The following is a 56,570-nucleotide window of genomic DNA, read 5'->3' as shown; positions in this document are numbered from 1 at the left end:
CTGGGCGAGGTGGTTGCCGATCGTGACGTAGCGCTCGGGCTGCCGGTCTTTCTCGTGCATGACACCGGGCCTCGGAATGCGGTACGGAGCGCGCGAGGGCGCGCTAAGCTGCTGTTCAGCCACGGGAAGGGTCCTTGCTTCCTCAGCGGCGAGGCCCTCGGGCGGGAGTGCAATCCCGTACGGGGGCCGTTCGCGTTTATGGGGTTGTCTCCAGCCAGAGTGCCGGGCGAATTGGCATATGCGCCAGCCGGATTGGGCTGATTCACCCGACCGGGTGAGAGGGGGGAAGGGGGAGGTGGGGAGAGGTCATTTCCCCCGGTTATTTGGTCTTTAGGCGTCGGGTGGTACCGGCCGTCGATCCACCGGATCGTGGAAAACCCGATCTGGTGAAATCGGACTTTCCGGTCCGCGCACTCCGGCATGACCATTCATGCGTAGCCTGACCGGAGTTGAAGGCTGACGGAGGTGGCAGTGAGCACAGAGGGCGCCGACGAGTCGAGCTGGGCACTCGACCCGGAAGACGAATCCGGGGCGGTCGTCGCTGCGGTGGGACGCCAGTTGAAAATGTGGCGGGAGGCCGCTGGACTCGACCGTTCCACATTTGCTGAACGGATGGGTTACGGGGCGGATCTGACCCGCAAGATCGAGAGCGGCACCCGCATTCCGCGCCCCGAGTTCCTGGAGAAGGCGGACGAGGTTCTCGGGGCGGGCGGGAAGATCGCCGCGATGAAGGTGGACGTCGAAAAGGCGCGCTACCCGAAGAAGGTTCGGGATCTGGCCAAGTTGGAATCCGAGGCGGTGGAGATCGGGTCGTACGACAACGGCGTGGTCCCGGGCTTGCTTCAGACCGAGGAGTACATCCGTGCCCTCTATGCGGTGAGGCGCCCGGCCTACTCGGAGGATCAGATCGAGCGCCTGGTAGCGGCGAGGGTAGCGCGCCACGACGTCCTCCGGCGACATCCGGCCCCGCTGCTGACCGTCGTGCAGGAAGAGGCTGTTCTCCGGCGGCCTGTCGGGGGCAAAATGGTGCTGCGCCGCCAACTGGAGCACCTGCTGGAGGTCGGCCAGTTGCGCAACGTGGAGATCCAGGTGATGCCCACTGCGGTGGAGGAGCACGCCGGTCTCGCGGGATCACTGAAGATCATGCGCCTCAAGGACGGAACGACCGTTGGACACAACGAAGTTCAGCTGGTCAGCCGCTTGATCACTGAACCCAAAGAGGTCCAGATCCTGGACATGCGCTATGGCATGATCCGAGCGCAGGCTCTGACGCCTCGCGAATCTCTGGCGTTCATCGAGAAGGTACTGGGGGAGACATGAGCATCAAGCAGTCGGCCGAGGGGCTCTCCGCACTGACGTGGGTCAAGAGCAGCTACAGCACCAACGACGGACCCGACTGCATTGAAGTCGCGTGGATCAAGAGCAGCTACAGCACCAACGACGGCCCCAACTGCGTCGAGGTCGCCCGGACCCCCGGGACCGTCCTCGTCCGGGACTCCAAGCGGCCCGATGACGGCCGGCTGGCCGTCGCCCCCGCCGCCTGGGACGGGTTCGTCGCGTACGCCACCGCGTGAGAAGCACGGGTTCGGCCGTCAAGGCCGTCGTCCGCTACCGGCGGCCGGATCCCCAGTGCTGGAAGGTCGTGGTCAGAGCGGCCTGCAATCCCCTGGGCGGCACCTGGGACGCGGCCAAGGCGGTGGCCCAGGGCGGCCCCGCCGTCTCCGGGCACGCCGACCGGCTGGCCAGGGCACTCGCCACGCGGCTCGGGAACGTCGAGGAGCTCGCGCTCGCCCTGGCCGGGATGGGCGACCTCCGGGCGCTGCCCGCTCTGCGGCGCCTTGCGAAGGACGGCCGCTTCCCGACCTACCGCATACAGGTCCGCGTCCTTGCCGCACTGCCCGCCGCGGAGCTGCTCCCCACGATGCGGGCGGTGCTGCGCCGGGATCCGCCGAAGTACCACGCGAGCACCTCCATCCTCGAACTCCTCGCGCAGTGGGGCCCGGCCTCCGCGCCCGCCCTGCCCGAGGTGGTCCCCTACCTGGAGGGCCTGTACGCCCACGACGCGCTGCGCGTCCTGGGCCGGATCGGCCCGGCCGCGGCCGTCGCCGCCGACCGGCTGGCCGACTTCGCCACCGGCCGCGCCCCGCGGGCCGCCCGCCACCACCCGCGGATGGCCGCCTGGGCGCACTGGCGGGCCACCGGGGACCCCGCGCTCGCCCTCGCCGTGTGCGGCGCGGCCGTGGCTTCCGGGAGCGCGAGCCACGGTCTGCCCTTCCTCGCCGAACTCGGCCCGCTGGCCGCCGCGCACGCGGACACCGTGCGCGGTCTGATGGAATCGCCCGGCGCGTGGACCCGGGTCGCCGCGGCCCACGCGTACTGGCGGATCACCGGGGACCCGGAGCCCGCAGTGCCGGTGCTGCTGGCCGAAGTGGACCCGGACTGGACCGGGAACCCCGCCCTGCCTGCCCGGGAAGCCGTTCGCCGGCTCGGCGAGATAGGCGCCCCGGCCGCCGCGTCGGCGCCCCTGCTGCGCCGGATCCTGGCGGCGGAGGAGCGGCTGAGCCACCCGTACGAGGACGTCCGGATCCTGGCCGACGAGTCCTACGTCCGCACCCTCACCGCGGCGTTGGCACGTATGGGAGTGGGTGCCCCGGGCGCCTGCGCACCGCCGTCCGTGCCCGCCGCCCGGCAGGGACCGCTGCGGAGGTGGCGGGGGCTGCACTGACCGCCTCGTAAGGCCGGGCCGGCCGTTGCCTCTGCGGGGCCCGCGTGGACGTCGGGAAGGACCGGAGCCGGGGGCAGGGCCGACGGGATTCGAACCCGCGAGGGGCATCGGCGGACAGGCCCGTCCACTCGCCCCAGACGGCGGCCCGGGGAACCTCCCGGAGCCGCCGGTGCAATGGACCGCTCTGCCACGGTCCTGCCCCCTTGCGGGAGCGCGCGCACCCGCCGGCACCGAGGCTACGGTCCGGACTCCGGCCCCGGCCACGGAATATCCGCGATGTTCGCGGCCGGGGCTCAGCCGTCGGCGCGCACGGTGCGCGCGTACGCCAGGAACGCGGCCAGGCCCAGATCGAAGGCGGCCTCCGCGCGGCCCGGGCCGACGGCCTCCAGGGCGTCCGCGAGCAGCGGGGTGTCGGGGGAGGGCTCCCACATGGCCTCGGGAGCGGCCAGGTCCAGGGCCGAGCCGAGGACCAGGTTCTCCAGCGCCGTCAACAGCGGCATCACCCGGTCGCGGGTGAACCCCGCCGCCAGCAGCATGCCGACCGCCCCCTCGTACTGCGCCAGCACCCGCGGCGCCCGCACCGGCGTGGTCATCAGCAGCGGGATGGCCCGCGGCGAGGCCGCGAAGGCGGCCCGGTACGAGCGCGCCCAGGCCTCCAGGGCCCGGTCCCAGGGCTCCAGGTCCAGGGTCTCGCCGGCGATCCGGTCGCACACGAGCTCCCGCACCAGCTCCACCACCCCCGCCCGGCCGTCCACGTGGTGGTACACCGACCCGGTCTGAACGCCGAGCGCCCGCGCGATCTGCGGGACGCTGAACTCGCCCTGCTCCTCGACCAGTTGCAGTGCGGTCGCGGCGATCCGCTCCCGGTCGAGGAGGGGGGTGCGCGGCCGTGCCATCGGTTTCTCCCGCCGTGAGGTCTTCCCGTACGCCAAAACCGGAGGCTACATTGCCGCGAACCGAAGAACCGAAAGCCTTTAGGTTTTGGTCTCCCCCGAAGGGTGCCCCCGCATGCCCGAAACGCCGGAACCGCCGACCGACAGACCCGCTTTGCGCCGCGCCGCGCTCGGCACCGCCGACATCTCCCTCTTCGTCGTCTCCGCCGCCGCCCCGCTCACCGTCATGGCCGGTGTGGCCCCCGTCGCGATCCTGCTGGGCGGGATCGGCGCCCCCGCCGGGTACCTGCTCGCCGGGCTCACCCTCGCCGTCTTCGCCGTCGGGTTCACCACCATGAGCCGCCACGTCGGCAGCGCCGGCGCATTCTACGCGTACATCACCCGCGGCCTCGGCAAGCGCGTCGGCATCGGCGCCGCCCTGCTCGCCCTCGTCGGCTACAACGGCATGGAGATCGGGGTCTACGGGCTCCTCGGCACCACCACCGCCGACACCGCCCACGCCCTCGGCGGCCTCGACGTCCCCTGGCTGCCCATCTCCCTCGCCGGCCTCGCCCTCATCTGGTACGGCGGCTTCCGCTCCATCGACTTCGGCGCCAAGGTGCTCGGCGTCCTGCTCGTCGCCGAGACCGGGATACTCGTCCTCCTCGCGGGAGGCGTCCTCCTCAAGGGCGGCGCCCACGGACTCTCCGCCGGCTCCTTCGCCCCCGGCGCGGTCCTCGTCCCCGGCACCGCCGCCGTCCTGGCCTTCGCCTTCGCCGCGTTCACCGGCTTCGAGTCCACCGTCATCTACCGCCGCGAGGCCCGCGACCCCGACCGGACCATCCCGCGCGCCACCTACATCGCCGTCGCCTTCCTCGGCCTCTTCTACGCCTTCGTCGTCTGGACCGTCATCCAGGCCTTCGGCGCCGAGGAGGTCGTGGCCGCCGCCGCCGAGGACCCCGGCGGCCTCTTCTTCGCCGCGATCACCACGTACGTCGGCCCCTGGGCGGCCGACCTCATGCACGTCTTCATCGTCACCAGCGTCATCGCCTCCCTCCTCGCCTTCCACAACGCCATCAACCGCTACGCGCTCGCCCTCGCCGAGGAGGGCGTACTGCCGCCCGCCCTCGGCCGGGTCCACCCGAGCCACCGCTCCCCGTACCTCGCCGGACTCGCCCAGACCGCCCTCGGCGCAGTGATCGTCCTCGCCTTCGCGCTCGCCGGGGCCGACCCGTACCAGCAGCTGCTGCTCTGGGTGAACACACCCGGAATGATCGGGCTCATGGCGCTGATGCTGCTCGCCGCGATCGCCGTACCCGTCCACTTCCGGCGCACCGCGCACACCGAGGGCCCCTGGCGGACCGTGGTCGCGCCGATCGCCGCCGCCCTGCTGCTGGCCGTCGCCATCTGCCTCGTCGTCTCCAAGGTGGGCCTCTTCACCATGGCCTCCACCACCGTGAACACCCTCCTTGTCGCCCTCGTCCCCGCCGTGTTCCTGGCCGGGCTCGGGCTCGCGCAGCGCCTGAAGACCCGCCGCCCCGAGACCTACGCCCGGTTCGCCGCCGAGCCGGCCGAGCCCGCCGAGCCGGCCGAGCCCGCCGAGCCGGCCGAGCCCGCCGAGCCGTCCGAGCCCGCCGAGCCGTCCGAGCCCCCCGAGCCGTCCGAGCCCCCCGAGCCCGCCGAGCCGACCCCTCCCGCCGAGCCCGTCGAGCCCGCCGAAACCCCTCAAGGAGAAGAGCCGTGCCCGCTGCCGACACCGTCCTCACCGGAGCCCGCGTCCGCACCCTCGACCCCGGCCGCCCCGAGGCCCGCGCGGTAGCCGTCCGCGGCGGCGAGATCCTCGCCGTCGGCGACGAGGCCGACGTACGCCACTGGCTCGGCCCCGCCACCGAGGTGGTCGACCTCGGCGGCGCCACGCTCACCCCCGGCCTGACCGACGCCCACAGCCACCCCGTCTGGGGCATCGAGACGGCCACCGGAACCGACCTCTCGGCCGTCCGGGACCTCGACCAGCTCCGGGCCGCCCTGCGCACCGCCCCGCGTCCGGCCGGCTGGGTCCTCGGCCACGGCCTCGACCACAACGCCTTCGGCGGCCGCCCCGTCGACAAGGCGCTGATCGAGGAGGCCCTGGCCGGCACCCCCGCCTTCCTGCGCCTGTACGACGGCCACTCCGCCCTCGCCTCCGGCGCGGCCCTGGACGCCGCGGGCATCACCGGCCCGCGTACGTTCGACCAGCGCTCGGAGATCGTCTGCGGTCCGGACGGCCGCCCGACCGGCCACCTCGTCGAGCACGCCGCGATGGCCCTGGTCGGCGCCCTCGCCCCGAAGCCCTCGGCCGCCGAGCGGCGCGAGCGGCTCACCGCCCTGCTGGGCGAGATGGCCGCCACCGGACTCACCGGAGCCCACGTCATGGACCTCGGCGACGGTGACGTACCGGCCCTGCTCGCCGGCATCGAGTACGAGGGCGAGCTGCCGCTGCGGCTGCACCTGGCGCCCTGGTGCATGCCGGGCGCCACCCCGCAGGACCTGGCGGAGCTCATCGACGTCCAGGGGCTGCGCGGCCGCCACTGGCAGGTGGGCGGCGTGAAGTTCTTCATGGACGGCACCGTCGAGGGCGGTACCGCCTGGCTGGAGCACGCCGACTGCCACGGCCGGGGTACGGACGCCTTCTGGCCCGACCCCGAGGCCTACTCGGCGGCCGTACGGACCCTCGACGCGGCCGGGGTGCGCACCGCGACCCACGCCATCGGCGACGCGGCGGTCCGACACGTCCTGGACACGGTGGCACCGCTGGGCGCGCGGGCCCGGATGCGGCACCGGATCGAGCACATCGAGACCGTCCCCGACGACCAGTTGAAGCGGTTCGCGGAGCTCGGGGTGATCGCCTCGATGCAGCCGCCGCACACCGCGTACACCCGGGCCGACCACAGCGACGAGTGGTCGAAGCGGCTGGGTGCGGACCGGGCGGCGAGGGCATGGCGCTGCCGGGACCTGCGCGACGCGGGGGCCGTGCTGGCCCTGGGCTCGGACTGGCCCATCGCCCACCACGACGGCCGCCGGGTCCTGGCCATCGCCCGCAGCCCGCTGGGCGCGGCCGCCGCCGGACCCGCGCTGACGGGGCTGATGGCGCTGGAGGGCATGACCTCGCACGCCGCGCTCGCGGCGGGGGAGCAGCGGGTCGCGGGCCGGATCGCGGCCGGCTTCCGGGCGGACCTGACCGCCTTCGCGCTCGACCCGGTGGACACGGCGCCGGACGAGCTGGCCGAGGCCCCGATCCGGCTCACGATGTCGGGCGGCCGGATCACGTACGGCGGACACTCCCTGTAGCGGCGGTCAGGCGTGCAGGAGGTTCTGCGGGAGATAGGCGGAGGTGACGCCGAGCCGCCAGCCGTGGACCTGGACGGCCAGCGCGGCCAAGGCGATCGTGCCGGCCGGGAAGAGGGAGCGGGCGGGCGCGTCGGGGCCCGCGCCCTCGCGGAGGCCGACGAGGTTCCCGGCCAGGGCGCGCTCGAAGGCCGGCTGGTCGTCGTCGAGGAGGACGCGCAGCAGCCGCTGGTCCGCAGTGAGCACACCGAAGCCGTCCAGCCGGCGGGCGGCCTCGGCGCGCTCGGCGGCGTCGGGCTTGCGGAGGGTCGCGTCCGGCCAGTCCCGCGGGAGGTGCCCGGCCGCCGGCGCGAGGTAGAGGCACAGCGCGTCCATCTCGGCGAGCTCGGCCGGGTCGGAGTGCGAGTCGAGCGGCGAGTACGGCACGCCGTCGCGCAGGGCGGGTGCGTAGTCGTTCCGCAGCAGCAGCCCGATCACCCGGTCCCGCTCCCGGACCACCCCGCACGCCACGCTCAGCGCGAAGGCGTCCAGCCAGGTCCGGGCCGTGGGCGCCTGGTCGACGGCGTCGCCGAAGGAGAGGTCCATGCTGCTGAGCTCCTCGTGGAGGAGCGGGAACGGCACCTCGAAGTCGCCGTTCGGGAAGCAGCCGAGGGAGAGCTCTCCGAGTGCGCATTCGGCGGCCGTCAGCAGCGCACGGCGTACGACGGCTCCGGTCAGCCCGGGATCCGCCAGCGTCCGCGCGCCGACGTGGTCGAGGAGGTCGTCGCGGGTCTCCCGGAGCCCCTTCAGGGACAGCCCGCCGCTGTAGCGCAGCCTGTACCAGTGGTCGTACGCCCGCCCCGGGACGTCTTCCAGGGCCTCGGTTATCCGGTGCTCGCCGACCTCGTGCCGCCCCACGTCCTGCACGCCGCCTCCTTGATCGCTCCTACTGGCGAGGCGCACGCTAACAACATCCACTGACATCGCGGTCCGCGGGCCGCGGACCCTACGCGGACCCGGCCCGGCAGGAGCGGCTCAGGCCCTGCGGAACCGGTTCAGCAGGGCGGCCGAGGCCGGGTGCGGTCCCGTCTCCTCGGGCTCGCGCGGCAGGCGGTGCGGCATCGAGCCGTACCAGCCGCGCGAGACCGTGTAGCCGAACGCGAGACAGAGCATGCCGCCCGCGGCGTCCAGCCAGAAGTGGTTGGCGGTGGCCACGATGACCACGAGGGTGGCCACCGGGTAGAGCAGGCCCAGGATCCGGGCCCAGGGGGCGGAGGCGACCGCGAAGATCGTCAGTCCGCACCAGAGCGACCACCCTATGTGCATGGAGGGCATGGCCGCGTACTGGTTCGACATGTGCTTGAGGTTGCCGGAGGCCATGGAGCCCCAGGTGTGGTGGACCAGCACGGTGTCCACGAAGCTCTGCCCGTTCATCAGCCGGGGCGGCGCGAGCGGGAAGAAGTAGTAGCCGAGCAGGGCCACGCCCGTGGTGGCGAAGAGGACCATCCGCGTGGCCGCGTAGCGCCCCGGATGGAAGCGGTAGATCCACACCAGGACGCCGATGGTCACGATGAAGTGGAGCGTGGCGTAGTAGTAGTTCATGCCGACGATCAGCCACGTCACCGAGTTGACGGCGTGGTTGACCGACTGCTCCACCGCGATGCCGAGGGTCCGTTCGAGGTCCCAGAGCCAGTCGGCGTTCGCGAGGGCGGCCGCCTTCTGTTCGGGCACCGCGTTGCGGATGAGCGAGTAGGTCCAGTAACTGACCCCGATGAGCAGGATCTCGAACCAGATCCGCGGCCGGCGCGGGGCGCGCAGCCGGGACAGGAGAGCGCGCTGAGCCCCCGGACGGGCCTCACCCTCGGTCACGTGGGGTGACGAGACTTCCGTCCGGGTTTCCAGTGTCTTCACGCTCGATTCACCCATGGGGAAAGAGTCTGCCAGATGCGTTCTCGCCTTCGATCATCCCTCGGGAGGGTCTCGGGCGCAGCCGCTCACCCCTGGGGTGTAGACGGTCCCCTACGCTGCTGCGGACCGGAAGCGGTGGATCCGCGGACCACCAGCTCGGGCAGGAAGACGAACTCGCTGTGCGGGGCCGGCGTACCGCCGATCTCCTCCAGGAGCGTACGGACCGCCGCCTGCCCCATGGCCTGCACCGGCTGCCGGATGGTGGTGAGCGGCGGATCGGTGAACGCTATGAGAGGGGAGTCGTCGAAGCCGACGACCGAGACGTCCTGCGGCACGCGCAGCCCCTGCTGCCGGGCGGCCCGGATCGCCCCGAGCGCCATCATGTCGCTGGCGCACACGATGGCGGTGCAGCCGCGCGCTATGAGCGCCGCCGCGGCGGCCTGCCCGCCCTCCAGGGTGTACAGCGAGTGCTGGATGAGTTCTTCGACCTCGGTCTCTTCGAGGCCGAGCCGCTCCTTCATCCCGAGCCGGAAGCCCTCGATCTTCCGCAGGACGGGCACGAAGCGCTTGGGTCCGACCGCGAGCCCGATCCGGGTGTGACCGAGCGCGGTCAGGTGGGTCACGGCGAGCTGCATCGCGGCGCGGTCGTCGGGGGAGACGAAGGGGGCCTGCACCTTGTCGGAGAACCCGTTGATGAGGACGTACGGGACGCCCTGTCCGCGCAGTTGGTCGTAGCGGCCCATGTCGGCGGTGGTGTCGGCGTGCAGCCCGGAGACGAAGATGATGCCGGAGACCCCGCGGTCGACCAGCATCTCGGTGAGCTCGTCCTCGGTGGACCCGCCGGGCGTCTGCGTGGCCAGCACCGGGGTGTACCCCTGCCGGGTCAGCGCCTGGCCGATGACCTGCGCGAGCGCCGGGAAGATGGGGTTGTCCAGCTCGGGGGTTATCAGACCGACGAGCCCCGCGCTGCGCTGGCGCAGCCGCACCGGGCGCTCGTAGCCGAGTACGTCGAGGGCGGCCAGCACCGATTCACGGGTGCCCGCGGCCACACCGGGCTTGCCGTTGAGCACGCGGCTGACTGTGGCTTCGCTGACCCCCGCCTGGGCTGCGATGTCGGCTAGCCGTGCGGTCACGGGATTGGACTGTACCGGTCCCCGGCTCACAACGCCCACCACGTGCACGCATCGGGCGGCAGAAGCACGGTCCGGCCGTCCGTCTCGACCGGGGCACTGGAGAGTACGGGGCGTCCCGGCGAGGGGAGTTCGAGCGGCTCGGAGCGGCTGTTGAGGGTGCAGGCGAACCCGGGCCGGGTGAAGAGGAGCGCGCCCTCGGGCGCGGGCAGCCACGTCAGCGGGCCCGCGTCGGGGGAGCCGAGGCCGGGCAGCGCGCGGCGCAGCTCCAGGGCGGCGCGGTACAGCTCCAGGGTGGAGTGCGGGTCGCCGGTCTGGGCGGCGACGCTGAGGGGGGCCCAGTCGGCGGGCTGCGGGAGCCAGCTGCCGGCCGGCCCGAATCCGTACGGGGGCTGCTCTCCGGACCAGGGCAGCGGGATCCGGCACCCGTCGCGCAGCCCGTCCTGCCCGGCGGAGCGGAGGAAGGCGGGGTCCTGGCGCACGGCGTCGGGGAGGTCGGCGACCTCGGGCAGGCCGAGCTCCTCGCCCTGGTAGAGGTACGCGGACCCGGGCAGGGCGAGCATCAGCAGCGCGGCGGCCCGGGCGCGGGCCAGCCCCTGAGCGCCGCCGCCGTACCGCGTGACATGCCGTACGACGTCGTGGTTGGACAGCACCCACGTGGTGGGGGCTCCGACGGAGGCGGTGGCGGCCAGGGACTCGTCGATGACGGTCCGCATCGCGCGGGTGTCCCACGGACAGTTCAGGAAGCGGAAGTTGAAGGCCTGGTGCATCTCGTCGGGCCGGACGTACAGGGCGAGCCGCTCCGAGGTCGGCGCCCAGGCCTCGGCGACGCCGATGCGCGGGCCGTCGTAGGAGTCGAGCAGCCGCCGCCAGGAGCGGTGGATCGCGTGCACGCCGTCCTGGTCGAAGAAGGGGAGCGGCTCGGTGCCGATCAGGGTGGCCTGGGCGCCGCGGCCGATGTCGGGCATGCCCGCGGCCTTGACCATGCCGTGGGCGACGTCGATGCGGAACCCGTCGACGCCGAGGTCGAGCCAGAAGCGCAGGACGGAGGCGAACTCCTCCGCGACCTCGGGGTGCTCCCAGTTCAGGTCGGGCTGCTCGGGGGCGAAGAGGTGCAGGTACCAGGCGCCGTCGGGGGTGCGGGTCCAGGCGGGGCCGCCGAAGACGGACTCCCAGTCGTTGGGCGGGCGCTCCCCGCCGGGTCCGCGACCGGGGCGGAAGTGGTACCGGGCCCGGGCCTCGGCCGCGGGGTGGGCGAGGGCCTCCCGGAACCAGGGGTGCCGGTCGGAGGTGTGGTTGGGCACCACGTCCACGATGACCCGCAGGCCCAGCGCGTGGGCGGCCCGGACGAGCTCGTCGGCGTCGGAGAGGTCCCCGAAGAGCGGGTCGACGGCCCGGTAGTCGGCGACGTCGTAGCCGCCGTCGGCCTGGGGGGAGACGTAGAAGGGGGTGAGCCACACGGCGTCGACCCCGAGCCGGGCCAGGTGGGGCAGGCGCGAGCGCACGCCCTGGAGGTCGCCGACGCCGTCGCCGTCGCTGTCCGCGAAGGAGCGCACGTACACCTGGTAGATGACGGCATCGCGCCACCAGCAGCCGCTTGCGGTGGACTTGCTGGAAGCGCTTGCAAGCCGTGAGGCGGTCAGCTCATGGGTCATATCGGGGTCAACGCGCGTACATGCCCCCTGGTTGCGGCCTGGTTCCGGGCCCGCGCACCCGAAGGACGTTCGAACGAACAGCAAGCTGCGGCAACCGTCAGGACACACGGATGTAACGATCAGCCGCTCTTGCAGAAAATTGCCGCAAGCTCTTTCGGTCGGCTTTCAGGCTTGTTACGTTCCCTGCAACTCGGGACCGCGAGGGCGCGGCCGGGATCATCGAAGGAGTTCATATGCGGCGTGGCATAGCGGCCACCGCGCTGGTCGCGACCCTGGCGCTCGCGGCGACGGCTTGCGGCGGTGACACCAAGGACGGCGGCGAGACCAAGGCCGGCGGGGAGCTCTCCGGCACGGTCACGTGGTGGGACACCTCGAACGACGCCGAGAAGGCCAGCTTCCAGAAGATCGCCGAGGCGTTCACCGCGAAGCACCCGAAGGTCACCGTCAAGTACGTCAACGTCCCGTACGGCGACGCGCAGAACAAGGTCAAGAACGCCTTCAGCAGCGGTTCCGAAGCCCCTGACGTGATCCGCGCCGACGTCGGCTGGGTCGCCGACTTCGCCTCGCTCGGCTACCTCGACGAGGTCCCGGCCGAGACGGCCAAGAAGGTCGACGCCGAGTTCCTGCCGCAGGCCGCGGCCAGCGGCAAGTACGAGGGCAAGACCTACGCCGTCCCGCAGGTCATCGACACCCTCGGCCTCTTCTACAACAAGAAGATGCTCGCCGACGCAGGCGTCCAGCCCCCCAAGACCCTGGAGGAGCTGAAGACCGCCTCCGCCGCGATCAAGGCGAAGAGCGGCAAGGCCGGCCTCTACCTGCGCGGCGACGACTCGTACTGGTTCCTGCCGCTCATCTACGGCGAGGGCGGCGACCTCGTCGACGCGAAGAACAAGACGGTCACCGTCGACAACCCGGCCGGCGTCAAGGCGTTCAAGACCGCCCGCGACCTGGTCACCTCCGGTGCGGCGATCACCAACGCCACCGACGGCTGGACCAACATGCAGACCGCCTTCAAGTCGGGCGAGGCCGCGATGATGATCAACGGTCCGTGGGCCGTCGCCGACACCTACGCCGGCGACCAGTTCAAGGACAAGGCCAACCTCGGCGTCGCCGCCGTCCCGGCCGGCTCCGCCAAGGCCGGTGCCCCGCAGGGCGGCCACGACCTCGCCGTCTACGCCGGGTCCAAGAACCGCGCCGCCGCGCACGCCTTCGTCGAGTACATGACCTCGCAGGACGTGCAGGTGCAGTCCACCAAGGAGCTCAGCCTGCTCCCGACCCGCACCGCCGCGTACGAGCAGCCGGACGTCAAGTCCAGCGAGATGGTCCAGTTCTTCAAGCCGGCCGTGGACAAGGCCGTCGAGCGCGCCTGGATCCCGGAGAACGGCTCCCTCTTCGAGCCGCTGAAGGTCGAATACACCAAGGCGATCACCGGGGCCTCCAGCCCGGAGGACGCGGCCAAGGCGGCCGGCGTCGAGTTCCGCAAGATCCTCAAGGGCTGGAAGTAGAGAAGACGATGGCTGCTCACACCAGCCAGTCGGTGGCGAAGGCCGCGGGCGGCGACGGGGAAGACTCCGTCGCGGCCCGCGGCCGGAGCCGCAGGACTGACAGCGCGAAGCAGGGTGGACTGGGGCGCGCCCTCGCCACCCACTGGTACGCCTGGGCCATGATCGCCCCGGTGGTGCTCGTCCTCGGCGTGATCATCGGCTGGCCGCTCGCCCGCGGCGTCTACCTGTCGCTGACCGACGCCAACGAGCGCAACGTCGCCCGTACGATCGGCGCCAATCACATCGAGGCCACGTACAAGTTCGTCGGCCTCGACAACTACGCCGACGTCCTGGCCGACCCGGTGTTCCTGCAGCGGCTGGTGTGGACGGTGGTGTGGACCGTCCTGTGCGTGTCGATCACCTTCACGCTCGGACTGGCCCTGGCCAACATGCTGAACCGGGAGTTCCGGGGCCGCGCCGCCTACCGGATGGCGCTCATCCTGCCCTGGGCCGTCCCCGGCTTCGTCTCCGTCTTCGCCTGGCGGTTCCTGTTCAACCGCGACAGCGGCATCCTGAACAAGATCCTCGACGGCGGGGGCATTTCGGCCATCCCGTGGCTGGACGACCCGACGTGGGCGAAGTTCTCGGTCGTCGCCGTCAACGTCTGGCTCGGCGTCCCCTTCATGATGGTCGCCCTGCTCGGCGGGCTGCAGTCGATCCCGGCGGAGCTGTACGAGGCCGCCGAGATGGACGGCGCCACGGCCTGGCAGCGGTTCCGGCACATCACCCTGCCCGGTCTGCGGTCGGTCAGCATGACGGTGATCCTGCTCTCCACCATCTGGACCTTCAACATGTTCCCGGTGATCTTCCTGCTGACGCGGGGCGGACCCGGCGACTCCACGGAGATCCTGGTGACCCAGGCCTTCCGGGAGGCCTTCGTGGCCAGCCCGCGCGATTTCGCGGGCTCCGCCACCTGGGGCGTGCTCATCCTCGCCCTGCTCATGATCTTCGCGCTGGTCTACCGGCGCTCGCTGCGCAAGCAGGGAGAGGTGTGGTGACCGTGGCGACGACCAACGCTTCCGTACGCAAGCGGGGCCAGCGCTCCCCGCTCGCCTCCGCCGGACTGCACGTCACCCTGATCGTGGCGTCCGTGATCGCCGTCTTCCCGGTGCTGTGGGTCCTGCTGACCTCGATCAAGCCCGCGAAGCACGCCATCTCCACGGACTTCGTGAAGGAACCGACCCTGGAGAACTACCGCTACCTGGTGGAGTCGACCTCCTTCTTCACCTGGTTCGGCAACTCCGTGCTCGTGGCGGGCATCACCACCGTCCTCGGCGTGTTCATCGCCGCCACGACCGGCTACGCCGTCAGCCGGTTCAAGTTCCCGGGCATGAAGCCGCTGATGTGGACCCTGCTCATCACGCAGATGTTCCCGATGGCCATCCTGATCGTCCCGCTCTACAACCTCATGGGACAGCTCGGACTGCTCAACCAGCCGCTCGGGCTGATCATCACGTACCTCACCATCGCCGTGCCGTTCTGCGCCTGGATGATGAAGGGGTTCTTCGACACCATCCCGATCGAGATCGACGAATCCGGCCGCGTCGACGGGCTGAACCCCTTCGGCACCTTCTGGCGCCTGATCCTGCCGCTGGCCAAGCCCGGCCTCGCCGTCACCGGCTTCTACTCGTTCATCACCGCCTGGGGCGAGGTCGCGTACGCCTCCGCCTTCATGGTCGGCGACGAACACCTCACCCTCGCCGGCGGCCTGCAGACCTTCGTCACGCAGTACACCTCCAACTGGGGTGCGATGAGCGCCGCCTCCGTGCTGATCGCCATCCCGGCAGCCGTCTTCTTCCTCTTCGCCCAGCGTCACCTCGTCGCCGGGATGACGGCAGGCGCGACCAAGGGCTGACGCCCCTCCCGCGACCCAGGGCTGACCTCCCTGCCTGCCCCCTCTCACCCCCGGCCCGATCTCTCCAAGGACGACATGACCCAGCACCTCGCCGACGCACTGACTTCGGACAGTGGCCTTCCCACCACCACCGGCACCCGGCCCGGCTGGTGGAGAGAAGCGGTGATCTACCAGGTCTATCCGCGCAGCTTCGCCGACTCCAACGGGGACGGCATGGGGGACCTCGAAGGCATCCGCAGCCGCCTGCCCTACCTCAAGGAGCTGGGCGTCGACGCCGTCTGGCTCAGCCCCTTCTACGCCTCCCCGCAGGCCGACGCCGGCTACGACGTCGCCGACTACCGGGCCATCGACCCCATGTTCGGCACCCTGCACGACGCCGACGCCGTGATCCGCGAGGCGCACGCGCTGGGCCTGCGCATCATCGTGGACCTCGTCCCGAACCACTGCTCCGACCAGCACGAATGGTTCAAGCAGGCGCTGCGGGAAGGGCCCGGCACCCCGCTGCGCGAGCGCTTCCACTTCCGCCCGGGGCAGGGGGCCGACGGCTCGGAGCCGCCGAACGACTGGGAGTCGATCTTCGGCGGCCCGGCGTGGACCCGGGTGGCGGACGGGGAGTGGTACCTGCACCTCTTCGCCCCCGAGCAGCCCGACTTCAACTGGGAACACCCCGCCGTCCAGGACGAGTTCCGCTCGATCCTGCGCTTCTGGCTCGACCTCGGGGCCGACGGCTTCCGGATCGACGTCGCCCACGGCCTGGTCAAGGCCCCCGGGCTGCCCGACCTCGGCCGCGACGAGCAGCTCAAGCTGCTCGGCAACCAGGTGCTGCCCTTCTTCGACCAGGACGGGGTCCACGAGATCTACCGCTCCTGGCGCAAGGTGCTGGACGAGTACGCCGGCGACCGGATCGGCGTCGCCGAGGCCTGGACCCCGAGCGCGGACCGGACGGCCCTGTACCTGCGCCCCGACGAGCTGCACCAGGCCTTCAACTTCCACTACCTGAGCACGGGGTGGGACGCGGACGCGCTGCGCGCCGCCATCGACGACTCGCTCGACTCGATGCGCCCGGTGGGGGCGCCGACGACGTGGGTGCTGTCCAACCACGACGTCGTACGCCACCGCACGCGCTTCGGCAGCCTGGAGCGGGCGCGCGCCGCCGCGCTGCTGATGCTGGCGCTGCCCGGCTCCGCGTACGTCTACCAGGGCGAGGAGCTCGGCCTGCCGGAGGTGACCGACCTTCCGGACGAGGTGCGCCAGGACCCCTCCTTCTTCAAGGAGAACGGCCAGGACGGGCTGCGCGACGGCTGCCGCGTACCGATCCCGTGGTCCGGCGACCAGGCGCCCTACGGCTTCGGTGACGGTGGCAGCTGGCTGCCGCAGCCGGCCGAGTGGGCGGGGCTGAGCGTCGAGGCCCAGACCGGCGACCCGGCCTCCACCCTGGAGCTGTACCGGGCGGCGCTGCGGATCCGCCGCGAGCACGGGGACCTGGGCGCGGGCGACGCGGTGGAGTGGCTGGAGGCGCCCGAGGGCGTACTGGCGTTCCGGCGCGGCGACTTCGTCTGCACCGTCAACACGACGGCGGAGCCCGTACGGATGACCCCGCCCGGGACGGTGCTGCTGACCAGCGGCGACGCGGCGGATCCGGCGGACCCGGGAGTGCTGGGCGCCGACACGGCGGTGTGGTGGCAGGGGTGACCTCCCCGCTCCGGCTGACGGACATCGCCGCGCAGGCCCAGGTCAGCGAGGCGACGGTCAGCCGTGTGCTCAACGGCAAGGCGGGCGTGGCGGCCGGCACCCGGCACAAGGTGCTGGCCGCCATGGACCTGCTCGGCTACGAGCGGCCCGTACGGCTGCGCCGCCGCAGCAACGGGCTGGTGGGGCTGCTGATCCCGGAGCTGACCAACCCCATCTTCCCGGCGTTCGCGCAGGTCATCGAGCAGGCGCTGGCCGGTCACGGGTACACGCCGGTGCTGTGTACGCAGACGCCGGGCGGGGCCACCGAGGACGAGCTCGTGGAGCAGCTGGAGGAGCGGGGGGTCACGGGGATCGTCTTCCTGTCGGGCCTGCACGCGGACTCCTCGCTGGACCCGTCGCGCTACCAGCGGCTGTCGTCGCGGGGCATCCCCTTCGTCCTGATCAACGGCTTCAACGAACACATCAACGCGCCGTTCATCTCGCCGGACGACCGGGCGGCGGCGGACATGGCGGTACGCCACCTGGCGGACCTGGGCCACCGGCGGATCGGCCTGGCCATAGGGCCGACGCGCTACGTGCCGTCGGCCCGCAAGGAGGCGGGGTTCGTCGCCGCGGTCCCGGAGGCCCTCGCCGAAGGCCGGATCCAGCGGACGCTGTTCACGGTGGAGGGCGGCCACGCGGCGGGCGGCGCCCTGCTGGACCGCGGCTGCACGGGCATCGTGTGCGGCAGCGATCCGATGGCGCTCGGCGTGATCCGCGCGGCCCGCGAGCGGGGCCTGCGCGTCCCCGAGGACGTCTCGGTCGTCGGCTTCGACGACTCCCCGCTGATCGCCTTCACGGACCCCCCGCTGACGACGGTCCGCCAGCCGGTCCGCGCGATGGCGACGGCGGCGGTGGGAGCGCTCCTGGAGGCGGTCGGCGGCACCCCGGTCCAGCGCACGGAGTACGTCTTCCAACCGGAGCTGGTGGTGAGGGGATCGACGGCCCAGGTCCCGGAGGAGCAGGGGCGGTAGGGGGACCTGCCACCGAGACGCCGCAGGGGCGGCCCGACGTCGCCGTCGGGCCGCCCCTGCGGCGCGTGGCGCGGGATCAGGCGCCGATGTGCTGCCCCGTCAGCCACTCCTCCCCGCCGTTCTTCTCGCAGGACGAGTCGTGGACCGGGCCGGTGAACGCCGGGAGGTCGTGCGGCGCCGCGGCGAGGTGGAGCAGTTCGACGCGCGGCCCGCACGACCGCCGGTGAAGTTCCGCTCACCACGCGCTGCGGGCCGTCGGCCGGCGTGATCTCGTACGGGCGGCCGTTCACGTGGGCGATGGTGAACGCCTTGCCGTCGCCGGTGAGTTCCACGCGGAGCGTGCTCGCCGTGGGGAGGGTGGTCACGAGGCGCTTCGCGCCGTCGGCCAGGGTGACCTCGTACGGGTTGCAGCCGTGGTCCTTCTGGCCGACGTACGCCTTGCCCTCGCCCGTCCAGCGCCACCGCGGATCCGCCGACCGGCAGGCCGGTGGCGACCGGTGCCGGCGGACAGGTCCAGGCGGGCGGGCGTAGCCGCCCCACCTGTCCGGCAGGACACGCCCCGGAAACAATTCTGCAATCTCTTGCGCAAACTCTTGCAGCGCTCTTACCTGGCCCCTACGGTCGCTGCAATCCCCACCTCTCCCGCCAGGAGGCCCCCCGCATGCCTGCCAGAGCCGTCAGAGCTGCAACTCTTTTCGCCACCACCGCACTTGCCGCAGCCGCCCTCACCGGCCCGGCGCCGCAGGCCGCCGCCGCGACGCCCGGCGACAAGGACGTCACCGCCGTGCTCTTCGAGTGGCGCTTCGAGTCCGTTGCCAAGGCCTGCACCGATGCGCTCGGGCCCGCCGGGTACGGGTACGTCCAGGTCTCGCCGCCCCAGGAGCACATCCAGGGCTCCCAGTGGTGGACCTCGTACCAGCCCGTCAGCTACAAGATCGCCGGGCGGCTCGGCGACCGCGCCGCGTTCAAGGCCATGGTCGACACCTGCCACGCCGCCGGGGTCAAGGTCGTCGCCGACTCCGTGATCAACCACATGGCCGCCGGCGACGGCGTGGGGACCGGGGGGTCTTCGTACACGAAGTACGGGTACCCGGGGATCTACTCGGGTTCCGACATGGACGACTGCCGGGCCGTCATCTCCAACTACCAGGACCGGGCCAACGTCCAGAACTGCGAGCTCGTGCAGCTCGCCGACCTGGACACGGGCGAGGACTACGTACGCGGGCGGATCGCCGGGTACCTGAACGACCTGCTGTCCCTCGGCGTCGACGGCTTCCGGATCGACGCCGCCAAGCACATGCCCGCCGCCGACCTCGCCAACATCAAGTCCCGCCTGGCGAACCCCTCCGCCTACTGGAAGCAGGAGGCGATCTACGGCGCCGGCGAGGCCGTCTCGCCCTCCGAGTACCTCGGCAACGGCGACGTGCAGGAGTTCCGCTACGCCCGGGACCTCAAGCCGGTCTTCCAGAACGAGAACCTCGCCTACCTCAAGAACTTCGGGGAGGCCTGGGGGTACATGCCGAGCGGGCAGTCGGCCGTCTTCGTCGACAACCACGACACCGAGCGGGTCGGCGACACCCTCACCTACAAGGACGGCTCCGCCTACACCCTCGCGAGCGTCTTCATGCTGGCCTGGCCGTACGGCTCCCCCGACGTGCACTCCGGGTACGAGTGGACCGACAAGGACGCCGGACCGCCGAACGGCGGCTCGGTGAGTGCCTGTTACGCCGACGGGTGGAAGTGCCAGCACGCCTGGCGGGAGATCTCCTCCATGGTCGGCTTCCGCAACGCGGCCCGCGGCCAGGCCGTCACCAACTGGTGGGACAACGGCGCCGACCAGATCGCCTTCGGGCGCGGGGCCAAGGCGTACGTCGCCATCAACCACGAGGGCTCGGCCCTCACCCGGACCTTCCAGAGCTCGCTCGCGGCCGGCGACTACTGCGACGTCCAGAGCGGACGCACCGTCAACGTGAACTCCGCCGGACAGTTCACCGCCACCCTGGGAGCCGGTACCGCCCTCGCCCTGCACGTCAACGCCCGTACCTGCACCGGCGGTGGGACCACGCCCCCGCCGGCGGCCGCGGGCGCCTCGTTCGCCGTCAACGCCACCACCGTCCCCGGGCAGGCCATCTACGTCACCGGGGACCGCGCCGAGCTGGGAGGCTGGAACACCGCCGGCGCACTCAAGCTCGACCCGGCGGCCTACCCCGTCTGGAAGCTGGACGTGTCGCTCCCGGCCGGGACCGCGTTCTCGTACAAGTACGTACGCAAGGACGCCGCCGGGAACGTCACCTGGGAGAGCGGCGCCAACCGCACCGCGACCGTCCCCGCGAGCGGCAAGGCCGTGCTGAACGACACCTGGCGCAACTGACCCGCACCCCGCCCCCACCCCGCCCCGCCCCCATCCCGCACACCCACTCCGAACCCATCCCGCACACCCGCCCCCACCGACCAGGGCCGCCCGGCGTCCACGAACCCCGCCATCCGCCGGGCGGCCCTCATCCACGCGACACGTAACCAAGGAGACCCGCCTTGATACGCCCCGCCGCAGGAGTGCTCGCCGCCGCCTTGGCCGTGACGCTCCTGCCCGCCCTCCCGGCCGCGGCCGCCGCGCCGCCCGCCCCGCCGTCGGACGCGAAGCTGGCCGCCGAGCCCGCGCGGCACGACCTGACCCGGGAGCAGTTCTACTTCGTCCTCCCGGACCGGTTCGCGAACGGCGATCCGCGCAACGACACCGGCGGCCTGACCGGCAGCCGGCTGGAGACCGGGCTGGACCCGACGGACAAGGGCTTCTACCAGGGCGGCGACCTCAAGGGGCTGACCGACCGGCTCGACTACATCAAGGGCCTGGGGACCACCGCCATCTGGATGGCGCCGATCTTCAAGAACCAGCCGGTGCAGGGCAAAGGGGACGACGTCTCCGCCGGGTACCACGGCTACTGGATCACCGACTTCACGCAGGTCGACCCGCACTTCGGCACCAACGCCGACCTGGAGCGGCTGATCGACAAGGCGCACGCGAAGGGGATGAAGGTCTTCTTCGACGTCATCACCAACCACACCGCCGATGTCGTCGACTACCGGGAGCAGTCGTACTCCTACCTGTCGAAGGGCGCCTTCCCCTATCTGACGAAGGACGGGGTGCCGTTCGAGGACTCCGACTACGCGGACGGGAAGAGGAAGTTCCCCGGCGTCGACGCCGAGTCCTTCCCGCGGACCCCCTTCGTGCCCGACGCGAAGAAGAACCTGAAGGCTCCCGCCTGGCTCAACGACCCGGCGATGTACCACAACCGGGGCGACTCCACCTTCGCCGGGGAATCCTCCGACCAGGGTGACTTCTTCGGCCTCGACGACCTGTGGACCGAGCGGCCCGAGGTCGTCAGCGGGATGGAGAAGATCTACGAGAAGTGGGTCAAGGACTTCTCGATCGACGGATTCCGCATCGACACGGTCAAGCACGTCAACACCGGGTTCTGGACGCAGTGGGCCACCGCCCTCGACAAGTACGCGGCCCAGCACGGCCGGAAGAACTTCTTCATGTTCGGCGAGGTCTACTCCGCCGACACCGCCGTCACCTCCCCGTACGTGACGCAGGGCCGCCTCGACGCCACCCTCGACTTCCCGTTCCAGGACGCCGTCCGCGCGTACGCCTCCCAGGGCGCGGGGGCCTCGCGGCTGGGCTCCGTACTGGCCGACGACTACCGGTACACCACGGACAAGGCGAACGCGTACGAGCAGGTCACCTTCCTCGGCAACCACGACATGGGCCGCTTCGGGAGCTTCCTGAAGCAGGACCGGCCGGGCGCGGGGGAGCAGGAACTGCTGGACCGGTACCGGCTCGCCAACGAGCTGATGTTCTTCTCCCGGGGCAACCCGGTGATCTACTCCGGCGACGAGCAGGGCTTCACCGGCGCGGGCGGCGACAAGGACGCCCGGCAGCCGCTGTTCGGCACGCGGGTCGCCGACTACCTCGACGACGACCAGCTCGGAACGGCGCGCACCCATGCGAGCGATGCCTACGATCCGGGACACCCGCTCTACCGGCAGATCAGTGCTCTCTCGAAGCTGACGAAGGACCACCCGGCCCTGCGGGACGGCGTCCAGAGTGAACGTTTCGCCGACGGGTCCGTCTACGCCTTCGCCCGGACCGGCCTCCGCTCCCGCACCGAGTACCTCGTCGCCGCCAACAACGCCGCCGAAGCCCGGACCGTGGAGCTCGACGCCCCGGCCGGCGCCCGGTACCGCACCCTGTACGGCGGCACCGCGCTGCTCCGCGCCTCCGCCGCCGGCAAGCTCACCGTCACCGTCCCCGCCCTCGGCTCGGTGGTCCTCCAGGGAGCCGACCCCCTCGCCGCCCCCGCCACCAAGCCCGCCCTGACCCTGAAGGCCCCGGCCCCCGGGGCCGCCGGCACCGTCGAGCTCTCCGCCGACGTCACCGGCGGCGGCCAGAACCGGGTCGTCTTCGCCGCCCAGACCGGCACCGGGAAGTGGCAGGTCCTCGGCTCCGCCGACCACGCCCCGTACAAGGTCACCCAGCACATCACGGCCCCGGCCGGCACTGCCCTCCGCTACAAGGCGGTCGCCGTGGACGCCTCCGGCCGTACCGCGAGCGCCCTCGCCGAGTCCGTCTCCGGCCAGGTGCCGCCCACCCCGGTGCCCACCGCCACCCAGCGCGACTACGCCGTCGTCCACTACCGCCGCCCCGACGGCGACTACACGAACTGGCGGCTGTACGCCTGGGGTGACCTGGCGGACGGCGAGGCCACCCCCTGGCCCGCCGGCCACGACTTCACCGGCCGCGACGCCTACGGCGCCTTCGCCCACGTCCGCCTCAAGCCCGGCGCCTCCTCGATCGGCTACCTGGTCATCGACAAGGACGGCAACAAGGACGTCGCCACCGACCGCACCCTCGACGTGGCGAAGAGCGGCGAGGTCTGGCTGGAGCAGGGCAAGGAGGCGGCCGCCACCGACCGCCCCGCCTACCCGCCCCAGGACCAGGCCAAGGCCGTCCTCCACTACCAGCGCGCCGACGGCGCCTACGACGGCTGGGGCCTGCACGTCTGGACCGGCGCCGCGGCCCCCACCGACTGGTCCAAGCCGCTGATGCCCGCCCGCACCGACTCCTACGGCGCCGTGTACGAGGTCCCGCTCGCCGCCGGCGCGACCAGCCTCAGCTACATCCTCCACAAGGGCGACGAGAAGGACCTCCCCACCGACCAGTCCCTCGACCTGAAGGCCACCGGCCACGAGGTCTGGATGCTGGGCGGCCGGGCCCCCTACCTCCTTCCGCAGCCCGCCGGCTCCTCCACCGCCCTCGACCTCACCAAGTCCGAGGCCGTGTGGATCGACCGCTCCACCCTCGCCTGGAACGCCCCCGCTGCAGCCGCCTCCGTCCAGCTCCTCGCCTCCCGCGAGGGCACCGTCACCGCGGAGAACGGCACGCTGCACGCGGACGGCGCGCAGTGGCTGCGCCTGGCCAGGACCGAGCTCACCGCCGCCCAGAAGCAGAAGTTCCCGCACCTGGCCTCGTACGCCGCCTACACCGTCGACCCCCGCGACCGGGACCGGGTACGGGAGGCCCTGCGCGGGCAGCTCGTCGCGAGCGCCCGCGCCGCGAACGGCGCCGTCCTGGCCGCGACCGGAGTCCAGCTCGCCGGGGTGCTCGACGACCTGTACGCGAACACCGCAGCCCTCGGCCCCGTCTTCAAGGACGGCCGCCCCACCCTGTCCGTCTGGGCCCCCACCGCCCGCCAGGTCGCCCTCGAACTCGACGGCCGCACCGTCCCCATGCGCCGCGACGACACCACCGGCGTCTGGTCGGTGCGCGGCGAGCGCAGCTGGACCGGCAAGCCCTACCGCTACGACGTGACCGTGTGGGCCCCCAGCACCCGGCGGATGGTCCGCAACCTCGTCACCGACCCCTACTCCACCGCCCTGACCACCGACTCCACGTACAGCCTGGCCGTCGACCTGGCCGACCCGAAGCTGGCCCCGCCCGGCTGGCGCGACCTGCGCAAGCCCGCGCCGGTCCCCTTCACCTCGGCGCAGATCCAGGAGCTCCACATCCGCGACTTCTCGGTCGCGGACCCTACGAGCGCCCACCCCGGCCAGTACCTGGCGTTCACGGACACCGGCTCGGCGGGCATGCAGCACCTGCGCGCGCTGGCCGCGTCCGGCACCTCGTACGTACACCTCCTGCCCGCCTTCGACATCGGCACGATCCCGGAGAAGGCCTCCGACCGCACCGAACCCGCCTGCGACCTGAAGGTGTACGCGCCGGACTCGCCCGAGCAGCAGGCCTGCGTGGCCGCGGCCGCCGCGAAGGACGCCTACAACTGGGGCTACGACCCGCTGCATTACACCGTGCCGGAGGGCTCGTACGCGAGCGACCCGAACGGCACGGCCCGCACGGTCGAGTTCCGCAGGATGGTCCAGTCGCTGAACGGCGCCGGCCTGCGGACCGTCATGGACGTGGTCTACAACCACACCGTGGCGTCGGGCCAGTCCGACAAGTCGGTCCTCGACCGCATCGTGCCGGGCTACTACCAGCGGCTGCTGGCGGACGGCTCGGTCGCCAACTCCACCTGCTGCGCCAACACGGCTCCCGAGAACGCCATGATGGGCCGGCTCGTCGTGGACTCGATCGTCACCTGGGCGAAGGAGTACAAGGTCGACGGCTTCCGCTTCGACCTGATGGGCCACCACCCGAAGGCGAACATCCTGGCCGTGCGCCAGGCCCTCGACGCGCTGACCGTCGCCAAGGACGGCGTCGACGGAAAGAAGATCATCCTCTACGGGGAGGGCTGGAACTTCGGCGAGGTCGCGGACGACGCCCGCTTCGTCCAGGCCACGCAGAAGAACATGGCCGGCACCGGCATCGCCACCTTCTCGGACCGCTCGCGCGACGCCGTCCGCGGCGGCGGCCCCTTCGACGAGGACCCGCGCGTCCAGGGCTTCGCCTCCGGCCTGTTCACGGCCCCGAACGCCTCGCCCGCGAACGGCACCGCGGACCAGCAGCGGGCCCGGCTCCTGCACGCCCAGGACCTGATCAAGGTCGGGCTGTCCGGCAACCTCGCGTCGTACGCCTTCACGGACAGCGCCGGCCGCCGGACCAAGGGCTCCGAGGTGGACTACAACGGCTCCCCGGCCGGGTACGCGGCGGCCCCCGGCGACGCCCTCGCCTACGCCGACGCCCACGACAACGAGACCCTGGCCGACGCACTGGCGTACAAGCTGCCGCAGGGCACCTCGGCCGCGGACCAGGCCCGGATGCAGGTCCTGGCGATGGCCGTGGGCACCCTCTCGCAGGGTCCCTCGCTGTCCCAGGCCGGTACGGACCTGCTCCGCTCGAAGTCACTGGACCGCAACTCGTACGACAGCGGCGACTGGTTCAACGCCGTCCACTGGGACTGCCGCGACGGCAACGGCTTCGGGCGCGGCCTGCCCCCGGCCGCCGACAACGGCTCCAAGTGGCTGTACGCGAAGCCGCTGCTGGCCGGCGCCCGGGCACCGGGCTGCGCCGAGATCACGGGCGCATCCGCCGCCTACCGCGACCTGCTGCGGATCCGTACGACGGAACCGGCCTTCGCCCTCACCACGCCCGAGGCGGTCCAGGCGGCGCTGGCCTTCCCGCTCTCCGGTACGGACGAGACCCCGGGGGTGATCACGATGGCCCTCGGCGACCTGGTGGTGGTCTTCAACGCCACCCCCGCCGCCCAGCCCCAGCGCATCCCGGCCCTCGCGGGCACCGCCTACGCCCTGCACCCGGTCCAGGCCGGCGGTTCCGACCCGGCGGTCAAGCGGGCCGCGTACGAGGTGAAGACGGGAGAGTTCACGACCCCGCCCCGCACGGTCGCGGTCTTCACCCGCAACCGGTAGCTCACACGACGGTGAGCTGATCCAGCCGCTTCTCCAGCAGGATCACCCCGTACACGCGGCCGTCCTTGCCCTCCTTGTGGGGGAACTCCCCGACCACCCGGTAGCCCGCACCCCGGTAGTACGCGAGCAGCCGGGGGTTGGTGGAGACGCAGTCCAGCCGCGCCCGCGGCAGTCCGGAACCGGCGATCCGGCGCTCGGCATGTTCGAGCATCCGCCGTCCGGCCCCCGCGGGCGCGGTTTCGCGTTCCACCATCAGACGGTGCACGTAGCCGGCGACCGGCGGCTGCACACCCCAGGCCGCCTCGTCGGACCACCACAGCTCGTACGCGCCGATGATCCGCCCGTCGGCGTCCCCCGCGAGCCACACCTCGCCCTCGCGCATCTTCGCCAGGAAGTGCGCGGCGTCCTTGTCCCCCGGCTTCCACTGGTCGATCCCGTGTCGGCGCATCCACCGGGCCGCCTGGTCGTACAGGGCCACCAGCGTGGCGGCGTCCTTCTCCACGGCACGCCGGAACAAGATCTCGTCATTAATGATCACGGGCGCATTATCACGCGGATGATCAGCGAGAGTTGGGAACGGCGGGCTCCACGCTCGGGGGCACGAGCCCCACGAGCCGCCCCACCAGCTCCCCGAACGGCCCGTCGGCCGGCTCGTCCGCGAGGATCCGGCCGAGGATGGCGGCCATCTCCGCGTCGTACGCGGCGCTCACGGCGGCCAGCGCGGCGAAGTCGTGCACGAGCTGGAGCTCCAGCTCGGCCCGCGGGATCCTGCGCCCCTCCAGCCAGATCAGCGCGGTGGACTCGGCGAGGGACACCCAGGACCGCACCACGAGCTCCAGCCGCGCGGGCGGGTTCTCGATGCCGATGTGCGTGACGATCTGCTCGTACGCGGCCTGCCGGACCTCGTCGATCATCGCGTTGGTCCGGTTGCTCCCGACGGCCGGCCCGCCCCGCATCAGCGCCGAGAAGCCGGGCCCGTGGTCGTCGACGAACGCGAAGAACCGGCCCATGACGCGCAGCAACCGCGCCCCGAGCGGACCCTCCCGTGGCTCCACGAACCGCTGCGCGAGCTCGTCGGCGGCCCGCCGCAGGGCGGCCTCGTACAGGCTCAACTTGCCAGGGAAGTAGTGGTAGACGAGCGGCCGCGATATGCCCGCGGCCGCCGCGATCTCGTCGATCGACACATCGTCGGGCGACCTGAGGCTGAACAGCTCCAGGGCCACCCCGATCAGCTGCTGCCGCCGCTCCTCGACACCCATCCTGCGCCGCGTCCCGGTAGTCATGCGCCACACCCTACTGGGCCTGCGGCAACGCTCAGAGGTCGAGGACCAGGTGATCGTCCTGGGCGCGGGAGACGCACAGGAGCATCGAGTCCTCGCGCTCCCGGTCCGTGAGGAGGGTGTCGCGGTGGTCGACCCCGCCTGCGAGGACGCGGTGTTGGCAGGTACCGCAGAAGCCCTGCTCGCAGGAGTACGGGGTGTCGGGCAGCTCCCGGCGCACCGCGGCCAGGGTGGATTCGTCCGCCGCGACCTCGATCGTGCGGCCCGAGCGGCGGAGTTCGACCGTGAAGGGGCGGGAGGTCCCGGTGGCGGGGGTGGCGGTGAAGCGTTCCAGGTGGACCCGGGTGGTGGGCGGGGCCGCCTCCCGGACCGCCTCCATCAGGGGGGCCGGGCCGCAGCAGTAGACCAGGGTGTCCGGGCCCGCCGCGGTGAGCGGGGACAGGTCGGGGAGGCCCGCCTCGTCCTGCGGGACGACGGTGACCCGGGCGCCGTACGGCTCCAGTTCGGCGAGGAACGGCATCGAGGGGCGCGAGCGGCCGCCGTACAGGAGGGTCCAGTCCGCGCCCGCCGCCTCGGCCGCCCGCAGCATCGGCAGGATCGGCGTGATGCCGATTCCGCCCGCCACGAAGAGGTACGAGGAGGACGGCTCCAGCTCGAAGCGGTTGCGGGGCGGGCGTACGGGGAGTTCCGCGCCCTCCGGCAGTTGCGCGTGCGCCTCGCGCGAGCCGCCGCGGCCGTCCTCGACCAGCCGGATCGCGATCGTGTAGCGGCCCGCGTCGGCCGGGTCGCCGCAGAGGCTGTACTGGCGGACCAGCCCCGAGGGGAGCTGTACGTCCACGTGCGCGCCCGGGCTCCACGGCGGGAGCTCCGCCGATTCGAGGGTCAGCATCAGGACCCCGTCGGCGGGCTCCGTACGGGACACGATCAGGGCGGGCAGCCAACGCCGCGGGGAGTGGCCCGAGATCGGGGTCTCCAGCGCCGGCAGGGGCCACAGGGGAGAGCGGGCGATCCGCCCCCGCAGGGCGCGCCGGGTCAGCAGTGCCGCGCCCGCCACCGCCGCCAGCTTCAGGGCGCGGCTCATGCCGTGGCACCGCCGTTCGCGCCGGGGGAGGAGGCCAGGTAGGCCACGGCCTGGGCCGTGGATCCCTCCTGGGAGGGGTGGTACGTACGGGAGAGGTACGTCGGGATCGACTTGAGCATCGCGCCCGCCGAGGGCAGGGTGCCCTGCCGGCCCGCCCGGAGGAACTGGCCGAGGGAGGCCTTGGCGGCGGTCGGCTCCGGGTCGTTCTCCATGAAGAAGCGGGTGCCCCGCTGCCACAGGAAGACCAGCGCCGTGAACGCGGTGGCCCAGGTCCGGGCCCGCCGGTGGTAGCCGCCGTCGACGTGCATGAACAGTTCGAAGGCCACCGAGCGGTGCTCCACCTCCTCCGCGCCGTGCCAGCGCAGCAGGTCCAGCATCACGGGGTCCGCGCCCCGGCGGTCCAATTCGTCCGCGTTGAGCACCCAGTTCCCGAGGAACGCCGTGTAGTGCTCGATCGCCGCGATCAGCGCCACCCGCTCCATGAGCCACCAGTGGCGGGCCTTGCCCGGGGGGAGCGTCCGGTCGCCGAGCAGCTTCTCGAAGAGCCAGTCCACCTGCGCCGTGTAGGGGGTCGGATCCAGGCCGAGCCGCTTCAGGTGGGGGAGCACGTCGTCGTGCGCGGCGGCGTGCATGGCTTCCTGGCCGATGAACCCGATGACGTCCGCGCGCAGTTGCTCGTCCTTGATGTACGGGAGCACCTGCTTGTAGACGTGCACGAACCAGCGCTCGCCCGCGGGCAGCAGCAGGTGCAGCACGTTGATGGTGTGCGTGGCGAACGGGTCGCCGGGCAGCCAGTGGAGCGGGGTGTCCTCCCAGCCGAAGGACACGTTCCGAGCCTTGAGCTCCATGTGTTCCGACGCCACGGGGGCGGGCGCGTGCGGCGTATTAGACATGGCGTCAATGTACTGAGGGGTAGGGTAGAGGAAAACCCCTCCGCGCCCACCAAGTTCCGGCCCGTGCACGCCTGGACACGCAGAAGTCCCCCGGGCGGGCACGCCGCGCCGGGGGACTTCAGGGTCCGGTTACCGCCCGGCCTGCCCGCTCGCGAGTGCCCACTCGCGGTTGAGGGCGCCCAGCGGGATCTTGCGCTCGAAGAGCGGCGTGCCGAACAGGGACAGCTGGAGGTGCAGGTTCCCGCTCAGGTCGAAGCCGCCGTACAGGGCCCACGCGCCGCTGAGGGAGGTCTTGCCGTCGCTGGACGCGCTCGCCTTGGCGTCCGCCTCGCCGCGCAGGTAGGGGGCGAAGTCCGCGCTGACGCCGACGGCCCCGTACAGGCCGACGGAGGCCTCGGCGCCGAGTGCACCCTTGACCTTGCCGGTGGCGGTCACGGTCGCGGTGACCGGCGTGCTCTTGACGTTGGACTGGCTGACCGGCGTCCAGCCCTTGCCCAGGGCGTAGCTGCCGCCGATCTTGAAGTCGCCCTTGACGTCCTGCTGGACGTCGAGGGTCACGCGGCCGTCGGCCTCCACCTGGACGTAGCAGGTCAGGTCGAGGTTGACCACGACCGGCACCGGGCCGACCTGGATGACCGGGGCGCTGTGCAGCTTGGCGAACGGGATCCGCTTGGGTGCTCCGGTGCTCGCTGCGGCGCGGCCCTGGAGCTTCCACTGCGAGGACCAGTCGCCGCTCATGCCGAGGAAGGCGCCGCGGGGTCCGGAGCCGCCGCCGGGGGTGCCGTCGTACGAGAACTCCACCTGCGGGGCGAGCTGGACGAACCCGGAGACCGAGGCGCCGGCCGAGGCGGGGGCGTCCGGGGCGGTGTCCACGGCGGCGTTCACGTCGAGCCGCAGGTTGCCCAGGGGCAGCTTCGCGCCCTCGGGGCCGAACTTCACGCCCCCGCTCTTGGCATAGGAGAAGGTGACGCCCTTCATCAGGGGCTCGACGGTGACCGACGCCGGGTCGACGGGGACCTTGCCGTCGGCCTTGTCGTCGTTCAGGACGGAGGCCAGTGTCGTGGAGGCGGTCTTGACCTCGGTGCCGCGGTCGGTCTTCCCGATGACCTCGGTGACCTTGGCCAGCAGGCCGTTGGGGGCGCCGGGCGCCGGTGCGCTGGCGATGACGTCGCCGACCGCGACGGGCTTGTCGGCCTCGGGGGACTTGCCCGGATCCGGCTTCTTGCCCGGCTCGGGCTTCTTGCTCGGCGAGGAGGACGGGGCGGGCCCCTGCGGGGCCTTGGCTATGACGGCCCGTCCGCTCGCCTGGTCGTACGAGGCGACCTTCAGCGAGGACTGCTCCGTCCTGCCCTTCCCGCCGGCGCGGGACACGGCGGCCGGGGTGGGGGTCCCCTGCGGGGCCGCGGCAACGTCGAGCTGTTGCGACGTGCCGTCGCCGGCGGGCGCGAGGGTGGCGGGGGCGGCCGCGTCGGTGGCGGCGGTGTGCGGGGCCGAGGAGCAGCCTGTGGCGGTGAGCGCCAGGGTGGTCAGTCCGGGCAGCAGGAGGCGTCGGGCGAGCAAGCGCACGTGGGTGAACCTTCGGTACGTGAGGGGTGTGGGGGGTTACCGCGTGGTAACCGGAATCCGATCATGCCATGTTCATGCGGTGGCAGTCATGTCTGGATCCCGCCAACTCCCCAGCCGTTGTTGACGGTTGAAGATTCACCCAACGCCGTGCAACTACCGGAGCACCCCCGCCTTCGTACCGTCCGTCAGCTTGCCCGCCAGCTCCACCTGCGCCCCCGCCGGTGCCTTCACCGCCAGCCGGTTGCCGTTCCCCGACCCGTTCACCCCGCCGCCCGACACCGACAGCGACGCGAACTGCGCACTGCCCGCCGCCAGCACGTACCACTGGCCGGCCTTCGACTTCCACAGCACGCCCGCCAGCACCCGCGGCTCCCGCGCCCCGCACGCCGGCGAGCCCTCCGCCTTCGCCGCCTGCGCCGCCAGCGGCGCGCCCGGAGCCAGGAACTGCGCCTGCACCCGGTCCTCCGTACCCGCCCAGGTCTCGGCGCGGGTGCACAGCCAGGTCGCCGTGCCGTCGCCCTCGGGCAGCGACTGCCTCGCGTACGTCCAGGCGTTGACGCTGCGGACACCGTGCGAGCGGACCGACGGCAGCAGGCACGCGATCCGCGACCAGTCGCCGAGCTCCGCCCCCTCCGCCACGTCGCGCTCCGCGCCCGGCGCACCCGAGGTCAGCCGGGCCGCGGTCAGCTCGCCGAGGTCGGTGACGAGCCGGGTGGCACCGCCCCCGGTCAGGGCCAGGGCGTTCCAGCCGGTGCAGTGGCCCGCCGGGGCCGGACTCGCCACCGGCGGGGTGACCCCGTCCTGCCCCAGCTTCAGCGTCGCCGGGGCCTCACCGGGCTTGAGCAGGTCCCGCAGCCCCGCGCCGGTGACCCACGGCGCCGTCAGGTAGCGGACGTTGCCGTCGACCCGGCTCAGCACCAGCGCGGTCGCGCTCTCCCCCGAGGCCGCGTCGGTCCGGGCGAAGTCGAGGGCGGCGACCGAGGTCCCGGTGCGGGGTTCGGCGTACCGGACCACGCGCAGGCCGTCGTACAGCAGGACCACGACCGCCTGGTCGACGGTGCCCGCGAACAGCAGTTGCGGCGGGCCCATCGGCGGACCGGGCGGGGTGCCGGGGGTGGCCGAGGCGACCACCGCCGGGCCGGGCCGGGCCCACACGGCCAGCGCCCGGCGCAGCAGTTCGGCGTCGTCGGTGCGGTCGCCGCGGGCGGGCCAGGTGGAGAAGCCCGTACGGGAGGACGTACGCCAGGCCGTGGGCGCGACCCGGACCAGCCTGCCCGGATCCAGGGCCTGCTCCGCGGCCGCGTTCAGGGCGTACGGCGGGGCCGCAGCCCCGTCCGCGCCCCAGCCGCCGCCGGGGAGCGCGAGCAGCGCCCCGCACACGGCGAGGGCGGCCGCGGCGGCCAGGGCGGCACGCCCGAACCGGCGCCGGCGCAGCAGGTCGGTGGGGCGCGCCTGGAGTACGCACGGATCGAACTCGGGTGAGGCGAACAGGGCGTCGTTGGCCGGATCCCCCGATTCCGCGACGGCGGCGGAGGGGTTCGCGACCCCGGCCTCGGCGAGCACCCGGAGCACCTCCGGCTCCGGCAGCCGCTCCAGGGCGCGCAGTACGCAGGCCGCCCGGCCGGGGCCGTCGAGCGTGGCCAGCCACTGGTCCAGGGCCAGCTCCTCGGCCCCGCCGGAGCGGGGGAACAGCCGCAGCCCCCACACCTGGGGGAGCAGCGGAGGCAGTTGGGCCCTCCGGGGCAGCGCCCGGAAAGTCAGCGGAATCCCGGCCTCGAGAGCGGCGCGCAACACCCTCAGCCGCACGTACGCGTACCCCGAATCGGCGCCCGGGGTTCCGCGCTGGCCCGGGACCCCGCCCGGTGCGGCGGCTGCGGCGGCGGCTTCCGCACCGGCGGCGCCGCGCCGCCCGCGCGGGAGTGCCCGCTGGGCCAGCGAATGGGCGGTGAGCACCCGCCGGTTGCGGCCGAGGGCGGGCGGCAGCACCAGATAGGCGAGCCGCACCAGCCGCGGGTAGTGCTCGACGATGGCGGCCTCGGCCAGCTCGACGTCGGGCGGCACGGGAGACGGGGGGCGGGTGGCGGTGTCCGGCGCAGTCACGTTCAGCAGAACGAGCGAATCGTCGGATGGTCACCCGTCCCCAGGTCGCACGTTCGGGTCAGAGCGTCATGCGGTCACGCCGTCAGGCGGGCGCGGAGCGCCTCGACCGCCTCGTCCGGGACGCCGAGACCCTCGCGCACGTACTTCTCCATCGAGCCGTAGCGCGTGCCCACTTCTTCGAGCGCCGCCTGCAGGTACTCGGGGAACACCCCGATCAGGCCCAGCGCGATGTCCGGGTTGCCGCCGGCGACGGTGAAGCCCTCGATCATCGGTGCGAAAGCCTGCTTGACCGCCGGATTGACGGAGAGGTACTCGGCCATCAGGGTCTCGTCGTCCGCGCCGAGCAGCGACAGGAGGATGGTCGCGCCCCAGCCCGTACGGTCCTTGCCCGCCGTGCAGTGGAACAGCAGCGGGCCGGCCTGCGGGTCCGCGAGCTCGGTGAGCAGGGTCCGGTACGCGGCCTGCGCGGAAGCGGTGGAGACGAAGGACCGGTAGGTGTCGGCGAACAGCGCCTTCACCTTCCCGCCGCCCAGGTGCTCCTCCGCCCTCGCCGGGTCGGACAGCAGGTCCTTGAGCTGCGTGGCGGCCGGGATCTTCCCGGAGCTCAGCTGGTCGGCGAGGACGTCGCCGACCAGGAGTCGGACGCCCTGCGGTATGCGGTCGGGGTGGCCGGCGCGCTCGGCGTCGGTGCGGAAGTCGATGACCGTGCGCAGGCCCAGCGCGGCCACGACCGGGTCGGCGTCCACGTCGAGGCGGTCGAGCTGGCCGGAGCGCAGCACCAGGCCGGGGCGGACGGTACGGCCGCCGGAGAGGGGGGTGCCGCCGAGGTCGCGGAGGTTGGCGACGGTGGTGGAGGGGGTGGTCGTGGTCATCGTGGCGGCTCCAGCGGTGAGCGGACGGCGTGGGTGGTTCAGGTGGTGCGGGCGGTTCAAGCAGTGCAGGCGGTGCGGGTGGTGCAGGTACGGGTGGTGCAGGTGGTGCAGGTGGTGTGCATTCACCCGATTTTCAGATGTTTCGTCCCGGATAGGTAATCGAGAGCGAGGGAGAGCCCGACCCCGATCCCCAGCGCCGCCAGGTGTCCGGCGTCCGTGAAGGTCCGCTCCCGCTTGAGCACCGGCCCTGCGGCGAGCGCCAGCAGCCCCACCCGGGCGGCCGTACGGACCGGGCCGCGCGGCAGCGCGGAGGTCAGCGCGCCGAGCACGGCGTTGAAGCCGTAGCTGGTGCCCACGTCCAGGGCCCGCCGGGTCGGGGCGTCGGCCGTCCCGCGCAGGGCGCCGAAGACGAGGAGCGTCGCCGCGGCGTGCCCGAAGAGGAACACCCCGACCGTCCACCAGGCCCCGTACGCGTACTCCGCGTACCCGAGGACCGCGACGAGCAGCAGCGCGTACGGCAGGGGCATGGGCTCCTCGACGACGAAGGCGCTGCTCAGCAGGGTCTCCCAGCGGCCGGCGGCGAGATTGTCGACATTCGTCGAGCAGCCCCGCAGTACGCGCTCCCGCTCCGCCGCCCCCCGCCGCTCCAGTGCGTACGCACCGAGCTGGACCCCGCCCGCGTACAGCGCGCCGACGGGTGGCGCCGGCCATGGCAATGGACTCATCCGGTCATGATCGGATACGGCCCTCCGGCGGGGGGAAGGGGGGTCCGTGCGAGCATGTTCCCGCCATGTTCGAAACTTCTGCGCCGTTGCGCACCGCACGGGCCGCGATGTTCGCGGCGGTGTGCACCGCATTGGGCGCCATGGGGCATTCGTACATGTCTGGTGAAGATATCCCCCTCATAGGCCTTCTGGGTGCTTTCGCGGTCACGGGCGGGCTCGCCTGGCTCTCCGCCGGGCGCCGCCGCGGGCCCGTCGGGATCGGCGCGGCGCTGCTCGCCGTGCAAGGGGTACTGCACCTGGTCTTCTCGGGCAGCCAGGCGGGGCACGGCGGACCCGCCGCGAAGCGCCTCCCGCTCGCCGCGCCCGTGCCCGGGCACCACCACATGGCGGGCACGGCGATGCCGGACGCGGCCGGGGCCGCCGGTACGGGTGCCATGGGCGGCATGGGCGGCATGGGCGGCATGGGCGGCATGGACGGTACGCATGCCATGGACGGCGCGGCCGGCCTGCACGGCATGTCCGGGATGGCCGACATGGCCGACGTGGCCGGGCACGGCGGCCTCGGCATGATCGCCGCGCACGTGCTCGCCGGTCTGTTCTGCGCCGCCTGGCTGGCCCGGGGCGAGGCCGCCGTGTTCCGGCTGGCCCCGGTCCTCGGCGCCGCCGCGCTGCTGGCGGCCCGCCCGCTCGCCCGCGCGTTCGCGCTGCTCCGCGCCCGGGTGGCCCCCGTACCGGCGCCGCCCGCACCCCGCCCCTCCCACGAACCCCCGCGCGGGCTGCGCGGAGCGGTGCCCGCCCATGCCCTGGTGCGCCGCGGTCCGCCCGGGCGGCGCGTCACCCGCGCCACGGCCCCCGGCCGTCCTGCCCGCGCCGTCTGACCGACAGGCGCACCTCCCGCATCGGCGAGGGGGCGAGGCCTGGGGCCGGTTCACCCATGTCTGCGCCCACGCGCCAAGAGCGAGGTTCCCCATGTCCCTTGACGAGGTCCAGGACGTCCGCACCCCGGACGCCACCGCAAGAACCGCCACACCTGCCACCCCCGCCACCCCCGAGGTTCCCGCCGCGTCCTCGGAACCCGGAGCCTGGGCCGCCCTGCGGCCGCTGCTCCTGCGCATGCACTTCTACGCCGGAATCCTGGTCGCCCCCCTGCTCTTCCTCGCGGCCGCCACCGGCCTGCTGTACGCGGCCTCCTGGCAGGCCGAGAAGATCATCTACGCCGATGAGCTGACCGTCACCAGGGTCGGCGGGAGCACCGTGCCGCTCAGCGCCCAGCTGACGGCCGCTCGGGCCACCGTGCCGGAGGGGAAGGTCGTGGGTGTGTGGCCCGCGCCCGACCCCGAGGCGACCACCCGCGTGATCATGGAGGTTCCGGGGCTGGGGGAGGGCCGGACCCGTACCGTGTTCGTCGATCCGTACACGGCCCACGTCAACGGACAGCTGACCACCGAAGGTGACGCACTGCCGCTGCGCGCCTGGCTCAGCGAGTTCCACTCCAGCCTCCGGCTGGGCGAGTTCGGCCGGAACTACAGCGAGCTCGCCGCGAGCTGGCTGTGGGTCGTCGCCCTCGGCGGACTCGCCCTGTGGATCGGCCGCCGCCGCTCCCGCAAGGCCCTGCTCGTGCTGCCCGACCGCGCCGCCGCCGGCCGGCGCAAGACCCTGTCCTGGCACGGGACCGTCGGCCTCTGGGCCGTCACCGGACTCGTCGCGCTCTCCGCCACCGGCCTGACCTGGTCGAAGTACGCGGGCGAGAACATCGGGCAGCTCCAGGACGGGCTCGGCGGCGCCACTCCCTCGCTGTCCGCGGCCCTCGCCCCCGGTTCGGGCGCCGGCTCCGGCGAACACGCCGGACACACCGGGCACGTCATGACCGAGGGCATGGAGATGCCCGCGGCGCCGCCCACCGCGGACATCGGCATCGACAAGGCCGTGGCCGCCGCCCGCGCCGCCGGGGTCAGCCACGAGCTCCGCGTCACCCTGCCCGCCAAGGGCAACGGATACGTGATCAAGGAGCAGGATAAGCAGCTGCCGGTCCACCTCGACTCGGTCGCCGTCGACCCCGCCGACGGCCGGATCATGGACGAACTGCGCTTCGCCGACTACCCCGTCCTCGCGCAGCTGACGCGCTTCGGCATCGACCTGCACATGGGGAAGACCTTCGGACTCGCCAACCAGATCGCGCTCGGCGCGCTCGCGGTCGCGGTGATGTTCCTGGTCTTCTGGGGCTACCGGATGTGGTGGCTGCGCCGTCCCACCAAGAACCGCGCCCTGTCGGCCGGCCGCGCCCAGCCGCGCGGTGCCTGGCGCAAGGTGCCGCTGACGATGCTGCTCCCGCTCGCCGCCGTGACGGCGGTGGTCGGCTGGTTCGTACCGCTGCTCGGCATCAGCCTGGTCGCGTTCCTGGCCATCGACGTGCTGCTGGGGGCGGTCGCGGCGCGCCGCGCGGCGTAGCCCGCAGGCGGGCGGGCCCGTACTCCTCCTCGGAGTGCGGGCCCGCCGACCGTCTGCTCAGGGCGCGTACTTGTAGCCCACGCGTCGCACGGTCTGGATCGCGCCGCGGTGCGCCGCGCCCAGCTTGCGGCGCAGGCGGGCGACGTGGACGTCCACGGTCCGGCCGTCGCCGACGTGGCCGTAGCCCCAGACCGTGGTCACCAGCTGGTCGCGGCTGTGCACCCGGTGCGGGTGCGCCACCAGATGGGCCAGCAGCTCGAACTCCAGGTACGTGAGGTCCAGTACCCGGCCGTCGACCTCGGCGGTGCGCTGGGCCGGGTCGATGCGGACGAGCCCGTCCCCGGCGGCGGTCTGCTGGGGGGCGGGGGCGGGGGCGGGGGCCGGGGGCCGGGGAACGGACTGCGGGGCGAAGGCGATCGGCGGCTGCAGATCGTCAGGCCCGGCCGGTACGAGGACCAGGTAGCCGACCATCGGCGGCTGGCCCGGCAGCGTCGGCACGGCGTGCTGAGGCGCGGGCAGCCAGGTGGCGCCGGGCGGCAGGAGGTCGACCACGCGGGCGGCCTCGTGCCGGTCCACGGCGCGCAGCCGGTGGCGGGGACTGGGCGGATAGGCGAGGGGCGCGTTCGCAGCGGTCGCGCCAGAGGCGGCGGAGGCGGCGGAGGTCAGGGAACGGGTGTGAGACATGAGTGGTCAGCTCTTTCACGCGAAGTGGCCGGCAGGAGACGTACGTACGTCATCGCGTACCGCGCAGACCGAAGGCCTCGGGGGAGCTCTCTTGGCGGATCCCGAAAGGCTTTAGAGGGCCGGCGCGTTCTCCGCGCGGCAACACACCCGGTCGAAATCGTGATCCTGACGGGAGGGCCAGAACGGCTCTAGGTCGCTGCGACCGTTCGAGGTGTGTGAGTGGCTGGCCATGGCGTCATTGAAGCAGACACAGGGGGCCCGGGGCAGATCCCGTCTCACCTGATGGAGCGGAATCTCAAATTCCGCGAGAGCCTCTCCAGCGGACCTCCGGTAACCGGGACCGTGACGAGCGGCGAGCGGCGCCGCAACGCGCAACGCCCGCCGGGCCGCAGGGGCTCGACGGGCGTCGCGTCGCAGGAGCGGCGCGGGGCGGGAGGGCCGGGTCGCCTAGACCAGGCCCTCCTTCTTCAGGCTCGTGCAGCAGGTGTCCACGATGAGGCGGGTCACCACGTACGGGTCGACGTTCGCGTTCGGGCGGCGGTCCTCGATGTAGCCCTTGCCGTCCTTCTCCACCTGCCACGGGATGCGGACCGAGGCGCCGCGGTCCGAGACGCCGTAGCTGAACTCGTTCCACGGAGCGGTCTCGTGCAGACCCGTCAGGCGCTCGTCGATGCCGGCGCCGTAGTTCTTGACGTGGTCCAGCGGCTTCGAGCCCTCGCCCAGCGCCTCGCACGCGGTGATGATGGCGCGGTAGTCCTCGCGCATCGCCCTCGTGGAGAAGTTGGTGTGCGCGCCCGCGCCGTTCCAGTCGCCCTTCACCGGCTTCGGGTTCAGCGTCGCCGAGACGTTGAAGTCCTCGGCGGTGCGGTACAGCAGCCAGCGCGCGATCCACAGCTGGTCCGAGACCTCCAGCGGGCCGACCGGGCCGACCTGGAACTCCCACTGGCCGGGCATGACCTCGGCGTTGATGCCGGAGATGCTCAGACCCGCCGCGAGGCAGTGGTCCAGGTGCTTCTCGACGATCTCGCGGCCGAAGATCTCGTCCGATCCGACACCGCAGTAGTAGCCGCCCTGCGCGGCCGGGAAGCCGCCCACCGGGAAGCCGAGCGGCCGGATGCCGTCGAAGAAGGTGTACTCCTGCTCGATGCCGAAGATCGGCTCCTGGTCGCCGAACTGCTCGGCGACCGGACGCAGCAGCGCGCGGGTGTTCGACGCGTGCGGGGTCATGTCGATGTTCATGACCTCGCACAGCACGAGGACGTTGTCGCCGCCGCGGATCGGGTCCGGGCAGGAGAACACCGGCTGGAGCACGCGGTCGGAGGCGTGGCCCTCGGCCTGGTTGGTGCTCGATCCGTCGAAGCCCCAGATCGACAGCGCCTCGCCGTCGGCCAGGATCTTCGTCTTGGAGCGCAGCTTCGCCGTCGGCTCGGTGCCGTCGATCCAGATGTACTCAGCCTTGTAGCTCACGGGCCCCATCCTTCGGTGCGTCGCTCCGGCGCAGACTCTGCGGGTGCTGCGTTGGTCGTGCTGTGCGTTGCGCTGTGCTTGTCGTACTGCGGTGCGTTGCGGTGTAGCCCGCAGCGTGCCCGGTCGCGATTTCTCTTCCGTTGCCCGTGTGTGAACCCCGTGTTACCGAGGTTTACGCCGCAGGTCGGGTGGGTTGTGCGGGTTGGTGGCAGCACACCCGTCCGAGTGGGGCAGACTGAGCAGGTGAGCATTTCGTGCGATTTGACCTCGGCCGATGACCCCATCGACTTCCCCCGCCCGCCGGCCCGCCCCCGGGTCGGCCTGCTGGGCACCGGCCCTTGGGCCCACCGCACCCATGCCCCCGCCCTCGCCGCGCACGCCGGCTCCGAGTTCGCCGGAGTGTGGGGCCGCCGCCCCGAAGCCGCCGCCGAGCTGGCCGACGAGTACGGCGTGAAGGTGTACGAAGACCCCGACGCGCTCTTCGCCGACTGTGACGTCGTGGCCTTCGCCCTGCCGCCGGACGTACAGGCCCCGCTGGCCGTGCGCGCCGCCGCCGCGGGCTGCCAACTGCTGCTCGACAAGCCCGTCGCCACGACCGCCGAGGACGCGCGCGCCGTGGCCGACGCCGCCGCCCGGCACGGCGTGGCCTCCGTCGTCTTCCTCACCCTCCGCTTCGCCGAGCCGGCCGCCGGCTGGGTCGCCGAGCAGGCCGGCCGCTCGGGGTGGTTCACGGCGAGCGCCCACTGGCTCGGCGCCGTGTTCCCGCCCGACGGCACGCCCAGCGCCTACGCGGCCTCGCCCTGGCGCAAGGCCAAGGGCGGGCTGTGGGACGTCGGCCCGCACGCCCTGTCCGTCCTCATCCCGGTGCTCGGCGACGTCACGTCCGTCACCGCCACCCGCGGCCCCTCCGACGTGGTCCAGCTCGCCCTGCGGCACGCCTCGGGCGCCGCGAGCACGGCCGTACTCAGCCTGGGCGCGCCGACGGCGGCGGCCGGGGTGGGTCTGGAGCTGCGCGGAGCCGAGGGCGTGTTCTCGCTGCCCAACTGGACCGATGTGCCGGGCGCGTACGGGCGCGCCCTGGACGCGCTGCTCATCGCCGCCCGCACCGGCGTGCCGGACCCCCGCGACGCGCGGTTCGCGGCCCGCCTGACGGAAATCCTCTCGGAGGCCGAGGCCCAGCTCCCGGCCTGAGGGGCCGGGGCGCGGCGGGGCGGTCCGCCGGCTACTTGATGACCGCGTTGGCCACGATGATGGCGAGGCCGATGGTGGCGTCCGCCATGCCGATGAGCAGGGCCGAGCCGAGCCGGTAGCCGACGCGCAGGGCCACGAAGGAGCCCCACGCGAACAGCAGCGCGGTGTTCAGGCCGAGCCCGACGGCGGTCACCGTGTGGGAGTCCAGGTGGGCGATCCCGGCGATGACCAGAAGCAGGACGGTGGGCACGGTGGCCAAGATCATCGGCCACTCGTTCCACAGCGCCCGCGAGAGCACCCGCCACCGGTGCGCGGCGGAGCCGGCCTGATGACTGGTCATGTGGTGCGAGTAGCCGTGTGCGAGCGCGGCCGCGCCGGCGGTGACCACTACCCAGGTCGCGTCGTAGAACGGGGTGTACTCGTCGCCCGCCTGATCGAGCGCGGCCAGCAGGCCGGACGCGAGCACGGTCCCGTAGACCCCGCCGAACATCCAGTCGGCACCCCGGCGCGGCGGGGGGATGCGGGGTCGGGTGAGCTGCTGCCGGTGCCGTGCGCCCGGCTGGTCCGGCTGGTCCGGCTGGTCCGGCTGGTCCGGTCGGTCCGGCTGGGTCTGCTCGTCGGTCATCGCTGTCCTTCGGCGCGGTCCTTCTGGTGTGGTACATCCCCTTTGCTTCGTTTCACACCTTATGGGGTGAGGAGGTGAGGGCGAGATGAGGAGCGGGCGCGGCTCAGGCGCGCCGGGACAGCGCCTCGCGGACCGCGTCCTCCGAGCGGCCGACCACCGCCGTGCCGTCCTCCGCCGTGATGATCGGGCGTTGGATGAGCTTGGGGTGCGCCGCCAGGTGGGCGATCCAGCGCCCCCGGGCCGCGTCCGTCTCCTCGCGCGGGAGGTCCCGTACGCCGGTCTCCTTCGCCAGCGGGTCCGACGTGCGCGTGATGTCCCAGGGCTCCAGGCCGAGCCGACCCAGGACCTCGCGGATCTCGGCCTCGGACGGCACGTCCTCCAGGTAGCGGCGCACCGTGTACTCGGCTCCCTCGGCATCCAGCAGGGTGAGCGCGGCACGGCACTTCGAACAGGCGGGATTGATCCAGATCTCCATGGCCCCCACCCTAGCCAGAGCCTGTCTGGCCAGGGGCTTCTGTCAGTGGTCCCCGGTAAAATCGAGGGAGAACGACAGGAAGCCAACTACCGTTTGGGAGGCTGTAGATGGCCACTGCCACGACCATTGAGCCCGTCAAGAAGAAGCCGCTGCCGGCGGGCTTGCCCCGCGAGTGGTACGAGAGCCACAACCGCCGTCTGAAGGCGATGCGGTTGGCGATATCCCTGCTCGACTCGGGGACGTACGACGCCCGGCGCGCCACCAACCGGAAGATCCGCACGATGGCGGTCCGCACGGGCATCCACCGCCCGTCGAACGTCACGTGCAAGCTGGTCCGCGCCTTCATCGTCAGCAACGGAGCCTGAGCCCCGCCCTTCCCCCGACCGGCGTCCGGCCGGACGCCGGTCGGGGGTGCGACCCCGCGCCCTCGGATCACGCCTCCGGAAGGGACAGGACCAGGAGGGCCACGTCGTCGCGGGGGCCGCCGTCGGTGAACTCCACCAGGTCCTGCCACACCGCCTCGACCAGCCCCGCCGGATCCCGCTCCAGGGCCGGCACCCGGACCGCCAGGGGGTAGAACTCGCCCGCCGAGTCGCGGGCCTCCGTCACCCCGTCCGTGTGCGCCAGCAGCCGGTCTCCCGGCAGCAGCGGGACGTCGGTCACCACCGCCAGATCCGGGCCGGCCAGCCCCAGCCCCAGCGGAGGGCCCGGTTCCACCCCCACCTCCGAGACCGTCGAAGCCCGGAGCAGCAGCGCCGGCGGATGCCCGCACGAGAGGATCCGTACCAGGTCCAGCCCGGGCGGGAACTCCAGCAGCAGCGCCGTGGCGAACAGCTCCGGATGCTCCCCGGCCCCGTCTGCCGATCCCGCGGGGGCCGTCGGCCGGGTTGATCCGGTCGATTCGGGTGATCCGGGCGATCCGGCCGATCGGGTGGATCCGGGCGGGTCGGCCGAGCCGGGCGGGGCCGCCGAGCCCCCGGTGTCCGCCAGCAGCCTGCGGTCCAGCCGGGCCGCCACCCCCGCGAGCTCCGGATCGTCCAGCACCGCCTCCCGGAAGGCGCCGAGCAGCGCGGCCACCGTGCCGACCGCCGCCAGGCCGTGCCCCTGCACGTCCCCGACCAGCGCCCGCACCCCGTACGGCCCGACCCGTACGTCGTACAGGTCGCCGCCGACCAGGGTGCCGCGCTGTGCGGCCCGGTACAGCCCGGCGCAGCGCACCGGACCGACCCGGTCCGGCACCGGCGGCAGCACCGCCATCTGGGCCGCCTCCGCGACGGTCCGCACGCTGACCAGCTGCGCGTCGCGGCGCCGCCGGACCCAGGCGATGACCACGCTCAGCAGCGCGACCACGGCCACCGTGGCCAGGTCGGCGCCCTGGGCGTGCCCGACCCCGAGGGAGGACACACCGAGCAGCAGCAGCACGATCCCGGCGAAGACGGCGGTTCCGGCCGCCCCGTACGCGAAGGCCGCGACCGGCGGCAGGCCGGCCAGGAAGTAGCCCAGCTCGATGTCGCCCGGGGTGGCGGCCTGCGCGAACACCAGCACCACCAGGGCCACGGGGGGCGCGAGCCGCGCCCAGCGCGGGGGCGGCTTCCCGTGCAGCCAGCCAGGCTCCTCCCGTCGGCGTCTCACCCCTCCACCCTGGTACGCGGGCGGGGGGCGCGCACGCCGGACCGGTCCGCCGGGTGGCCGTACGGGGTCCGGGCGCCGACAGTGGTCCCGTGACGGATGCGGATGCGGGCGGCGCGGGAGCGGGCGGGGCGGCGGCCGGAGGAGCGGGGACAGGCGGGGCGGGGACGGGCGGGGTGGAGCAGAGCGCGGGGATCGGCTCGCGGCTGAACTGGCTGCGGGCGGGGGTGCTCGGCGCGAACGACGGGATCATCTCCACCGCCGGCCTGGTGGTGGGCGTGGCCGGGGCCACCACCTCGCGTGCGTCGATCCTGGCGGCGGGGGTGGCCGGACTGCTGGCGGGCTCGCTGTCCATGGCGGCGGGGGAGTACGTCTCGGTGAGCTCCCAGCGGGATTCGGAACGGGCCGCGCTGGAGACGGAGCGGCAGGAGCTGGCGGAGGAGCCGGAGGCGGAGCTGGCGGAACTGACCGGGCTGCTGGAGGCCAGGGGGCTGAGCCGCGACCTCGCGCGGGAGGCGGCGGTGCAGCTGACGGAGCGGGACGCGCTGAAGGCGCACGCGCGGGTGGAGCTCGGGATCAACCCCGACGAGCTGGTGAACCCCTGGCACGCGGCGTTCGCGAGCCTGGTCGCGTTCACGGTGGGGGCGCTGCTGCCGCTGCTGGCGATCGCGCTGCCGGGGCCGTCGGAGCGGGTGCCGGTGACGGTGGCCGCGGTGCTGGCGGCTCTGACGCTGTGCGGGCTGATCAGCGCCCGCCTGGGCGGAGCCCCGGCCGCCCGGGCGATCCTGCGCAACGTCACGGGCGGCGCCCTGGCGATGGCCGTCACCTACGCGGCCGGCACCTGGCTGGGAGCGTCCTGACACGGGCCCGTGCGGCGGCGGCGGATCCGCCGCCCGGCGGACCGGCATAGTGGGGGCATGCGCATCGCCATCACCGGTTCCAGCGGGCTCATCGGCCAGGCCCTCGTACGGTCCCTGCGGGAGGACGGGCACGAGGCGGTGCGGTTCGTACGGCGTACGCCCGCCGCGCCCGACGAGGCCGAGTGGGACCCGCGTCGCGGCTACGTCGACCCGGCAGGGCTCGCCGGCTGCGGGGCCGTCGTCCACCTCGCCGGGGCCGGGGTCGGCGAACGCCGCTGGAGCGCCGCGTACAAGAAGGAGATCCGGGACAGCCGGGTCGCGGGGACCGCGGCCATGGCCCGTGCGATCGCCGCGCTCGACGTGCCGCCCGCCGTCTTCGTCTGCGGCACCGCCGTCGGCTACTACGGCGACACCGGCGACCGCGCCGTCGACGAGCACGCCCCCGCCGGCCGGGGCTTCCTGCCCGAGGTCTGCGTCGATTGGGAGGCGGCCGCCGCCCCCGCCCAACTGGCCGGCGTACGGACGGTCTTCGCCCGGACCGGACTGGTCGTCGCCGCCGGGGGCGGCGCCTGGGGCAAGCTGTTCCCGATCTTCAAGGCGGGGATCGGAGGCCGGCTCGGCAACGGCCGCCAGTACTGGTCGTTCATCTCCCTGCACGACGAGGTCGCCGCCCTGAGGCACGCCATCGACACCCCCGGACTCTCCGGCCCCCTCAACCTCACCGCCCCCGAGCCGCTGACCAACCGCGAGGTCACCGCTGCGATGGGCCGCGTACTGCACCGGCCGACGCTGTTCGCCGTACCGGCCCCCGCCCTGCGCGTCGTACTGGGCGAGTTCGCCGGGGACGTGCTCGGCAGCCAGCGGGTGCGCCCCACCCGGCTGTTGGAATCCGGCTTCACCTTCCGCCACCCGGGGATCGACGAGTCGATCCGGGCCGCGCTCGCCGGCTAGGGGGTGTCTCGTCGGGGGCGTTCGGGCCGCCCCACGGCACGCCCCCGCCCCCGTGCGACCGTTCGTGACCCGGATGCGACCGGTGTGCGACCGGAGTTGGCCGTAATACCCCACCGAACTCGGGTTCCCCTGGAGCTCGTTGGGGGAAGGAGGATTCCCACACAGCCGCGCCGACCTCGGGGAGGGGCACGTGCTCACCAACTCGCACCGCACCGCACAGCACGCGGACGTCGTCATCGTAGGAGCCGGGGTCTCAGGACTCGCGGCGGCGCACCACCTGATCGCCGCAGGGGTCACGGTCACCGTCCTGGAGGCCGCGGGCGATCCCGGCGGCCGGATGGCCACCGAGCACCTCGACGGATTCCGGCTGGACCGGATCGGACAGTTGCTCAACACCTCGTACACGGAGCTCGACCGGACCCCCGGCCTCGCCGACCTGGTCCTGCGGCCCTTCGCGCCGGGGGTCCTCGTCCACACCGACGGCCGGCAGTCGAGGGCCGGGGCGCTGACCCCGGCCCGCGCGCTGGCCAGCGGATCCTTCGACCAGGCGCGGCTCAGCGCGTACCTCGGCCGGCTCGCCGCCCTGCCGGTGGAACGCCTCCTGGCCCGCCCCGAGCGCACCGCGCACGCCGCCCTGCGCTCCCGGGCCCTCGGCGCGACCCTGCGCCCCCTGCTCACCGCGCTGCTGCGCGATCCGGAGCTCACCACCTCCAGCCGGGTCGCCGACCTGGCCCTGCGCACCTTCGCCCGCGGCCGGCTCGCCGTGCCCGAGGGCGGGGCCGCGGCCCTGCCGGACCTCCTCGCCGCCACTCTGCCGCCCGGCACGGTGCGCACCGGGGTCCGGGTCCGGTCGGTGGCGACCAAACTGGTCACCACCGAGGAGCACGGCGACTTCAGCTGCCGCTCCGCCGTCCTGGCCACCGGCGCGCGGGCCGCCGCCGAACTGCTGCCGGGGCTGCGGGTGCCGGCGTTCCACGAGGTCACCGTCGTCCACCACGCCACCGCCACCCCGCTGCAGTGGGACGGCTCGCTCCTGCTCGACGGCGATCAGAGGTGGCCCGTCGCCCACACCGCCGTGATGAGCGCGGTCGACCCGACGCGGGCCCCGGCCGGCCGGAGCCTGGTCACCACCACCGTGCTCGGCCCGCCGCCGCCCGACCGTACGGTCGCCTCGCGCCTGGCCCGGCTGTACGAGACCGGCACCCGGGACTGGGAGCTGCTGGCCGTCCACCACACCCCGGAGGCCGTCCCCGCGATGCCGCCGCCGTACGACCTGCGCAGGCCGGTCCGGGTCCTGGCCGGGCTGTACGTGTGCGGCGACCACCGCGACTCCAACACCGTCCAGGGGGCGCTGCACTCGGCCCGCCGCGCCGCCACCGCAGTCCTGCGCGACTTCGGCATCCGGCTCCCGGCGAGCGCGGAGCCCGCCGTCGCGGCGGCCGCCTGAACACCACCACGGGCAACCTGCACGGGCAGCCACCACAGGCAACGGGTCAGGGCCCGGTTCCCCAGGGGGACCGGGCCCTGACCCGACCCCGAACGGCTCAGGACAGCGCCGCCACCCGTTCCCGGTACGTCCGCACCGCCGAGGCGTCCCGGTACGGCTCCAGCCGGCGCTCGAAGTCCCGTACGTACTCCACCGCGCGCACCGACCGCATCTCCATCGCCTGCTGCGCCGCCTCCGCGCCCAGCGCGCACGCCTGGTCCAGCTCGCCCAGCCCCAGCCGCGCCGTCGCCAGCACCACCCGGCAGAACAGCCGCGAGCGGGCGAACCCGGGCGCCCGCAACTGCAGGGACCGCTCCGCGTGCTGCGCCGAGGCCCGGTACTGCTGGAGGTCCCGGTGGCAGTGCCCGAACTCGTCCGCCAGCTGCCCCTCGTCGAACAGCCGGGCCCAGTACGGTACGTCGTCCCCCGGCCGGGCAGCGCCCAGCGCCCGCTCGGCCCGCACCAGCGAGGCCGTCGCGGCCCGGACCTCGCCCAGCACCGCGTGCCCGCGCGCCTCCGCCGAGTGCAGGAGCGCCTGCACCACCGGCGGCGGCCCCGAGCCGACGCCCTGCTGCGCGACGCGGGCCAGCTGCACCGCCTCCCGGCCGTGGCCGAGGTAGACCGCCTGCCGGCTCATGGTCACCAGCACGTACGAGCCGTACGGCCGGTCCCCGGCCGCCTGCGCCAGCCTCAGGGCCTGCACGAAGTAGCGCTGGGCGAGCCCGTGCGCGGCGATGTCGTACGAGGTCCAGCCCGCGAGCCGGGTCAAGTCGGCCGCCGCCGAGAAGAGCCGCCGCCCGGTGGTCTCCCCGTAGGTGCCGCGCAGCATCGGCTCGGCCTCGTGCTCCAGGTAGCGCACCAGGGCCTGCCGGGCGTGGCCGCCGCCGTACGTGTGGTCCAGGGTCCGGAACAGCTCGCTCACCGAGCGCAGGGCCGCGATGTCCCCGCTGGTCACCCGCTGGCCGGGCCCCCGGTCGATCTGCCGTTGCCGGGGCACCGAGCCGCGCCCCTGGACCGGGACGCGGGCGGCGGCGGCCGCCGCCGGATCCGCGCCGCGGCCCACGCGCTCGTCGGCGCGCCCGATGAGCCAGTCGCGGCTCGGGACGACCAGCCCGGCCGGGGTGAACGCGATCTTCCGCAGCTCGGCGTGGGAGCCGGAGTCCTTGCGCCACAGTCCGCTGGCGATGTCGACGGCCTCCTCCGGGGTGGCCGCGAACTCCAGACCGGCGTAGACGGGCGCGCAGGCGTCCAGACCCAGGTCCTGTGCGGAGAGCCGCCGGCCCAGGCGCCGGGTGAACACCTCGGCGATCAGCGCCGGGGTGGTCCCGCGCGGCTGCTGCCCGCGCAGCCAGCGGGTCACGGAGGTCTTGTCGTACCGCAGGTCGAGACCGTGCTCCAGGCCGAGCTGGTCGACGCGGCGGGCCAGACCGGCGTTGGAGAACCCGGCTTCCGCGATCAGCGCCGCGAGCTGCCGGTTGGGGACGCGCTGGGCAGGTCGTTCCGTCATCGGCTCCACGGTTTCCTGACGTGACGGACCGGAGTCCCGGCCCTGTGAACGGCGTGAATGTAGCGGCGAACTCCGCTGTTGCCGCCCCCTCTGCCCCACCTTCATCCGATCGTGTGCAGAAGCGGTAGGGCCCTTTACGGACTGACCCCCTCCGTCCGCGTATGCTGCGCGGCATGACCCGCACGACCAGGCCCTCCGCGGCGGAGCCCGCCGACGGCGCCACCGCACGACTGCCCGCCCCGCTGCCCGCGCCCGAGCTGACCGAGGCCGAGTGCCGGCGGTGCGGCACGTACATCGCGGGGCTGGACGGGCGGTACGCGTGCGGCGTGTGCGGCTGGGTCAACGACCACTCGGAGGGCCACCGGCGGCTGCCGACGGCCGACGAGGACCCGGACCGGCCGGCGGCCCGGGGCCGGTCCCGGCGGCCGAGGCCGCTCCCGCCGGGCCCGCAGGAGGGCGCGGAGCGTCCCGCTCCCGGCCCCGCCGGCCCCGCGCCGACGGGCCACTGAGGGGGCGGAAACCGGCCGCCGTACCCTTGGCTGGTGCGATACGTGCACACGGCAGGTTCAACGAGGAGGCGCTGCGGTGGCTGAGCTTGGGTTTGTCCGTCTGGGCTTCGGACCCGACTACGTCGAGTACACCCGGGCCTGGGAGGAGCAGCGGCGGGTCCACGCCGCGCGCTTCGCGGACGAGATCGGCGACACCTGCCTCCTGCTGGAGCACCAGAGCGTGTACACCGCGGGGCGGCGCACGGCCGACAGCGAGCGCCCGCTCGACGGCACCCCCGTCGTGGACGTGGACCGCGGCGGCAAGATCACCTGGCACGGCCCGGGCCAGCTCGTCGGCTACCCGATCATGAAGCTGCCCCGCCCGGTCGACGTCGTCGCGCACGTGCGCCGCCTGGAGGAGGCGCTGATCCGCGCCGCCGCCGAGTTCGGCCTGGAGACCACCCGGGTCGAGGGCCGCTCCGGGGTCTGGGTCCTGGGCGACCCGCTGGAGGAGCGGCCGAAGATCGGCGGCCTCTCCCTCGACCTCGACCCGCGGCTGGCGGACGAGGAGTTCGACCCGCGTCTGAACGGCCCCGAGTACGCCCCCTCCAACGCCGGCCAGCGCCGCGAGGACCGCAAGCTGGCCGCGATCGGCATCCGCGTCGCCAAGGGCGTCACCATGCACGGCTTCTCGTTCAACGTAAACCCGGACAGCACCTGGTTCGACCGGATCATCCCGTGCGGGATCCGGGACGCCGGTGTGACCTCGCTCTCGTACGAACTGGGCCGGGAGATCACCATCACCGAGGTGCTGCCGGTCGTCGAACGCCACCTGAAGGACGTACTGGAGCAGGCCGAGCTGCGGCCCCGGGAGATAGAGCCGGCCGCCGGCTGACGCCCGGGGGAATGCGTCCGCCGCCCCCCAGGTTGGCGGACGTAAGAGCGTATGAAATTACGGGCGTACCCTGGTGGACGCCGAAGAATCGAAGTCACAGGGAGCCGGTCGTGTCCGCAGTCGCACCCGACGGACGCAAGATGCTGCGCCTGGAGGTCCGTAACAGCCAGACCCCCATCGAGCGCAAGCCCGAGTGGATCAAGACCCGGGCGAAGATGGGCCCCGAGTACACGAAGATGCAGGCCCTGGTGAAGGGCGAAGGACTGCACACCGTGTGCCAGGAGGCCGGTTGCCCCAACATCTACGAATGCTGGGAGGACCGCGAGGCCACCTTCCTCATCGGCGGCGACCAGTGCACCCGGCGCTGCGACTTCTGCCAGATCGACACGGGCAAGCCCGAGGCCCTGGACCGGGACGAGCCGCGCCGCGTCGGCGAGTCGGTCGTCACGATGGACCTGAACTACGCCACGATCACGGGCGTCGCGCGCGACGACCTGGCCGACGGCGGTGCCTGGCTGTACGCGGAGACCGTGCGCCAGATCCACGAGCAGACGGCGGGCCGCGAGGCCGGCCACACCAAGGTCGAGCTGCTGGCCCCCGACTTCAACGCGGTCCCGGAGCTGCTGGAGGAGGTCTTCGCCTCCCGCCCCGAGGTCTTCGCGCACAACGTGGAGACGGTCCCGCGGATCTTCAAGCGGATCCGCCCCGGCTTCCGCTACGAGCGCTCGCTCGACGTGATCACCCGGGCGCGCGCCTACGGCCTGGTCACCAAGTCGAACCTGATCCTCGGCATGGGCGAGGAGCGCGAAGAGGTCTCGCAGGCGCTCAAGGACCTCCACGAGGCCGGCTGCGAGCTCATCACCATCACCCAGTACCTGCGGCCCTCGCCGCGGCACCACCCCGTCGAGCGCTGGGTGAAGCCGGCCGAGTTCGTGGAGCTGGCGAAGGAGGCCGAGGAGATCGGCTTCTCCGGTGTGATGTCGGGCCCGCTGGTCCGTTCCTCGTACCGGGCCGGGCGCCTTTACCAGCAGGCGATGGAGAAGCGCGCCGCGGTGTGACGCGCGCTACCAACCGGACTGTGTGAACTCACGCACAAAGTCTTACCAACGGGTAACACCGCATCGACGCGGCCCCTAGGCTCTCTGTAACGAGGGTCCGGCGGGCCGCGTAAATGTTTCATCACCGTTTGACCGACCGGTCATGCCCTGGTAACACCAGTCAGTGACGATGGCTCCACGCACCGCGCACGCCGGCGCACACGCTGCCGCACCCCGCCGTGCGCCCCAGAACGTCCCGAGCACCGCCCAGTACCGTGAAAGGGATCGACATCATGCAGGCCGCGCCCGTACGCGCCATTGCCATTCCGTCGTTCACCGACGCCTTCCGGGGCTTCGAGTCGCTGCTCATGAGCGGCGCCCGCCGCAACGCGTGGAGCGCCGTCCTGGAGGACCGCCGCAGGGCCAAGGACCGGGTCGAAACCGAGCACGTACTGGAGGCCGCGGCCACCCGGACCCCGCAGGCCACGTAAACTTCGCTCTATGGCGAGGAAGTCAAACGCAGAGACTGCTGCGAACCCCGGGCGACTGAAGCAGATCGCCCTGACGTACAAGATGACGCGCAAGGCCGACCCGAAGGTCGGTCTGATCGTCGCGGGCGTGGGAATCGTCACCTTCGGTGTCTTTCTTGCGATCGGCTTCCTGATCGACCACCCGGTCTACCTGGGCATCCTGGGCTTCCTGGTGGCGTTCCTCGCGATGGCGATCGTCTTCGGACGACGGGCCGAGCGGGCTGCCTTCGGGCAGATGGAGGGGCAGCCGGGCGCGGCCGCGGCCGTACTGGACAACGTGGGACGGGGCTGGACGACCACCCCGGCCGTCGCGATGAACCGGAGCCAGGACATCGTCCACCGGGCCGTGGGCAAGGCCGGCGTGGTGCTGATCGCCGAGGGCAACGCGAACCGCGTGAAGCCGATGCTGGCAGCGGAGAAGAAGAAGCTGGCCCGGATCATGCCGGACATCCCGGTCCACGACTTCATCGTGGGCACCGGCGAGGGCGAGGTCCCGCTGAAGAAGCTCCGTACGACGCTGCTCAAGCTGCCGCGCGTACTGGCGGGTCCGCAGATCACGCAGGTCAACGACAAGCTGCGGGCCATGGGCGATCTCATGAGCAACATGCCGCTGCCGAAGGGTCCGATGCCCAAGGGCATGCGGATGCCGCGCGGCGGAAAGATGCGCTGATCCGCTTTTCGTATACGACGCACCATGCACGCAGGGGCGCCCCCGAGCCGAACGGCTCCGGGGGCGCCCCTGCGTGGTCCGTGTGCGGTCTAGAGGCGGACCTGGACGGCGCGCGCCAGGCGGTCGTGGAGGCCGCGCCCGTCCCGGTCCCAGATCAGTGCCGGGATGACCAGGGCGAGCAGCACCGTGCGCAGCACGACCCGGCCGAAGCCGAGGCGGCCGCCGCCCTCCGCGACGACGCGCAGGCCCAGGAGCCGCTTCCCGGGGGTGAACCCCACGGTGCCGACGGTGAGGATGCTCAGCACCACGAAGAGGGCCAGCGTCCAGTTGCCCGTGGCACTCGCGCTGCCGTGCGTGATCAGCCCGTATGCGATCACCTGGCAGCCGATCCAGTCGACGGCGAGAGCGCCGAGGCGCCGGCCGAAGCGCGCCACCGAGCCGGGCCCCTGCTGGGGCAGGCCCAGTCGCTGGCCCCGGTAGCCGAAGTCGACGCCCATGTCCTCGGCGGCCGCGCGGGGGCCGGAGAGCCAGGATCCGATTGCCTGTCTGTTGTCCACCCGACCACGGTACCGGTGGTGTCCGACAGCGTTCCGACGGGACCCTGGTTAACTTGAGCGAAACAAATGGGTCATGCTTGAGAAATCCCGCCTGCTTATGGTCGGGTCAGCGTGCGGCACCGCACTGACGCACCACGAGCTATAAAGCCCGCCCTGCCCCGGGGTCGGGAGTAGGAGGAGTTGGATGTTCCAGAACGCCGACGAAGTGAAGCAGTACATCGAGGAGAACGACGTCAAGTTCGTCGACGTCCGCTTCTGCGACCTGCCTGGTGTGATGCAGCACTTCACCATTCCGGCGCGAGCGTTCGACCCGGCGGAGGAGCTCGCCTTCGACGGCTCCTCGATCCGCGGCTTCCAGGCGATCCACGAGTCGGACATGGCGCTGCGCGCCGACATCACGACCGCGCGCCTGGACCCGTTCCGCAAGGACAAGACGCTCAACATCAACTTCTTCATCCACGACCCGATCACGGGCGAGGCCTACAGCCGCGACCCGCGCAACATCGCGAAGAAGGCCGAGGCGTACCTCGCCTCCACCGGCATCGCCGACACCGCGTACTTCGGCCCCGAGGCCGAGTTCTACGTGTTCGACAGCGTGCGCTTCGCGACCTCCGCGAACGAGGGCTTCTACCACATCGACTCCGAGGCCGGCGCCTGGAACACCGGCTCCGAGGAGAACAACCGCGGCTACAAGGTCCGCTACAAGGGTGGTTACTTCCCCGTAGCCCCGGTCGACCACTTCGCCGACCTGCGCGCCGAGATCTCCCTGGAGCTCGACGCCCAGGGCCTCCAGGTCGAGCGCCAGCACCACGAGGTCGGCACCGGCGGCCAGGCCGAGATCAACTACAAGTTCAACACGCTGCTGGCCGCGGCCGACGACCTGATGCTCTTCAAGTACATCGTGAAGAACGTCGCCTGGCGCAACGGCAAGACCGCGACCTTCATGCCGAAGCCGATCTTCGGTGACAACGGCTCGGGCATGCACGTCCACCAGTCCCTGTGGGCCGGCGGCGAGCCGCTGTTCTACGACGAGGCCGGCTACGCGGGCCTGTCGGACACCGCCCGCTACTACATCGGCGGCATCCTCAAGCACGCACCGTCGCTGCTCGCCTTCACCAACCCGACGGTGAACTCGTACCACCGCCTGGTCCCGGGCTTCGAGGCGCCGGTGAACATGGTGTACTCGCAGCGCAACCGCTCCGCCGCGATGCGCATCCCGATCACGGGCTCGAACCCGAAGGCCAAGCGCGTCGAGTTCCGCGCCCCGGACCCGTCCTCGAACCCGTACCTGGCGTTCGCGGCCCTCCTGCTGGCCGGCCTCGACGGCGTCAAGAACAAGATCGAGCCGATGGAGCCGATCGACAAGGACCTCTACGAGCTCTCGCCCGACGAGCACGCGAGCGTCCCGCAGGTCCCGACCAGCCTTGAGGACGTCCTCAAGGCCCTCGAGGCCGACCACGAGTACCTCCTGGCCGGCGGCGTCTTCACCCCGGACCTGATCGAGACCTGGATCGACTACAAGCGCACGCACGAGATCGCCCCGATCGCACTGCGCCCGCACCCGCACGAGTTCGAGATGTACTTCGACATCTAAGAAGCAGTGCGCGCAGCGGCCCCGCCACTCTCCCCGGAGAGCGGCGGGGCCGCTGCGCTGTCGCCCCCCGTCCCTGCCCGCCGGTATCGGCCGTGCGCGGGTGCCGTGGTCCGGCTCGGTCGCCGGGACCCGAACCGGGCGTGGGCTCAGGGTGAGGGCGGGGAGGCCGCCTTCGGCTTGCGGAGCAGGGGCATCGCGGACGTCAGGTCGCGGAGGCAGCGGACCGCGAGTTCGGGTGGGGAGCCCGGGCCCGAGACCGGGGCGTCCGTGGTCGACCAGAGTTCCAGGGCGATGCGGATGGCGTCCGTCGCGGCGGCCGCGAGGAGGCGTACGCCCAGGGGCTCCGCGTCCTCGCCGGCCAGCCGGGCGATCACCGGGACCAGGCGCTCCTCGGAGTCCTGGTTCACGCGGTACCAGACCGCGCGCAGGGCCTCGTCGGTGGCGGCCGCCCGGAGCAGGCCGCGGGTCACCTCCAGGCCCTCCTCGACCGCCTGGGAGTCGCTCAGCGAGCGGGTCACCGCGCGTTCCAGGGATTCCGCGAGGGGGGTGGCGGGGTCTTCCTCGGCGAGCAGGGCGCGCCAGGCGTCACCGCCTCCCGCGAGCAGCGGGGCCACGGCCTCCTGCTTGTTGCGGAAATAGCGGTAGAACGTGCGCAGGGCCACCCCGGCGCGGTGCGCGATGTCCTCGGCGGTGGTGCCGTCGGGGCCGTGTTCGGCGAAGAGTTCGCAGGCCGCGCGGGCGATGTCGAGCTGGGTGGCGGCCTTGCGGCGCTCGGTCAGCGACTGGGCTCCGGGGCCGGCCAGGGGAGCGTACGGACGAGGGGATCTCACGCGTGAAGCCTACCTTCCCGGTCCCTGTCTGAATGCATGTTCTGCCAGGCTGGCAAAACGTGTCACGGCGCGGGTACGCTCGCGCCATGAACCGTTACGAAGGACGTCGCGTCCTCATCACCGGCGGCGGCTCCGGCATCGGCCGGGCCACCGTCCACCGCATCCTCGCCGAGGGCGGCCGCGTCCACACCGTGGACGTCAACGAGGAGGGGCTGGGGGGCACCGCCGCGCAGGCCGCCGCCGACGGGCACGCGGACCGCCTCACCACCGCCGTCCTCGACATATCCGACGAGGCGGCCGTGCAGAGCGGTGTCGCCGCCGCCGTGGACCTCCTCGGCGGGCTCGACGTGCTCGTCAACGCCGCCGGCATCCTGCGCTCCGCGCACACCCACCAGACCACGCTCGACTTCTGGAACAAGGTCATCGCGGTCAACCTCACCGGCACCTTCCTGGTGATCCGCGCATCGCTCCCGGCGCTGCTGGAGGGCGAGCAGCCGGTCGTCGTGAACTTCAGCTCGACCTCGGCGTCCTTCGCCCACCCCTACATGGCCGCGTACGCGGCCAGCAAGGGCGGCATCCAGTCCATGACCCACGCCCTGGCCGCCGAGTACAGCAAGCAGGGCCTGCGCTTCGTCGCCGTCGCGCCCGGCTCCATCGAGAGCGGCATGACCACGGGCAACGGCCCGGGCCTGCCCGAGGACACCGACTGGAGCCTGTTCGCCAAGCTGGCCCCGGCCCTCGACCAGGGCTTCGCCGGCCCGCAGACCGTCGCCGGAGTCGTCGCCATGCTGGGCTCCGAGGACGGCGCCTTCATCACCGGCACCGAGATCCGCATCGACGGCGGGACCCACTACTAGACCGCCCCCGGCCGGCTGCCAGGTCGGTCAGCTTCTGAAGCGGTCCCACAGCCGGGGGAAGCGCTCCGCGAGCACGGCTTCGTTCTCGAAGTCCAGCGGGGTGCCCTCCGGCTCCGCCGCCTGCAACGGAATGCCCAGGTCCGGCGCCACCGCCCCCGTCAGCTGCTCGTACGCCTCGTCGGCCGCGTACCCCAGCTCCTCGCCGTCCCCGTCGATCTCCTCGTCGAACTCGTCCAGGAGCTCCGCGAGCGCGTCGGGGTCGTGCACCCCGCCCTCGAACACTTCCCGGCCCTGGCCGATCAGCCAGCACCGGAAGTAGTCGAACGCGTCGTCGCTGGCCCCGTCGAGCAGCACCCAGGCCGCGCCCCACAGGTCCCACGTGTACGCCCGGTTGTACCGGGACTCGAAGTGCCGGGCGAAGTCCAGGACGGAGTCCGGATCGAGCTGCGCCAGCCGCTCCACGAGCAGCTCGGCGTGTTCCTCGGGGTCGCCCTCGGCGGCCTCGCGGGTACGGTCGACGATCTCCCAGAACTCCGTCTCGTCCATCACCGCTCCAGCATCACGGGTGCGCCCCCTCGCCGCCACCGCTCATACGGCCAAAGGCCGGTGTCCCACCCCTGCGATCGGGGATCGGACACCGGCCTCTGTCCCAAGGCGTGCCTGCCTTACAGGCCGTAGCGCTCGCGCGCCTCCTTGATGGCGGACGCCGGCACCTCGCCGCGGCGGGCGAGCTGGGCCAGCGCGGCCACCACGATCGACTGCGCGTCGACACCGAAGTGGCGGCGGGCGCCCTCGCGGGTGTCGGACAGGCCGAAGCCGTCCGTCCCGAGCGAGGTCCAGTCCTGCTCCACCCACTGGCTGATCTGGTCCGGGACCTGGCGCATCCAGTCGGAGACGGCCAGCACCGGGCTGGTGACACCCTCCAGGGCGCGGGTGACGTACGGGGTGCGCACCTCGCCGCGCAGCAGCGCCTCGTCGCACTCCAGCGCGTCGCGCCGCAGCTCGCCCCAGGAGGTGGCGGACCAGACGTCGGCGGCCACGTTCCAGTCGGCGGCGAGCAGCTTCTGCGCCTCCAGCACCCAGTGGATCGCCGTACCCGAGGCCACCAGCTGGATCTTCGGGGCGTCGGCGGCCACGGCGGCGGCCGCCTCTGCCACGTCGGCCGCCGTGTTGAAGCGGTAGAGGCCGCGCAGGATGCCCTCTTCCACGCCCTCCGGCATGGCCGGCTGCACCTTCGGCTCGTTGTAGACCGTCAGGTAGTAGAAGACGTCTTCCGGCTTCTCGCCGTACATGCGGCGCAGACCGTCCTTGACGATCACCGCGATCTCGTACGCGAACGCCGGGTCGTAGTTGAGCGACGCCGGGTTCGTGGACGCGATCAGGTGCGAGTGGCCGTCCGCGTGCTGCAGGCCCTCACCGGTCAGGGTCGTACGACCGGCCGTGGCGCCGACGATGAAGCCCTTGCCGAGCTGGTCGGCGAGCTGCCACATCTGGTCGGCGGTGCGCTGCCAGCCGAACATCGAGTAGAAGATGTAGAACGGGATCATCGGCTCGCCGTGCGTCGCGTACGACGTGCAGGCGGCGATGAAGTCGGCCATGGCGCCGGCCTCGGTGATCCCCTCGTTGAGGATCTGGCCGTCCTTGGCTTCCTTGTAGTACATGAGCTGGTCGCGGTCGACCGGCTCGTACGTCTGGCC

The 56,570-nt window shown here is 72.6% G+C and carries 50 protein-coding genes and 1 tRNA gene (2 of these 51 cut by a window edge); 26 read left to right on the top strand and 25 right to left on the bottom strand.

Annotation, left to right across the window (positions count from 1 at the left end):
* Window positions 1-60, bottom strand: the start of a protein-coding gene (locus tag ACIBAD_RS25985; RefSeq protein WP_398908775.1) for a helix-turn-helix domain-containing protein. Its footprint begins 735 nt before the window's first position; only the first 60 of its 795 coding nucleotides appear in the window; its start codon is at window positions 58-60; its stop codon lies beyond the left edge, outside the window.
* 411 nt (window positions 61-471) lie between these two features.
* On the opposite strand from ACIBAD_RS25985, the gene ACIBAD_RS25980 reads away from it, so the two are divergent.
* Genes ACIBAD_RS25980 through ACIBAD_RS25970 form a run of 3 tightly spaced genes read left to right on the top strand, consistent with a single transcriptional unit; the run spans window position 472 to window position 2,725 of the window.
* Window positions 472-1,320, top strand: a complete 849-nt coding sequence (locus ACIBAD_RS25980) for a helix-turn-helix domain-containing protein (protein ID WP_398908773.1) — start codon at window positions 472-474, stop codon at window positions 1,318-1,320.
* The gene (locus ACIBAD_RS25975; RefSeq protein ID WP_398908771.1) at window positions 1,317-1,574 is read left to right on the top strand and encodes a DUF397 domain-containing protein; all 258 of its coding nucleotides are present in this window, start codon (window positions 1,317-1,319) and stop codon (window positions 1,572-1,574) included. Before ACIBAD_RS25980 ends, ACIBAD_RS25975 begins: the two co-directional genes overlap by 4 nt.
* Window positions 1,571-2,725 (top strand): hypothetical protein, encoded by a 1,155-nt coding sequence (locus ACIBAD_RS25970; RefSeq protein ID WP_398908769.1) that lies wholly within the window; start codon window positions 1,571-1,573, stop codon window positions 2,723-2,725. The genes ACIBAD_RS25975 and ACIBAD_RS25970 overlap by 4 nt, the downstream gene beginning before the upstream one ends.
* Window positions 2,726-2,799: 74 nt before the next feature.
* Here ACIBAD_RS25970 and ACIBAD_RS25965 read toward each other — a convergent pair.
* Both ACIBAD_RS25965 and ACIBAD_RS25960 read right to left on the bottom strand, forming a co-directional pair.
* Window positions 2,800-2,922, bottom strand: a tRNA-OTHER gene (locus ACIBAD_RS25965).
* Window positions 2,923-3,018: 96 nt separating this feature from the next.
* The gene (locus ACIBAD_RS25960) at window positions 3,019-3,621 is read right to left on the bottom strand and encodes a TetR/AcrR family transcriptional regulator (RefSeq protein ID WP_398908767.1); all 603 of its coding nucleotides are present in this window, start codon (window positions 3,619-3,621) and stop codon (window positions 3,019-3,021) included.
* 112 nt (window positions 3,622-3,733) lie between these two features.
* On the opposite strand from ACIBAD_RS25960, the gene ACIBAD_RS25955 reads away from it, so the two are divergent.
* Together ACIBAD_RS25955 and ACIBAD_RS25950 are read left to right on the top strand one after the other, a co-directional pair.
* Complete coding sequence (locus tag ACIBAD_RS25955) at window positions 3,734-5,416, top strand: APC family permease (RefSeq protein WP_398908765.1); 1,683 nt, start codon at window positions 3,734-3,736, stop codon at window positions 5,414-5,416.
* Window positions 5,338-6,924 (top strand): amidohydrolase, encoded by a 1,587-nt coding sequence (locus ACIBAD_RS25950; protein WP_398908763.1) that lies wholly within the window; start codon window positions 5,338-5,340, stop codon window positions 6,922-6,924. The genes ACIBAD_RS25955 and ACIBAD_RS25950 overlap by 79 nt, the downstream gene beginning before the upstream one ends.
* Window positions 6,925-6,930: 6 nt before the next feature.
* Here ACIBAD_RS25950 and ACIBAD_RS25945 read toward each other — a convergent pair whose 3' ends face one another.
* The 4 genes from ACIBAD_RS25945 to ACIBAD_RS25930 all read right to left on the bottom strand — a co-directional run bounded on the left by ACIBAD_RS25945 (window position 6,931) and on the right by ACIBAD_RS25930 (window position 11,593).
* Window positions 6,931-7,827, bottom strand: coding sequence for an immunity 49 family protein (locus tag ACIBAD_RS25945; RefSeq protein WP_398908761.1), 897 nt, complete (start codon window positions 7,825-7,827; stop codon window positions 6,931-6,933).
* A 108-nt stretch (window positions 7,828-7,935) separates the two neighbouring features.
* The gene (locus ACIBAD_RS25940; protein ID WP_134075171.1) at window positions 7,936-8,826 is read right to left on the bottom strand and encodes a phosphatase PAP2 family protein; all 891 of its coding nucleotides are present in this window, start codon (window positions 8,824-8,826) and stop codon (window positions 7,936-7,938) included.
* Window positions 8,827-8,894: 68 nt separating this feature from the next.
* Window positions 8,895-9,941 (bottom strand): LacI family DNA-binding transcriptional regulator, encoded by a 1,047-nt coding sequence (locus ACIBAD_RS25935; protein WP_398908759.1) that lies wholly within the window; start codon window positions 9,939-9,941, stop codon window positions 8,895-8,897.
* A gap of 26 nt (window positions 9,942-9,967) precedes the next feature.
* The gene (locus ACIBAD_RS25930) at window positions 9,968-11,593 is read right to left on the bottom strand and encodes a glycoside hydrolase family 13 protein (protein WP_134075170.1); all 1,626 of its coding nucleotides are present in this window, start codon (window positions 11,591-11,593) and stop codon (window positions 9,968-9,970) included.
* A 233-nt stretch (window positions 11,594-11,826) separates the two neighbouring features.
* Here ACIBAD_RS25930 and ACIBAD_RS25925 point away from each other — a divergent pair, with 233 nt between their 5' ends.
* The 7 genes from ACIBAD_RS25925 to pulA all read left to right on the top strand — a co-directional run bounded on the left by ACIBAD_RS25925 (window position 11,827) and on the right by pulA (window position 25,575).
* Window positions 11,827-13,098, top strand: coding sequence for an extracellular solute-binding protein (locus tag ACIBAD_RS25925; RefSeq protein ID WP_398908756.1), 1,272 nt, complete (start codon window positions 11,827-11,829; stop codon window positions 13,096-13,098).
* Between the two features lie 8 nt (window positions 13,099-13,106).
* Complete coding sequence (locus tag ACIBAD_RS25920) at window positions 13,107-14,135, top strand: carbohydrate ABC transporter permease (RefSeq protein WP_134075169.1); 1,029 nt, start codon at window positions 13,107-13,109, stop codon at window positions 14,133-14,135.
* A complete protein-coding gene (locus ACIBAD_RS25915) occupies window positions 14,132-14,992 on the top strand; it encodes a carbohydrate ABC transporter permease (RefSeq protein ID WP_134075168.1) in 861 nt (286 codons plus the stop codon). Before ACIBAD_RS25920 ends, ACIBAD_RS25915 begins: the two co-directional genes overlap by 4 nt.
* A 75-nt stretch (window positions 14,993-15,067) precedes the next feature.
* On the top strand, window positions 15,068-16,684 hold the full coding sequence (locus ACIBAD_RS25910; RefSeq protein WP_134075167.1) for a glycoside hydrolase family 13 protein: 1,617 nt from the start codon (window positions 15,068-15,070) through the stop codon (window positions 16,682-16,684).
* Window positions 16,672-17,697: a LacI family DNA-binding transcriptional regulator gene (locus ACIBAD_RS25905; protein ID WP_398908753.1), complete on the top strand. Its 1,026-nt coding sequence runs from the start codon at window positions 16,672-16,674 to the stop codon at window positions 17,695-17,697. The genes ACIBAD_RS25910 and ACIBAD_RS25905 overlap by 13 nt, the downstream gene beginning before the upstream one ends.
* A 661-nt stretch (window positions 17,698-18,358) precedes the next feature.
* On the top strand, window positions 18,359-20,068 hold the full coding sequence (locus ACIBAD_RS25900; RefSeq protein WP_398908751.1) for a carbohydrate-binding module family 20 domain-containing protein: 1,710 nt from the start codon (window positions 18,359-18,361) through the stop codon (window positions 20,066-20,068).
* A 161-nt stretch (window positions 20,069-20,229) separates the two neighbouring features.
* Entirely contained in the window at window positions 20,230-25,575 is a 5,346-nt protein-coding gene (gene pulA, locus ACIBAD_RS25895) for a pullulanase-type alpha-1,6-glucosidase (protein WP_398908749.1), read from the top strand.
* A 1-nt stretch (window position 25,576) separates the two neighbouring features.
* Here the strand turns inward: pulA and ACIBAD_RS25890 are convergent, their stop codons facing one another.
* The 8 genes from ACIBAD_RS25890 to ACIBAD_RS25855 form a co-directional block, all read right to left on the bottom strand.
* On the bottom strand, window positions 25,577-26,113 hold the full coding sequence (locus ACIBAD_RS25890) for a GNAT family N-acetyltransferase (RefSeq protein WP_398908747.1): 537 nt from the start codon (window positions 26,111-26,113) through the stop codon (window positions 25,577-25,579).
* Window positions 26,114-26,135: 22 nt separating this feature from the next.
* Entirely contained in the window at window positions 26,136-26,858 is a 723-nt protein-coding gene (locus ACIBAD_RS25885) for a TetR/AcrR family transcriptional regulator (protein ID WP_134075163.1), read from the bottom strand.
* A 31-nt stretch (window positions 26,859-26,889) separates the two neighbouring features.
* Entirely contained in the window at window positions 26,890-27,936 is a 1,047-nt protein-coding gene (locus ACIBAD_RS25880) for a PDR/VanB family oxidoreductase (RefSeq protein ID WP_398908745.1), read from the bottom strand.
* Complete coding sequence (locus ACIBAD_RS25875) at window positions 27,933-28,829, bottom strand: metal-dependent hydrolase (protein ID WP_398908743.1); 897 nt, start codon at window positions 28,827-28,829, stop codon at window positions 27,933-27,935. The genes ACIBAD_RS25880 and ACIBAD_RS25875 overlap by 4 nt, the downstream gene beginning before the upstream one ends.
* Before the next feature lie 129 nt (window positions 28,830-28,958).
* Window positions 28,959-30,395 (bottom strand): hypothetical protein, encoded by a 1,437-nt coding sequence (locus ACIBAD_RS25870; protein ID WP_398908741.1) that lies wholly within the window; start codon window positions 30,393-30,395, stop codon window positions 28,959-28,961.
* Between the two features lie 153 nt (window positions 30,396-30,548).
* Window positions 30,549-32,495, bottom strand: coding sequence for a hypothetical protein (locus tag ACIBAD_RS25865; RefSeq protein ID WP_398908739.1), 1,947 nt, complete (start codon window positions 32,493-32,495; stop codon window positions 30,549-30,551).
* Window positions 32,496-32,569: 74 nt separating this feature from the next.
* Entirely contained in the window at window positions 32,570-33,367 is a 798-nt protein-coding gene (locus ACIBAD_RS25860; protein ID WP_134075158.1) for a tyrosine-protein phosphatase, read from the bottom strand.
* A 122-nt stretch (window positions 33,368-33,489) separates the two neighbouring features.
* Window positions 33,490-34,092 (bottom strand): rhomboid-like protein, encoded by a 603-nt coding sequence (locus ACIBAD_RS25855; RefSeq protein ID WP_134075157.1) that lies wholly within the window; start codon window positions 34,090-34,092, stop codon window positions 33,490-33,492.
* Between the two features lie 65 nt (window positions 34,093-34,157).
* On the opposite strand from ACIBAD_RS25855, the gene ACIBAD_RS25850 reads away from it, so the two are divergent.
* Both ACIBAD_RS25850 and ACIBAD_RS25845 read left to right on the top strand, forming a co-directional pair.
* Entirely contained in the window at window positions 34,158-34,970 is an 813-nt protein-coding gene (locus ACIBAD_RS25850; protein WP_398908737.1) for a hypothetical protein, read from the top strand.
* A gap of 91 nt (window positions 34,971-35,061) precedes the next feature.
* A complete protein-coding gene (locus ACIBAD_RS25845) occupies window positions 35,062-36,540 on the top strand; it encodes a PepSY domain-containing protein (protein ID WP_134075156.1) in 1,479 nt (492 codons plus the stop codon).
* A gap of 57 nt (window positions 36,541-36,597) precedes the next feature.
* On the opposite strand, the gene ACIBAD_RS25840 is transcribed toward ACIBAD_RS25845, so the two are convergent.
* The gene (locus tag ACIBAD_RS25840; protein WP_398908734.1) at window positions 36,598-37,224 is read right to left on the bottom strand and encodes a winged helix-turn-helix domain-containing protein; all 627 of its coding nucleotides are present in this window, start codon (window positions 37,222-37,224) and stop codon (window positions 36,598-36,600) included.
* A gap of 447 nt (window positions 37,225-37,671) precedes the next feature.
* Window positions 37,672-38,691: a glutamine synthetase gene (gene glnII, locus ACIBAD_RS25835; protein ID WP_134075155.1), complete on the bottom strand. Its 1,020-nt coding sequence runs from the start codon at window positions 38,689-38,691 to the stop codon at window positions 37,672-37,674.
* 249 nt (window positions 38,692-38,940) lie between these two features.
* On the opposite strand from glnII, the gene ACIBAD_RS25830 reads away from it, so the two are divergent.
* Window positions 38,941-39,882, top strand: coding sequence for a Gfo/Idh/MocA family protein (locus ACIBAD_RS25830; protein WP_398908855.1), 942 nt, complete (start codon window positions 38,941-38,943; stop codon window positions 39,880-39,882).
* Window positions 39,883-39,913: 31 nt separating this feature from the next.
* Here the strand turns inward: ACIBAD_RS25830 and ACIBAD_RS25825 are convergent, their stop codons facing one another.
* A complete protein-coding gene (locus tag ACIBAD_RS25825; protein ID WP_398908732.1) occupies window positions 39,914-40,507 on the bottom strand; it encodes a hypothetical protein in 594 nt (197 codons plus the stop codon).
* A gap of 103 nt (window positions 40,508-40,610) precedes the next feature.
* Entirely contained in the window at window positions 40,611-40,982 is a 372-nt protein-coding gene (locus ACIBAD_RS25820; RefSeq protein WP_398908730.1) for an ArsC/Spx/MgsR family protein, read from the bottom strand.
* A 107-nt stretch (window positions 40,983-41,089) separates the two neighbouring features.
* On the opposite strand from ACIBAD_RS25820, the gene ACIBAD_RS25815 reads away from it, so the two are divergent.
* A complete protein-coding gene (locus ACIBAD_RS25815) occupies window positions 41,090-41,347 on the top strand; it encodes a hypothetical protein (RefSeq protein WP_030156195.1) in 258 nt (85 codons plus the stop codon).
* 67 nt (window positions 41,348-41,414) lie between these two features.
* On the opposite strand, the gene ACIBAD_RS25810 is transcribed toward ACIBAD_RS25815, so the two are convergent.
* A complete protein-coding gene (locus tag ACIBAD_RS25810; protein WP_134075153.1) occupies window positions 41,415-42,614 on the bottom strand; it encodes a PP2C family protein-serine/threonine phosphatase in 1,200 nt (399 codons plus the stop codon).
* A 173-nt stretch (window positions 42,615-42,787) separates the two neighbouring features.
* On the opposite strand from ACIBAD_RS25810, the gene ACIBAD_RS25805 reads away from it, so the two are divergent.
* The 3 genes from ACIBAD_RS25805 to ACIBAD_RS25795 all read left to right on the top strand — a co-directional run bounded on the left by ACIBAD_RS25805 (window position 42,788) and on the right by ACIBAD_RS25795 (window position 45,869).
* Window positions 42,788-43,471: a VIT family protein gene (locus ACIBAD_RS25805; RefSeq protein WP_134075821.1), complete on the top strand. Its 684-nt coding sequence runs from the start codon at window positions 42,788-42,790 to the stop codon at window positions 43,469-43,471.
* Between the two features lie 57 nt (window positions 43,472-43,528).
* Window positions 43,529-44,422, top strand: a complete 894-nt coding sequence (locus ACIBAD_RS25800; protein ID WP_134075152.1) for a TIGR01777 family oxidoreductase — start codon at window positions 43,529-43,531, stop codon at window positions 44,420-44,422.
* A gap of 190 nt (window positions 44,423-44,612) precedes the next feature.
* Window positions 44,613-45,869: an FAD-dependent oxidoreductase gene (locus ACIBAD_RS25795; RefSeq protein ID WP_398908727.1), complete on the top strand. Its 1,257-nt coding sequence runs from the start codon at window positions 44,613-44,615 to the stop codon at window positions 45,867-45,869.
* A 97-nt stretch (window positions 45,870-45,966) separates the two neighbouring features.
* Here ACIBAD_RS25795 and ACIBAD_RS25790 read toward each other — a convergent pair whose 3' ends face one another.
* On the bottom strand, window positions 45,967-47,415 hold the full coding sequence (locus ACIBAD_RS25790; protein ID WP_398908725.1) for a regulator: 1,449 nt from the start codon (window positions 47,413-47,415) through the stop codon (window positions 45,967-45,969).
* A 173-nt stretch (window positions 47,416-47,588) separates the two neighbouring features.
* On the opposite strand from ACIBAD_RS25790, the gene ACIBAD_RS25785 reads away from it, so the two are divergent.
* The 5 genes from ACIBAD_RS25785 (at window position 47,589) to ACIBAD_RS25765 (ending at window position 51,035) form a co-directional block, all read left to right on the top strand.
* Window positions 47,589-47,924, top strand: a complete 336-nt coding sequence (locus tag ACIBAD_RS25785; RefSeq protein ID WP_134075149.1) for a hypothetical protein — start codon at window positions 47,589-47,591, stop codon at window positions 47,922-47,924.
* A 76-nt stretch (window positions 47,925-48,000) separates the two neighbouring features.
* Window positions 48,001-48,798: a lipoyl(octanoyl) transferase LipB gene (gene lipB / locus ACIBAD_RS25780; protein WP_134075148.1), complete on the top strand. Its 798-nt coding sequence runs from the start codon at window positions 48,001-48,003 to the stop codon at window positions 48,796-48,798.
* Window positions 48,799-48,908: 110 nt separating this feature from the next.
* A complete protein-coding gene (lipA, locus tag ACIBAD_RS25775) occupies window positions 48,909-49,856 on the top strand; it encodes a lipoyl synthase (RefSeq protein ID WP_398908722.1) in 948 nt (315 codons plus the stop codon).
* 272 nt (window positions 49,857-50,128) lie between these two features.
* Complete coding sequence (locus ACIBAD_RS25770; protein WP_030863404.1) at window positions 50,129-50,326, top strand: hypothetical protein; 198 nt, start codon at window positions 50,129-50,131, stop codon at window positions 50,324-50,326.
* A gap of 10 nt (window positions 50,327-50,336) precedes the next feature.
* Window positions 50,337-51,035 (top strand): DUF4191 domain-containing protein, encoded by a 699-nt coding sequence (locus tag ACIBAD_RS25765; RefSeq protein ID WP_134075146.1) that lies wholly within the window; start codon window positions 50,337-50,339, stop codon window positions 51,033-51,035.
* A gap of 89 nt (window positions 51,036-51,124) precedes the next feature.
* Here ACIBAD_RS25765 and ACIBAD_RS25760 read toward each other — a convergent pair whose 3' ends face one another.
* Window positions 51,125-51,592, bottom strand: coding sequence for an RDD family protein (locus ACIBAD_RS25760; protein WP_134075145.1), 468 nt, complete (start codon window positions 51,590-51,592; stop codon window positions 51,125-51,127).
* Between the two features lie 184 nt (window positions 51,593-51,776).
* On the opposite strand from ACIBAD_RS25760, the gene glnA reads away from it, so the two are divergent.
* Window positions 51,777-53,186, top strand: a complete 1,410-nt coding sequence (gene glnA / locus ACIBAD_RS25755; RefSeq protein WP_048477813.1) for a type I glutamate--ammonia ligase — start codon at window positions 51,777-51,779, stop codon at window positions 53,184-53,186.
* 146 nt (window positions 53,187-53,332) lie between these two features.
* On the opposite strand, the gene ACIBAD_RS25750 is transcribed toward glnA, so the two are convergent.
* Window positions 53,333-54,016 (bottom strand): TetR/AcrR family transcriptional regulator, encoded by a 684-nt coding sequence (locus ACIBAD_RS25750; RefSeq protein WP_134075144.1) that lies wholly within the window; start codon window positions 54,014-54,016, stop codon window positions 53,333-53,335.
* Between the two features lie 86 nt (window positions 54,017-54,102).
* Between ACIBAD_RS25750 and ACIBAD_RS25745 the strand changes: the two genes are divergently transcribed.
* A complete protein-coding gene (locus ACIBAD_RS25745) occupies window positions 54,103-54,873 on the top strand; it encodes an SDR family NAD(P)-dependent oxidoreductase (RefSeq protein WP_398908719.1) in 771 nt (256 codons plus the stop codon).
* Between the two features lie 27 nt (window positions 54,874-54,900).
* Here ACIBAD_RS25745 and ACIBAD_RS25740 read toward each other — a convergent pair whose 3' ends face one another.
* A complete protein-coding gene (locus ACIBAD_RS25740; RefSeq protein WP_030156172.1) occupies window positions 54,901-55,419 on the bottom strand; it encodes a DUF4240 domain-containing protein in 519 nt (172 codons plus the stop codon).
* A 119-nt stretch (window positions 55,420-55,538) separates the two neighbouring features.
* Window positions 55,539-56,570, bottom strand: the final stretch of a protein-coding gene (aceE, locus tag ACIBAD_RS25735) for a pyruvate dehydrogenase (acetyl-transferring), homodimeric type (protein WP_398908716.1). The gene runs 1,659 nt beyond the window's last position; 1,032 of the gene's 2,691 nt are visible here — the last part of the coding sequence; its start codon lies off the right edge, out of view — the gene reads right to left on this strand; its stop codon occupies window positions 55,539-55,541.

It is taken from the genome of Streptomyces sp. NPDC051109 (assembly GCF_044455885.1).
Lineage (GTDB): Bacteria > Actinomycetota > Actinomycetes > Streptomycetales > Streptomycetaceae > Streptomyces.
This window is presented reverse-complemented; position numbering and strand designations above follow the sequence as displayed.

Excerpts from the sequence above, each read along its gene's own strand:
- ACIBAD_RS25880 (WP_398908745.1), bottom strand. The coding sequence starts at position 27,936 with ATGAGCCGCGCCCTGAAGCTGGCGGCGGTGGCGGGCGCGGCACTGCTG.
- ACIBAD_RS25910 (WP_134075167.1), top strand. The coding sequence starts at position 15,068 with ATGACCCAGCACCTCGCCGACGCACTGACTTCGGACAGTGGCCTTCCC.
- ACIBAD_RS25920 (WP_134075169.1), top strand. The coding sequence starts at position 13,107 with ATGGCTGCTCACACCAGCCAGTCGGTGGCGAAGGCCGCGGGCGGCGAC.
- ACIBAD_RS25930 (WP_134075170.1), bottom strand. The coding sequence starts at position 11,593 with ATGACCCATGAGCTGACCGCCTCACGGCTTGCAAGCGCTTCCAGCAAG.
- ACIBAD_RS25770 (WP_030863404.1), top strand. The coding sequence starts at position 50,129 with ATGCAGGCCGCGCCCGTACGCGCCATTGCCATTCCGTCGTTCACCGAC.
- ACIBAD_RS25820 (WP_398908730.1), bottom strand. The coding sequence starts at position 40,982 with ATGGAGATCTGGATCAATCCCGCCTGTTCGAAGTGCCGTGCCGCGCTC.
- ACIBAD_RS25825 (WP_398908732.1), bottom strand. The coding sequence starts at position 40,507 with ATGACCGACGAGCAGACCCAGCCGGACCGACCGGACCAGCCGGACCAG.
- ACIBAD_RS25875 (WP_398908743.1), bottom strand. The coding sequence starts at position 28,829 with ATGTCTAATACGCCGCACGCGCCCGCCCCCGTGGCGTCGGAACACATG.
- ACIBAD_RS25850 (WP_398908737.1), top strand. The coding sequence starts at position 34,158 with ATGTTCGAAACTTCTGCGCCGTTGCGCACCGCACGGGCCGCGATGTTC.
- glnA (WP_048477813.1), top strand. The coding sequence starts at position 51,777 with ATGTTCCAGAACGCCGACGAAGTGAAGCAGTACATCGAGGAGAACGAC.
- ACIBAD_RS25845 (WP_134075156.1), top strand. The coding sequence starts at position 35,062 with ATGTCCCTTGACGAGGTCCAGGACGTCCGCACCCCGGACGCCACCGCA.
- ACIBAD_RS25745 (WP_398908719.1), top strand. The coding sequence starts at position 54,103 with ATGAACCGTTACGAAGGACGTCGCGTCCTCATCACCGGCGGCGGCTCC.
- ACIBAD_RS25900 (WP_398908751.1), top strand. The coding sequence starts at position 18,359 with ATGCCTGCCAGAGCCGTCAGAGCTGCAACTCTTTTCGCCACCACCGCA.
- ACIBAD_RS25815 (WP_030156195.1), top strand. The coding sequence starts at position 41,090 with ATGGCCACTGCCACGACCATTGAGCCCGTCAAGAAGAAGCCGCTGCCG.
- ACIBAD_RS25855 (WP_134075157.1), bottom strand. The coding sequence starts at position 34,092 with ATGAGTCCATTGCCATGGCCGGCGCCACCCGTCGGCGCGCTGTACGCG.
- ACIBAD_RS25860 (WP_134075158.1), bottom strand. The coding sequence starts at position 33,367 with ATGACCACGACCACCCCCTCCACCACCGTCGCCAACCTCCGCGACCTC.
- ACIBAD_RS25765 (WP_134075146.1), top strand. The coding sequence starts at position 50,337 with ATGGCGAGGAAGTCAAACGCAGAGACTGCTGCGAACCCCGGGCGACTG.
- ACIBAD_RS25955 (WP_398908765.1), top strand. The coding sequence starts at position 3,734 with ATGCCCGAAACGCCGGAACCGCCGACCGACAGACCCGCTTTGCGCCGC.
- ACIBAD_RS25840 (WP_398908734.1), bottom strand. The coding sequence starts at position 37,224 with ATGTCTCACACCCGTTCCCTGACCTCCGCCGCCTCCGCCGCCTCTGGC.
- ACIBAD_RS25925 (WP_398908756.1), top strand. The coding sequence starts at position 11,827 with ATGCGGCGTGGCATAGCGGCCACCGCGCTGGTCGCGACCCTGGCGCTC.
- ACIBAD_RS25740 (WP_030156172.1), bottom strand. The coding sequence starts at position 55,419 with ATGGACGAGACGGAGTTCTGGGAGATCGTCGACCGTACCCGCGAGGCC.
- ACIBAD_RS25785 (WP_134075149.1), top strand. The coding sequence starts at position 47,589 with ATGACCCGCACGACCAGGCCCTCCGCGGCGGAGCCCGCCGACGGCGCC.
- ACIBAD_RS25800 (WP_134075152.1), top strand. The coding sequence starts at position 43,529 with ATGCGCATCGCCATCACCGGTTCCAGCGGGCTCATCGGCCAGGCCCTC.
- ACIBAD_RS25975 (WP_398908771.1), top strand. The coding sequence starts at position 1,317 with ATGAGCATCAAGCAGTCGGCCGAGGGGCTCTCCGCACTGACGTGGGTC.
- ACIBAD_RS25885 (WP_134075163.1), bottom strand. The coding sequence starts at position 26,858 with ATGACTACCGGGACGCGGCGCAGGATGGGTGTCGAGGAGCGGCGGCAG.
- ACIBAD_RS25960 (WP_398908767.1), bottom strand. The coding sequence starts at position 3,621 with ATGGCACGGCCGCGCACCCCCCTCCTCGACCGGGAGCGGATCGCCGCG.
- ACIBAD_RS25790 (WP_398908725.1), bottom strand. The coding sequence starts at position 47,415 with ATGACGGAACGACCTGCCCAGCGCGTCCCCAACCGGCAGCTCGCGGCG.
- ACIBAD_RS25940 (WP_134075171.1), bottom strand. The coding sequence starts at position 8,826 with ATGGGTGAATCGAGCGTGAAGACACTGGAAACCCGGACGGAAGTCTCG.